The sequence below is a fragment of the Myxococcus guangdongensis genome (assembly GCF_024198255.1).
Taxonomy (GTDB): Bacteria; Myxococcota; Myxococcia; order Myxococcales; family Myxococcaceae; genus Myxococcus; species Myxococcus guangdongensis.
On sequence record NZ_JAJVKW010000004.1, the window covers coordinates 57672 to 115342 of the forward strand.

General features: G+C 70.8%; 36 protein-coding genes (2 of these 36 cut by a window edge). 10 read left to right on the forward strand and 26 right to left on the reverse strand.

Annotation, left to right across the window (positions count from 1 at the left end; translation table 11 throughout):
• On the forward strand, nucleotides 1-16381 hold the 3' portion of the coding sequence (locus LXT21_RS13575; RefSeq protein ID WP_254038569.1) for a non-ribosomal peptide synthase/polyketide synthase. It extends 6935 nt beyond the left edge of the window; the window shows 16381 of its 23316 coding nt (coding positions 6936-23316); its start codon lies off the left edge, out of view; its stop codon occupies nucleotides 16379-16381.
• Between the two features lie 13 nt (nucleotides 16382-16394).
• Here the strand turns inward: LXT21_RS13575 and LXT21_RS13580 are convergent, their stop codons facing one another.
• The 3 genes from LXT21_RS13580 to LXT21_RS13590 all read right to left on the reverse strand — a co-directional run bounded on the left by LXT21_RS13580 (nucleotide 16395) and on the right by LXT21_RS13590 (nucleotide 20853).
• Nucleotides 16395-17240 (reverse strand): SDR family oxidoreductase, encoded by an 846-nt coding sequence (locus tag LXT21_RS13580; protein WP_254038570.1) that lies wholly within the window; start codon nucleotides 17238-17240, stop codon nucleotides 16395-16397.
• 18 nt (nucleotides 17241-17258) lie between these two features.
• Entirely contained in the window at nucleotides 17259-18383 is a 1125-nt protein-coding gene (locus LXT21_RS13585; protein WP_254038571.1) for an NAD(P)-dependent alcohol dehydrogenase, read from the reverse strand.
• Nucleotides 18384-18534: 151 nt separating this feature from the next.
• On the reverse strand, nucleotides 18535-20853 hold the full coding sequence (locus LXT21_RS13590) for a hypothetical protein (RefSeq protein ID WP_254038572.1): 2319 nt from the start codon (nucleotides 20851-20853) through the stop codon (nucleotides 18535-18537).
• A gap of 213 nt (nucleotides 20854-21066) precedes the next feature.
• Here LXT21_RS13590 and LXT21_RS13595 point away from each other — a divergent pair, with 213 nt between their 5' ends.
• On the forward strand, nucleotides 21067-22179 hold the full coding sequence (locus LXT21_RS13595; protein WP_254038573.1) for a Gfo/Idh/MocA family protein: 1113 nt from the start codon (nucleotides 21067-21069) through the stop codon (nucleotides 22177-22179).
• Here LXT21_RS13595 and LXT21_RS13600 read toward each other — a convergent pair.
• On the reverse strand, nucleotides 22162-23115 hold the full coding sequence (locus LXT21_RS13600; RefSeq protein ID WP_254038574.1) for a LysR family transcriptional regulator: 954 nt from the start codon (nucleotides 23113-23115) through the stop codon (nucleotides 22162-22164). The two genes, LXT21_RS13595 and LXT21_RS13600, sit on opposite strands and share 18 nt — an antisense overlap.
• A 103-nt stretch (nucleotides 23116-23218) precedes the next feature.
• Between LXT21_RS13600 and LXT21_RS13605 the strand changes: the two genes are divergently transcribed.
• Complete coding sequence (locus LXT21_RS13605; RefSeq protein ID WP_254038575.1) at nucleotides 23219-23848, forward strand: glutathione binding-like protein; 630 nt, start codon at nucleotides 23219-23221, stop codon at nucleotides 23846-23848.
• Nucleotides 23849-23941: 93 nt separating this feature from the next.
• Entirely contained in the window at nucleotides 23942-26425 is a 2484-nt protein-coding gene (locus LXT21_RS13610) for a WD40 repeat domain-containing protein (RefSeq protein WP_254038576.1), read from the forward strand.
• A 3-nt stretch (nucleotides 26426-26428) separates the two neighbouring features.
• On the opposite strand, the gene LXT21_RS13615 is transcribed toward LXT21_RS13610, so the two are convergent.
• Nucleotides 26429-27199, reverse strand: coding sequence for an AAA family ATPase (locus tag LXT21_RS13615; protein WP_254038577.1), 771 nt, complete (start codon nucleotides 27197-27199; stop codon nucleotides 26429-26431).
• 303 nt (nucleotides 27200-27502) lie between these two features.
• Between LXT21_RS13615 and LXT21_RS13620 the strand changes: the two genes are divergently transcribed.
• From LXT21_RS13620 to LXT21_RS13630, 3 genes are read left to right on the forward strand one after another with little or no spacing between them, the layout of a single operon-like run.
• Nucleotides 27503-30991, forward strand: coding sequence for a response regulator (locus LXT21_RS13620; protein WP_254038578.1), 3489 nt, complete (start codon nucleotides 27503-27505; stop codon nucleotides 30989-30991).
• Between the two features lie 27 nt (nucleotides 30992-31018).
• Nucleotides 31019-31828, forward strand: coding sequence for a CheR family methyltransferase (locus LXT21_RS13625; RefSeq protein ID WP_254038579.1), 810 nt, complete (start codon nucleotides 31019-31021; stop codon nucleotides 31826-31828).
• A gap of 27 nt (nucleotides 31829-31855) precedes the next feature.
• Complete coding sequence (locus LXT21_RS13630; protein WP_254038580.1) at nucleotides 31856-32980, forward strand: hybrid sensor histidine kinase/response regulator; 1125 nt, start codon at nucleotides 31856-31858, stop codon at nucleotides 32978-32980.
• Between the two features lie 16 nt (nucleotides 32981-32996).
• Here the strand turns inward: LXT21_RS13630 and LXT21_RS13635 are convergent, their stop codons facing one another.
• Complete coding sequence (locus LXT21_RS13635; RefSeq protein ID WP_254038581.1) at nucleotides 32997-33980, reverse strand: aldo/keto reductase; 984 nt, start codon at nucleotides 33978-33980, stop codon at nucleotides 32997-32999.
• Nucleotides 33981-34230: 250 nt separating this feature from the next.
• On the opposite strand from LXT21_RS13635, the gene LXT21_RS13640 reads away from it, so the two are divergent.
• Nucleotides 34231-35643: an amidohydrolase family protein gene (locus LXT21_RS13640; protein WP_254038582.1), complete on the forward strand. Its 1413-nt coding sequence runs from the start codon at nucleotides 34231-34233 to the stop codon at nucleotides 35641-35643.
• Nucleotides 35644-35799: 156 nt separating this feature from the next.
• Here the strand turns inward: LXT21_RS13640 and LXT21_RS13645 are convergent, their stop codons facing one another.
• From LXT21_RS13645 to LXT21_RS13670, 6 genes are all read right to left on the reverse strand, one after another.
• Nucleotides 35800-37062 (reverse strand): hydroxymethylglutaryl-CoA synthase family protein, encoded by a 1263-nt coding sequence (locus tag LXT21_RS13645; RefSeq protein WP_254038583.1) that lies wholly within the window; start codon nucleotides 37060-37062, stop codon nucleotides 35800-35802.
• Between the two features lie 56 nt (nucleotides 37063-37118).
• Nucleotides 37119-38156 (reverse strand): alcohol dehydrogenase catalytic domain-containing protein, encoded by a 1038-nt coding sequence (locus LXT21_RS13650; RefSeq protein WP_254038584.1) that lies wholly within the window; start codon nucleotides 38154-38156, stop codon nucleotides 37119-37121.
• 46 nt (nucleotides 38157-38202) lie between these two features.
• A complete protein-coding gene (locus tag LXT21_RS13655; protein WP_254038585.1) occupies nucleotides 38203-38943 on the reverse strand; it encodes a CoA-transferase subunit beta in 741 nt (246 codons plus the stop codon).
• A complete protein-coding gene (locus LXT21_RS13660) occupies nucleotides 38940-39737 on the reverse strand; it encodes a CoA transferase subunit A (RefSeq protein ID WP_254038586.1) in 798 nt (265 codons plus the stop codon). Before LXT21_RS13660 ends, LXT21_RS13655 begins: the two co-directional genes overlap by 4 nt.
• The gene (locus LXT21_RS13665) at nucleotides 39734-40432 is read right to left on the reverse strand and encodes a TetR/AcrR family transcriptional regulator (protein ID WP_254038587.1); all 699 of its coding nucleotides are present in this window, start codon (nucleotides 40430-40432) and stop codon (nucleotides 39734-39736) included. The genes LXT21_RS13660 and LXT21_RS13665 overlap by 4 nt, the downstream gene beginning before the upstream one ends.
• A 234-nt stretch (nucleotides 40433-40666) precedes the next feature.
• Nucleotides 40667-40837, reverse strand: a complete 171-nt coding sequence (locus LXT21_RS13670; protein ID WP_254038588.1) for a hypothetical protein — start codon at nucleotides 40835-40837, stop codon at nucleotides 40667-40669.
• A gap of 262 nt (nucleotides 40838-41099) precedes the next feature.
• Between LXT21_RS13670 and LXT21_RS13675 the strand changes: the two genes are divergently transcribed.
• Complete coding sequence (locus tag LXT21_RS13675) at nucleotides 41100-42065, forward strand: ribokinase (RefSeq protein ID WP_254038589.1); 966 nt, start codon at nucleotides 41100-41102, stop codon at nucleotides 42063-42065.
• 3 nt (nucleotides 42066-42068) lie between these two features.
• Here the strand turns inward: LXT21_RS13675 and LXT21_RS13680 are convergent, their stop codons facing one another.
• A complete protein-coding gene (locus LXT21_RS13680; RefSeq protein WP_254038590.1) occupies nucleotides 42069-42407 on the reverse strand; it encodes a hypothetical protein in 339 nt (112 codons plus the stop codon).
• 271 nt (nucleotides 42408-42678) lie between these two features.
• On the opposite strand from LXT21_RS13680, the gene LXT21_RS13685 reads away from it, so the two are divergent.
• Nucleotides 42679-43134, forward strand: coding sequence for a hypothetical protein (locus LXT21_RS13685; protein ID WP_254038591.1), 456 nt, complete (start codon nucleotides 42679-42681; stop codon nucleotides 43132-43134).
• A 29-nt stretch (nucleotides 43135-43163) separates the two neighbouring features.
• On the opposite strand, the gene LXT21_RS13690 is transcribed toward LXT21_RS13685, so the two are convergent.
• The 13 genes from LXT21_RS13690 to LXT21_RS13750 form a co-directional block, all read right to left on the reverse strand.
• The gene (locus LXT21_RS13690; protein WP_254038592.1) at nucleotides 43164-43901 is read right to left on the reverse strand and encodes a class I SAM-dependent methyltransferase; all 738 of its coding nucleotides are present in this window, start codon (nucleotides 43899-43901) and stop codon (nucleotides 43164-43166) included.
• A gap of 575 nt (nucleotides 43902-44476) precedes the next feature.
• A complete protein-coding gene (locus LXT21_RS13695; protein ID WP_254038593.1) occupies nucleotides 44477-44968 on the reverse strand; it encodes a hypothetical protein in 492 nt (163 codons plus the stop codon).
• Between the two features lie 157 nt (nucleotides 44969-45125).
• On the reverse strand, nucleotides 45126-46130 hold the full coding sequence (locus tag LXT21_RS13700; RefSeq protein ID WP_254038594.1) for a sulfotransferase family protein: 1005 nt from the start codon (nucleotides 46128-46130) through the stop codon (nucleotides 45126-45128).
• Nucleotides 46127-46333, reverse strand: coding sequence for a Nif11-like leader peptide family natural product precursor (locus LXT21_RS13705; RefSeq protein WP_254038595.1), 207 nt, complete (start codon nucleotides 46331-46333; stop codon nucleotides 46127-46129). The genes LXT21_RS13700 and LXT21_RS13705 overlap by 4 nt, the downstream gene beginning before the upstream one ends.
• On the reverse strand, nucleotides 46323-46919 hold the full coding sequence (locus tag LXT21_RS13710; protein WP_254038596.1) for an aspartyl/asparaginyl beta-hydroxylase domain-containing protein: 597 nt from the start codon (nucleotides 46917-46919) through the stop codon (nucleotides 46323-46325). The genes LXT21_RS13705 and LXT21_RS13710 overlap by 11 nt, the downstream gene beginning before the upstream one ends.
• A 31-nt stretch (nucleotides 46920-46950) precedes the next feature.
• Nucleotides 46951-48744 carry a GGDEF domain-containing response regulator gene (locus LXT21_RS13715; RefSeq protein ID WP_254038597.1) on the reverse strand — a complete coding sequence of 598 codons (1794 nt, stop codon included), beginning with the start codon at nucleotides 48742-48744 and terminating at the stop codon, nucleotides 46951-46953.
• Between the two features lie 87 nt (nucleotides 48745-48831).
• Nucleotides 48832-50259: a CHASE2 domain-containing protein gene (locus LXT21_RS13720; protein ID WP_254038598.1), complete on the reverse strand. Its 1428-nt coding sequence runs from the start codon at nucleotides 50257-50259 to the stop codon at nucleotides 48832-48834.
• A gap of 10 nt (nucleotides 50260-50269) precedes the next feature.
• Nucleotides 50270-51442 (reverse strand): FecR family protein, encoded by a 1173-nt coding sequence (locus tag LXT21_RS13725; RefSeq protein ID WP_254038599.1) that lies wholly within the window; start codon nucleotides 51440-51442, stop codon nucleotides 50270-50272.
• A complete protein-coding gene (locus tag LXT21_RS13730; protein ID WP_254038600.1) occupies nucleotides 51439-53214 on the reverse strand; it encodes an OmpA family protein in 1776 nt (591 codons plus the stop codon). The genes LXT21_RS13725 and LXT21_RS13730 overlap by 4 nt, the downstream gene beginning before the upstream one ends.
• 38 nt (nucleotides 53215-53252) lie before the next feature.
• On the reverse strand, nucleotides 53253-53627 hold the full coding sequence (locus LXT21_RS13735; RefSeq protein WP_407666992.1) for a response regulator: 375 nt from the start codon (nucleotides 53625-53627) through the stop codon (nucleotides 53253-53255).
• Nucleotides 53628-53737: 110 nt separating this feature from the next.
• Nucleotides 53738-55099 (reverse strand): sigma-54-dependent transcriptional regulator, encoded by a 1362-nt coding sequence (locus LXT21_RS13740; protein WP_254038602.1) that lies wholly within the window; start codon nucleotides 55097-55099, stop codon nucleotides 53738-53740.
• On the reverse strand, nucleotides 55096-57219 hold the full coding sequence (locus tag LXT21_RS13745; RefSeq protein ID WP_254038603.1) for a PAS domain-containing sensor histidine kinase: 2124 nt from the start codon (nucleotides 57217-57219) through the stop codon (nucleotides 55096-55098). Before LXT21_RS13745 ends, LXT21_RS13740 begins: the two co-directional genes overlap by 4 nt.
• A 123-nt stretch (nucleotides 57220-57342) precedes the next feature.
• Nucleotides 57343-57671: the 3' portion of a phosphoribosyltransferase gene (locus LXT21_RS13750; RefSeq protein WP_254038604.1), read on the reverse strand. The gene runs 343 nt beyond the window's last position; the window shows 329 of its 672 coding nt (coding positions 344-672); its start codon lies off the right edge, out of view; its stop codon occupies nucleotides 57343-57345.

The following is a 57671-nucleotide window of genomic DNA, read 5'->3' on the forward strand; positions in this document are numbered from 1 at the left end:
GGTGCGGAGGTGGTTGGAGGTGGAGGCGAGCAAGCCGTTCGACATGGAGCGGGGGCCGCTGCTGAGGGCGGGGCTGCTGAAGGTGAGGGAGGAGGAGCACGTGCTGGTGCTGGTGATGCACCACATCGTGTCGGACGGCTGGTCGATGGGAGTGTTGGTGAGGGAGATGGGGGCGCTGTACGGGGCGTACGCGAAGGGGCAGCCGTCACCGCTGCCCGAGCTGCCGGTGCAGTACGCGGACTACGCGGTCTGGCAGCGCGAGTGGCTGCGCGACGACGCCCTCGAGCGACAGCTCGGGTACTGGCGCCAGCAGTTGGAGGGCGCGCCGCGAGTGCTGGAGTTGCCGACGGACAAGCCGAGGCCGGCGACGCGAAGTCACCGAGGTGGCTTCGTGAGGGCGCGGTGGGAGACGGGGCTGTGGAGGAAGGTGGAGGCGCTGGGGAGGAGGGAGGGGGCGACCGCGTTCATGGTGTTGCTGGCGGCGTACCAGACGGTGCTGGGGAGGTACGCGAGGCAGGAAGAAGTGAGCGTGGGAGCGCCGATAGCGGGGAGGACGAGGACGGAGACGGAGGGGTTGATTGGCTTCTTCGTGAACACGCTGGTGCTGAGAGGGCGAGTGGGGAGGGAGGAGAGCTTCGGAGGGTTGGTGAGGCAGTTGAGGGAGACGACGCTGGGGGCATACGCGCACCAGGACGTGCCCTTCGAGAAGCTGGTGGAGGAACTGCAGCCGGAGCGGGACATGAGCCGGAGTCCGCTCTTCCAGGTGACGCTGACGCTCCAGAACACGCCCACGGTGGAGCTCACTCACGAGGGCGTCACCTTGCGCGGCCTGGACGTGGAGGGGACGACGTCGAAGTACGACCTGTCGCTGGTGGTGGAGGAGGTGGAGGGAGGAGTGGAGGTGGTGGCGAACTACGACAGCGACCTCTTCGAGAGGAGGACGGTGGAGGTGCTGGTGGGGCAGGTGAGGGAGGTGCTGGCGGAGGGGGTGGCGAGGCCAGAGAAGAGGCTGTGGGAGTTGAGGATGCAGGGGGAGGAGGAGAGGCGGCGTGTGGTGGAGGAGTGGAGTGGGAGGCGGACGGAGTACCCGAGAGAGACGAGCCTGGCGGAGCTGTTCGAGGAGGTGGTGAGGAGAAGTCCTGGTGCGGTGGCAGTGGAGTACGAGGGGAAGGAGCTGACGTACGAGGAGGTGAATGGGAGGGCGAACCAGCTGGCGCACCACCTGAGGGGAATGGGAGTGGGGCCTGAGGTGAGGGTGGGTTTGTGCGTGGAGCGCTCGGAGGAGCTGGTGGTGGGGTTGCTGGGGATATTGAAGGCGGGAGGGGCGTACGTGCCGCTGGACGCGAGCTACCCGCTGGAGCGGCTGGGGTGGATGAAGAGGGAGGCGGGAGTCGGGGTGTTGGTGGCGCAGGAGCGGTTGGCGGACGAGGTGGCGGAGGGCGGGGAGGCGGTGGTGTGCGTGGACACGGAGTGGGGGGAGATAGAGAAGAGGCCGAGGAGCAACGTGGGGAAGGTGGTGGGAGGGGGCAACCTCGCGTACGTGATGTTCACGTCGGGGAGCACGGGGAGGCCGAAGGGAGTGGGGGTGTCGCAGAGGGCGGTGTCGAGGCTGGTGCTGGGGACGAGCTACGCGAGCTTCGGGCCGGAGGAGGTGTGGTTGCAGTTGGCGCCGCTGTCATTCGACGCGTCGACGTTGGAGGTGTGGGGGGCGCTGCTGCACGGAGGGAAGCTGGTGGTGGCGAAGGCGGGGACGCCGTCGTTGGAGGAGTTGGGAGAGAAGGTGGTGGAGAGCGGGGTGACGTCGCTGTGGCTGACGGCGGCGCTGTTCGAGCAGATGCAGGGGAGGCAGGGAGAGGCGCTGGGGAAGGTGAGGCAGGTGCTGGCGGGAGGGGACGTGCTGGCGGTGGGGAGGGTGAGGCAGCGGTTGGAGGGAGGGGGAGTCCTCATCAACGGGTACGGGCCGACGGAGAACACGACATTCACGGCGTGCCACCGGATGAAGAGGGAGGAGGAGGCGGGAGGGGTGACGGTGCCGATAGGGAGGCCGATAGAGAACACGAAGGTGTACGTGCTGGACGAGGGGATGGAGGTGGTGGGGGAGGGAGTGCCGGGAGAGCTGTACGTGGGAGGGGAGGGTTTGGCGGAGGGGTACGTGGGGCGAGCGGATTTGACGGCGGAGCGGTTCGTGCCGAGTCCGTTCGGGAGAGGGGAGAGGCTGTACCGGACGGGGGATGAGGTGAGGTGGAGGGAGGGGGGCGTGCTGGAGTTCCTCGGGAGGAGGGACCGGCAGGTGAAGGTGAGGGGCTACCGAATCGAGCTGGGAGAGGTGGAAGCGGCGCTGGCGGGACACGCGAGCGTGAGTGAAGCGGTGGTGGTGGTGCGCGAGGACATCCCCGGCGACAAGCGCCTGGTGGCCTACGTCGTACCGACGTCGTCCGATGTCGCGCCGCTGGATTCGTCGGCGGTGAAGACCTTCCTCCGGACGCGACTGCCCGAGTACATGGTGCCGTCCTCGCTGGTGGTGCTGGACGCGCTGCCGCTGACGCCCAATGGCAAGGTGGACCGCGCGGCGCTGCCTTTGCCCGACGCCTCGGGCGCCACGGTCGAACGCTTCGTGGCTCCTCGTGATGCCACGGAGCGCTCCCTGGCCGCTCTCTTCGCGGAGGTGCTGAACGTCGAGCGCGTGGGATTGCACGACGACTTCTTCGAGCTGGGTGGACACTCCCTGCTCGCCACGCAGCTCGTCTCACGGGTGCGGACGGCGTTCGCCTTGGACCTCCCGCTTCGGGACGTCTTCGAGGCGCCCACGGTGGAGGCACTGGCCCGGAAGCTCGAGGGCACTCGCGCCGAGCCCGGAGGCCCCACCGCGGTGCCCCCCGTGGTGCCTGTGCCTCGCACGGACGCGCTGCCGTTGTCCTTCGCGCAGCAGCGCCTCTGGTTCCTCGACCAGTTGGAGCCAGGCAGCGCCTTCTACAACATCGCGACGGGGGTGAAGTTGTTCGGGTCGCTCGACGTCTCCGCGCTCGAGCGTGCCTTCACGGAGCTGGTGCACCGGCATGAGTCCCTGCGGACGACGTTCCGCGCCGAGGGTGGCGCGCCGGTCCAGGTCATCGCTCCGGAGAGTCATTGGCGTCTGGAGCAGGTGGACCTGGGCACCCTGTCTCGCGAGGAGCGAGTGCTCGAGGTCGCGCGCAGGGCCGAGGCGGAGGCACTGCGTCCATTCGACCTGATGCGCGGGCCGTTGTTGCGGACACTGCTGCTGAGGACCTCGGAGCAGGAGCACGAGCTGGTGCTGGTGATGCACCACATCGTCTCGGATGGTTGGTCCATAGGGGTCCTCGTGCGCGAGGTGGGCGCGCTGTACGACGCCTTCGCGCGGGGACTGCCGTCGCCGTTGCTCCCGCTCCCCGTGCAGTACGCGGACCATGCGGTGTGGCAGCGCGGGTGGCTGCGAGACGACGTGTTGGAGCGACAGCTCGCGTACTGGCGAGCGCGGCTGGCGGGGGCTTCGCCTGCCCTGGAGCTGCCCACGGACAGGCCCCGCCCCGCGGTGCAGACGTTCCGAGGTGGGAGCCGGAGCCTGCGGTGGTCCCGGAGCCTGCGCGACTCGGTGAGGGCGCTCGCGCAGCGTGAGAGCGCCACGCCGTTCATGGTGTTGCTGGCGGCGTTCCAGACCCTGCTCGCGAAGTACTCGGGACAGGACGACCTCTGTGTCGGCTCGCCCATCGCCAACCGCACCCGCGAGGAGACGGAGGGCCTCATCGGCTTCTTCGTCAACACGCTGGTGCTGCGCGCGACCCTGTCCCCCGCGCTGAGCTTCCGGGAGCTCGTCCACCAGGTCCGGGAGACGACGCTTGGGGCCTACGCGCATCAGGATGTCCCCTTCGAGAAGCTGGTGGAGGAGCTCCAGCCGGCCAGGGATCTCGGTCGGCCTCCGCTCTTCCAGGTGATGCTCGTGCTCCAGAACGCGCCGACGACGGCCTTGTCGGCGGCCGGGCTGCGACTGGAGCCGACGCGGGCCGAGGGGAAGACGGCCAAGTTCGACCTAACGCTGGAGGTGACGGACACGGACGACGGGTTCACGGGCTCGCTCGAGTTCAACAGCGACCTGTTCGACGCGTCGACCATCGACCGGATGCTGGGACACCTGGGTGCGCTGCTGGAGAGCGCCGTCCACGCGCCCGAGCGGCGCTGGGTGGACCTGGAGTGGATGACGCCCGAGGAGCGTCGTCAGGTGGTGTCGGAGTGGAACCAGACGGACCGGCCCCGCTCCAAGGAGGCGCGGCTGCACCACGGGTTCGAGGCCCAGGCGCGGCGGACGCCCGACGCGGTGGCCGTGGTGGCGGAGCAGACGCAGCTCACCTATCGCGAGCTGGAGCGACGCGCGAACCAGCTCGCGTGGCACCTGCGCGCCCGGGGCGTGGGTCCCGAGAGCCGCGTCGCGGTGTGCGCTGAGCGCTCGCTGGAGCTGGTGGTCTCCCTGCTGGGTGTGCTGAAGGCCGGAGCCGCCTACGTGCCGTTGGACCCGAGCTATCCGCGAGAGCGCCTCGAGTACATGTTGGAGGACGCCGCGCCGACGGTGCTGTTGACGCAGCAGCACCTGCTTCCCTCGCTGCCGGGCCGCGTGCCGACGCGGGTGTGCCTGGACGCGGACGCCGAGGCCCTGCGTCGCGAGCGCACGGAGACGCCGCCCGTCGAGGTGGAGGGCGACGGCCTGGCGTACATCATCTACACCTCGGGCTCGACGGGGCGACCCAAGGGCGCGATGAACACGCACTCGGCCATCTGCAACCGGCTCGCGTGGATGCAGGAGGCGTATGGGCTGACCGCCGAGGACCGTGTCCTCCAGAAGACGCCCTTCAGCTTCGACGTCTCGGTGTGGGAGTTCTTCTGGCCGTTGATGACCGGCGCGCGGCTCGTCATGGCGCGCCCTGGGGGGCATCGTGAGCCCGCGTACCTGGTCGACCTCGTGGCGCGAGAGGGCGTGACGACGCTGCACTTCGTGCCGTCGATGCTGAGGCCCTTCCTGGAGGAGCCTCGCCTGAAGGACTGCACGCGGCTCTCACGGGTGCTGTGCAGCGGCGAGGCCCTGACGCCCGAGCTGCGAGACTTCTTCCACTCCCGGCTGGGCGCCGAGCTGCACAACCTCTATGGCCCCACCGAGGCCGCGGTGGACGTGACGGCGTGGGCCTGCGCTCGGGATGACCAGGGAGCGCGGGTTCCCATCGGTCGCCCCATCGCGAACACGCGCATGTACGTGTTGGACGAGGGCCTGCATCCGGTGCCCGCGGGAGTGCCCGGTGAGCTGTACATCGGCGGTGTTCAGCTGGCGCGCGGGTACTGGCGTCGTCCCGAGCTGACGGCCGAGCGCTTCGTGGCGGACCCGTACTCCCCGGTGCCGGGTGGGCGGCTGTATCGGACGGGAGACCGGGCGCGTTGGTTGGCGGATGGCGCGCTGGAGTACCTGGGTCGCCGGGACGGGCAGGTGAAGCTGCGTGGCTTCCGCATCGAGCTGGGCGAGGTCGAGTCGGTGCTGCGTGGACAGGCCGGAGTGCGAGAGGCCGTCGCGCTGGTGCGGGAGGACGCGCCAGGAGATGCGCGCCTGGTGGCGTACGTGACGGCTGTCCCAGGGGCCACGTTGGAGCCATCCGAGCTGCGGGCCCGACTGCCACGCGTGCTGCCCGAGTACATGGTTCCGTCGGCGCTGGTGCTCCTGGACGTGCTGCCGCTGTCTCCGAATGGGAAGGTGGATCGCAAGGCGTTGCCCGCGCCGCTCCCGCGTGAAGGGGATGGCGCCGCGCCCGCGCGAGTCATGGCTCGCACGCCCACGGAGGAGTTGCTGGCGGGCATCTGGGCGGAGGTCCTGAATCTGGAGGAGGTGGGCATCCACGAGGACTTCTTCGGACTGGGAGGACACTCGCTCCTGGCGACCCGGGTCCTCTCCCGCATCCGCGGTGCGTTCGGCGTGGAGCTGCCGTTGCGCAGGTTGTTCGAGTCGCCCACGGTGGCGAAGCTCGGCGTCGAGCTGGAGGACGCGGCGCGCTCCGATGCACCTCGCGCGCCGCCGCTGCGACAGCGGGCGGAGCGGATGTCGGCGCCGCCGCTCTCCTTCGGGCAACAGCGCCTGTGGTTCCTCGCGCAGCTCTCTCCGGAGGACTCGGCCTACAACCTCCCGGCCGCGGTGCGCCTGTCGGGCGGGCTGGACGTGGACGCATTGCTCTCGAGCCTCACGGAGCTGGTGCGCCGTCACGAGGCGCTGCGGACGACGTTCCGAGAGGGAGTGGAGGGGCCGGAGCAGGTCATCGCGGAGGCGGGTGAAGTGCAGGTACTCCGCGAAGACGTGAGCGGCGAGGAGGACAAGGAGGGAGCGGTGCGGAGGTGGTTGGAGGTGGAGGCGAGCAAGCCGTTCGACGTGGAGCGGGGTCCGCTGCTGAGGGCGGGGCTGCTGAAGGTGAAGGAGGAGGAGCACGTGCTGGTGCTGGTGATGCACCACATCGTGTCGGATGGCTGGTCGATGGGAGTGTTGGTGAGGGAGATGGGGGCGCTGTACGGGGCGTACGTGAAGGGGCAGCCGTCACCGCTGCCCGAGCTGCCGGTGCAGTACGCGGACTTCGCTGTCTGGCAGCGCGGGTGGTTGAGCGGAGAGGAACTCGCGAGACAGCTCGGGTACTGGCGCCAGCAATTGGAGGGCGCGCCGCGAGTGCTGGAGTTGCCGACGGACAAGCCGAGGCCGGCGACGAGAAGTCACCGAGGCGGCTTCGTGAGGGCGAGGTGGGAGACGGGGCTGTGGCGGAAGGTGGAGGAGCTTGGGAGGAGGGAGGGAGCGACGGCGTTCATGGTGTTGCTGGCGGCGTACCAGACGGTGCTGGGGAGGTACGCGAGGCAGGAAGAAGTGAGCGTGGGAGCGCCGATAGCGGGGAGGACGAGGACGGAGACGGAGGGGCTGATTGGCTTCTTCGTGAACACGCTGGTGCTGAGAGGGCGAGTGGGGAGGGCGGAGAGCTTTGGAGGGTTGGTGAGGCAGTTGAGGGAGACGACGCTGGGAGCGTACGCGCACCAGGACGTGCCCTTCGAGAAGCTGGTGGAGGAGCTGCAGCCGGAGCGGGACATGAGCCGGAGTCCGCTCTTCCAGGTGACGTTGACGCTCCAGAACACGCCCACGGTGGAGCTCACTCACGAGGGCGTCACCTTACGCGGCCTGGACGTGGAGGGGACGACGTCGAAGTACGACCTATCGCTGGTGGTGGAGGAGGTGGAGGGAGGAGTGGAGGTGGTGGCGAACTATGACAGCGACCTCTTCGAGAGGAGGACGGTGGAGGTGCTGGTGGGGCAGGTGAGGGAGGTGCTGGCGGAGGGGGTGGAGAGGCCAGAGAAGAGGCTGTGGGAGTTGAGGATGCAGGGGGAGGAGGAGAGGCGGCGTGTGGTGGAGGAGTGGAGTGGGAGGAGGACGGAGTACCCGAGAGAGGAGAGCCTGGCGGAGCTGTTCGAGGAGGTGGTGAGGAGGAGGCCAGGAGCGGTGGCGGTGGAGTACGAGGGGAAGGAGCTGACGTACGAGGAGGTGAATGGGAGGGCGAACCAGCTGGCGCACCACCTGAGGGGAATGGGAGTGGGGCCTGAGGTGAGGGTGGGTTTGTGCGTGGAGCGCTCGGAGGAACTGGTGGTGGGGCTGCTGGGGATATTGAAGGCGGGAGGAGCGTACGTGCCGCTGGACGCGAGCTACCCGCTGGAGCGGCTGGGGTGGATGAAGAGGGAGGCGGGAGTCGGGGTGTTGGTGGCGCAGGAGCGGTTGGCGGACGAGGTGGCGGAGGGCGGGGAGGCGGTGGTGTGCGTGGACACGGAGTGGGGGGAGATAGGGAAGAGGCCGAGGAGCAACGTGGGGAAGGTGGTGGGAGGGGGCAACCTCGCGTACGTGATGTTCACGTCGGGGAGCACGGGGAGGCCGAAGGGAGTGGGGGTGTCGCAGAGGGCGGTGTCGAGGCTGGTGCTGGGGACGAGCTACGCAAGCTTCGGGCCGGAGGAGGTGTGGTTGCAGTTGGCGCCGCTGTCATTCGACGCGTCGACGTTGGAGGTGTGGGGGGCGCTGCTGCACGGAGGGAAGCTGGTGGTGGCGAAGGCGGGGATGCCGTCGCTGGAGGAGCTGGGAGAGAAGGTGGTGGAGAGCGGGGTGACGTCGCTGTGGCTGACGGCGGCGCTCTTCGAGCAGATGCAGGGGAGGCAGGGGGAGGCGCTGGGGAAGGTGAGGCAGGTGCTGGCGGGAGGGGACGTGCTGCCAGTGGGGAGGGTGAGGCAGCGGTTGGAGGGAGGAGGAGTCCTCATCAACGGGTACGGGCCGACGGAGAACACGACATTCACGGCGTGCCACCGGATGAAGAGAGAGGAGGAGGCGGGAGGGGTGACGGTGCCGATAGGGCGGCCGATAGAGAACACGAAGGTGTACGTGCTGGACGAGGGGATGGAGGTGGTGGGGGAGGGAGTGCCGGGAGAGCTGTACGTGGGAGGGGAGGGTTTGGCGGAGGGGTACGTGGGGCGAGCGGATTTGACGGCGGAGCGGTTCGTGCCGAGTCCGTTCGGGAGAGGAGAGAGGCTGTACCGGACGGGGGACGAGGTGAGGTGGAGGGAGGGGGGCGTGCTGGAGTTCCTCGGGAGGAGGGACCGGCAGGTGAAGGTGAGGGGCTACCGAATCGAGCTGGGAGAGGTGGAAGCGGCGCTGGCGGGACACGCGAGCGTGAGCGAAGCGGTGGTGGTGGTGCGCGAGGACATCCCCGGCGACAAGCGTCTGGTGGCCTATGTCGTCGGTCACCCCGAAGCCTCGGTGGACATCCCCTCACTCCGGGATGCCGCGAGGAGCAGGTTGCCCGAGTACATGGTGCCGTCCTCGCTGGTGGTGCTGGACGCGCTGCCGCTGACGCCCAATGGCAAGGTGGATCGCGCGGCGCTGCCAGCTCCCGAGCTGGTGGGCCTCGCGCCGAAGACGCTGCTGGCTCCGCGCACGCCCACCGAGGAGACGCTGCTCGAGCTGTTCGTCGAGGTGCTGAACATCGGTGACCTGGGCGTGGACGAGGACTTCTTCGAGCTGGGTGGACACTCGCTGCTCGCCACGCAGCTCGTCTCCCGGGTGCGCGCGATGTTCGAGGTGGCGCTGCCCTTGAAGGAGGTCTTCGACGCGCCCACCGTGGAGTCGCTGGCGCGCAAGCTGGAGAGCCTGCGCGCGGAGGCGGGCCTCACCTCCGCCGCCCCGCCGTTGTTGCCCGTGCCTCGCACGGATGTGCTGCCGTTGTCCTTCGCGCAGCAGCGCCTCTGGTTCCTCGACCAGCTGGAGCCGGGCAGCGCCTTCTACAACATCGCCACCGAGTTCCAGCTGACGGGCTCGCTGGATGCACAGGCCCTGGAGCACGCGTTCTCGGAGCTGGTGCGTCGCCACGAGTCGCTCCGCACCACCTTCGCGGAGGACGCGCGGGGGGCCTTCCAGCGCATCCACCCCCCAGCGCACCGGACCCTCGCGCGCGTCGACCTCAGCGCCTTGTCACCCGAGGCCCGCGACGCGGAAGTGCGTCGGCGCGCGGTGGCGGAGGCGCGCCGGCCCTTCGACCTCTCCACCGGTCCGCTGCTGCGCACCGAGCTGCTGACGTTGTCCGAGTCCCAGCACGTCCTGCTGCTGACGCTGCACCACATCATCTCCGATGGCTGGTCCATGGGCGTGCTCGTTCGCGAGCTGAGCGCGCTGTACCAGTCCTTCGCGATGGGAGCCCCATCGCCTCTGCCGGAGCTCCGCTTGCAGTACGCGGACTACGCGGTCTGGCAGCGAGGCTGGTTGAAGGCGGAGGCGCTGGAGGCGCAGCTGTCCTGGTGGCGCAATCACCTCGCGGGTGCCTCGCCCGTGCTGGAACTGCCCACGGACTTCCCCCGGGCCTCCGTCCAGGGCTTCCACGGCGCGAGCCGCTCCCGTCGGTTGTTCTCCCCCGAGCAGGCCGAGTCCCTCCATTCGCTCTGCCGCGCCGAGGGCACCACGCTCTTCATGCTCCTGCTCGCGGGGCTCGAAGTGGTCCTCTCCCGCTACTCGGGGCAGGACGACTTCATCATCGGCACGGACATCGCCAACCGTCACCACGGGGAGACCGAGGGCCTCATCGGCTTCTTCATCAACCAGTTCGCCCTGCGCGCCCGGCTGGAGGGAGACCCCTCCTTCCGTGAGCTGCTGGGCCGCGTGAAGGACACCACCCTGGGTGCCTATGCGCACCAGGACCTGCCCTTCGAGGAGCTGGTCAAGGACCTCAACCCCGAGCGCAGCCAGGGCCACAACCCGCTCTTCCAGGTCAAGCTGGTGCTCCAGAACCAGCCTGTCACGGAGGTGTCCGTGCCGGGCCTCACCCTGCGCAGCGCGGGCGTGGAGACGGGGACGTCCCGGCTGGACGTCACGCTCGCCGTCGTGGAGAGCGCGGAGGGCGTGGGCTGCACCTGCGAGTACCGCACGGGCCTCTTCGAGGCGGCGACCATCGACCGGATGGTGAACCACCTCGTCAACGTGCTGCACGCCGCCGTGGCGTCCCCCGAGGCGCGCCTGTCCTCCCTCTCGCTGCTCTCCGAGGACGAGCGACAGCAGGTCCTCATCAAGTGGAGCGCCACCGGCCGGCAGCCGCTGGAGGCCCTCTGCGCGCATGAGCTCTTCGAGCGACAGGTGGCCCTCGCGCCCGACGCCGAGGCCGTCCGTTTCGAGGGTCAGTCCCTCACGTACGCGCAGCTCGAGGCCCGCGCCAACCAGCTGGCGCATCACCTCCGCGCGCTCGGCATCCGCCCCGAGGTGCCCGTGGCGCTCTGCGTGGAGCGCTCGCTGGAGACCGTCATCGGCATGCTGGGCATCCTCAAGGCCGGCGGCGCGTGGGTGCCGATGGACGCGAGCCATCCTCCCGAGCGACTCGCGTACATCCTCCGCGACAGCGCCGCGCCGGTCCTCATCACCACGGACGCCCTCGCGGACCTCATCCCCGTGGGCGGCGAGCAGCTCGTCCTGCTGGACGTGGAGGCCTCCTGCCTCGCCGCGCTGCCCACGTCCCCGCCCGTCACCGGGCTGACGCCCCGCAACCTCGCGTACGTCATCTACACCTCGGGCAGCACCGGCCAGCCCAAGGGCGCCCTGCTCGCGCACGAGGGCCTGTGCAACACGGCGCTCCAGACAGGCCGGCACCTGCGCCTCGACGGTGGGGCGCGTGTCCTCCAGTTCTTCTCCGCCGCGTTCGATGCCTCCGTCTGGGAAGTCTTCGGGACCTTGCTGGCGGGGGCGACGCTGGTGCTCGCGCCTCGTGAGCGCCTGCTCCCGGGCGCGCCCCTGCGCACGCTGCTGCGCGAGGAGTCCATCACCGCCGTGTCCCTGACGCCCTCGGTGCTCGCGCAGCTGGAGCCAGACGAGGACACCCCGCTGCGGACGCTCGTGTCCGCGGGCGAGGCCTGCACGCCCGAGCTGGTGGCACGTTGGGGCGGGCGCGCGCGGATGCTCAACGCGTATGGCCCCACGGAGGTCGCCGTGTGCGCCACCATCAGCGAGCCCCTGGTTCCAGGCCGACGCGTCACCATCGGCCGCCCGTGGGACAACGTGGGGGCGTTCGTGCTGGATGCGTCGCTGCGGCCCGTCCCCGCGGGTGTGCCCGGTGAGCTGTGCGTGGAGGGCGTGGGGCTCGCGCGCGGCTACCATCGCCAGCCCGCGCTCACCGCCGAGCGCTTCGTCCCGCATCCGTTCTCGACGACGCCGGGTGCCCGCCTGTACCGCACGGGAGACCGCGTGCGGTGGCTGGACTCCGGGGAGCTGGAGTACCTGGGCCGGCTGGACCTCCAGGTGAAGCTGCGCGGCTACCGCGTGGAGCCGGGCGAGGTGGAGGCCGTCCTCGGACAGCAGCCCTCCGTGCGCGAGGTCGTCGTGGCCGTGCGTGAGGACGCGCCCGGAGACCCCCGCCTCGTGGCCTACGTCGTCCCGGCGCCGGAGGCCCAGGTGGACGTGGAGGTGCTGCGCGCGTCGTTGGCGGCGCGGCTGCCGTCACACATGGTGCCCTCGGCCTTCGTCGTGCTGGGCTCGCTGCCGCTGACATCCAGCGGCAAGGTGGACCGCAAGGCCCTGCCGGCCCCGGAGCAGGAGCGGCAGGCGCGAGGCGTGGACTTCGTCGGGCCGCGGACCCCCACCGAGGAGCTGCTCGCGGACCTCTTCGCGCAGGTCCTCGGGGTGCCTCGCGTCGGACCTCGGGAGGACTTCTTCGAGCTGGGGGGACACTCCCTGCTCGCCACGCAGGTGGCGGCGCGTGTCCGCGCGGCCCTGGGCGTGGAGCTGCCCGTGCGCGTCCTGTTCGAGTCGCCCACGGTGGAGAAGCTGGCGGTATGGCTGGAGGCCGAGCGGCGCGCGGGCGAGGCTCCGGCGCGGCCTCCCCTGACGCCACGGCTTCACTCGGGACCCGCGCCCCTGTCCTTCGCCCAGCAGCGCCTGTGGTTCCTGGAGCAGCTGTCTCCAGGTGGCACGGTGTACACGGTGCCAGCGGTCGTCCGCATCGAGGACACGCTGGACGTCTCCGCCCTGGAGCGCGCGTTCGCGGAGCTGGTCCGCCGGCACGAGGCGCTGCGCACCGTCTTCCGCGCCGAGGAGGGCGCGCCCGTCCAGGTCGTCCTCCCCGACGCGCGCTCCACGCCGCGGCTCGTGTCGCTGGAGGCGCTGCCGCCCTCCCAGCACGACGCGGCGCTGCGGCGACTGCTGGACGCGGAGGTCGGGACTCCCTTCGACCTGGAGCGCGGACCGCTGCTGCGGGTCGTCCTGGTGCGACTGTCGGAGCGGGCGCATGTGCTCGCGCTGGTGATGCACCACATCGTCTCGGATGGCTGGTCCATGGGCGTGCTGGTGCGGGAGCTCGTCGCGCTCTACGAGGCGTATTCGAGCGGACAGCCGTCGCCCCTGGCCGAGCTGGTGGTGCAGCCCGCGGACCACGCGGTGTGGCAGCGAGGATGGCTGCGCGACGCGGAGCTGGAGCGGCAGACGGGCTACTGGCGCAAGCAGCTGGCCGGCGCGCCGAGCGCCCTCGACCTGCCGACGGACCGGCCGCGCCCCGCCGTCCAGTCGCCGGAGGGCGCGTCGCTGCCGTTCGAACCGGGCCCCTCGCTGTCCGCCGCCATCAAGGCCTTCGCCCAGCGAGAGGCGGTGACGCCGTTCATGGTGGTGCTGACGGCGTTCCAGGTGCTGCTGGCGCGCTACTCCGGACAGGACGACGTGTCCGTCGGCACACCCGTCGCGGGCAGGACCCAGGCGGAGACGGAGGGCCTGGTGGGCTTCTTCGTCAACACGCTGGTGCTGAGGACCCGGCTGGAGGGCCACCCGACGTTCCGCGCGCTCCTCTCCCAGGTGCGGGACGTGACGCTGGATGCGTACGCGAACCAGGACGTCCCCTTCGAGAAGCTCGTGGAGGAGCTGCGCCCGGAGCGCAGCCTGAGCCACGCGCCGCTCTTCCAGGTGATGCTCACCTTCGACACCACGCCCGGGGCGGGGAGCGCGACGTCGCGCGGGCCCACGCTGCGCCCCGTGGAGCTGGAGCTACGCCAGTCCCGGTTCGACCTCACGCTGGGCCTCGCGACCACGGAGCGCGGGTTCTCGGGCAACCTCGAGTACAGCACCGCGCTGTTCGACCGAGGGACGATGGAGCGACTGCTGTCACGGCTGACGATGCTCCTGGGCGGCGCGCTGGCGCAACCGGATGCGCGGGTGCGCGACCTGCCGTGGCTCACGGAGGCCGAGCGACACCAGCTCCTCGTGGAGTGGAACTCCGCTCCCGCGCCGGTGGGCCCCGAGGCCTGCCTGCACGAGCTCTTCGAGGCCCAGGTGGCGCGCACGCCCGAGGCGGTGGCGGTGACGCACGGCGGACGGACGCTCTCGTACCGCGCGCTGGACCTGCGGGCCAACGCCGTGGCGCACCGGCTGCGAGCGGCGGGAGTCGCGCCGGAGACGCGGGTGGGCCTGTGCGTGGAGCGCTCGGAGGAGCTGCTCGTCGCCATCCTGGGCATCCTCAAGGCGGGTGGGGCGTATGTGCCGTTGGATGCGACGCATCCGCGCGCGCGGCTGGCCTTCATCCTCGAGGAGGCGCGTCCCCGCGTCATCGTGGGCCACCGCCGCGCGCTCGCCGCGCTCCCGGAGTCGGCAGTGGCCTGCCTCGCGCTCGACGAGGGCGCGTGGGCGCGCGAGGAGCGGAGCGCGGCCCCGGAGTCGGGCGTGCACTCGGCGCAGCTGGCGTACGTGCTCTACACCTCGGGCTCCACCGGGCGCCCCAAGGGCGTGGCGCTCGAGCACCGCAACGCCGTGGCCTTCGTGCGCTGGGCGGGTGGCAGCTTCACGCGCGAGCAGCTCGCGGGGGTCCTCGCCTCGACCTCCGTCACCTTCGACCTCTCCATCTTCGAGCTGTTCGCCCCCCTGTCGGTGGGAGGCACGGTGGTGATGGCGCGCAACGCGCTGGAGCTGCCGACGCTGCCGGAGGCGGAGCGGGTGACGCTCGTCAACACGGTGCCCTCCGCGATGGCGGAGCTGGTGCTCGCGCGGGGCGTGCCGGCGTCGGTGACGACGGTGAACCTGGCGGGTGAGCCCCTGCGCAACGCCCTGGTGCAGGCGCTCCACGAGGCCGCGCCCGGAGTGCGTCAGGTGCTCAACCTCTACGGCCCGACGGAGGACACGACGTACTCCACCTTCGCGCTGGCGCCACGGGACTCGCGCGTGGAGCCGACCATCGGACGCCCCCTGGCCGGCACGCGCGCCTACGTGCTGGACGAGGGGATGCGACCCGTCCCGGTGGGCGTCACCGGCGAGCTGTACCTGGGCGGCGTCGGTCAGGCCCGTGGCTACTTCGAGCGGCCCTCGCTGACGGCGGAGCGCTTCGTGCCGGACCCGTTCGGCGTCGAGCCAGGGGCCCGGCTGTACCGGACGGGAGACCGGGTGCGGTACGCACCGGACGGCGCGCTGCTCTACCTCGGACGCACCGACGAGCAGGTGAAGGTGCGCGGCTTCCGCATCGAGCCGGGGGAGGCGGAGGCGACGCTGCGCGAACATCCGCAGGTGCGTGATGCGCGGGTGGTGGCGCGTGAGGACGGCGCGAGCGGGAAGCGGCTCGTTGCCTACATCGTGGCCCGGGAGGGCGGAGCGCTGGAGTCCGCGGGGCTGCGGGACCACTGCCGCGAGCGCCTGCCGGACTTCCTGGTGCCGTCGGCCTTCGTCGTGCTGCCCGCGTTGCCGCTGACGCCCAACGGAAAGCTGGACCGGCGCGCGTTGCCCGCGCCCGAGGCCGTGAGCGCGGACACATCGACGCCGCTCGTGGCGCCACGCGATGCGTTGGAGTGGCAGCTGGCGCGGCTCTTCGAGTCCCTGCTGGGACGGCGCGTCGGCGTGACGACGGGCTTCTTCGAGGCGGGTGGCCACTCGCTGCTGGCGATGCGGCTGGTGTCGATGATTCGCAAGCAGCTGGGGCGGGAGCTCCCGCTCGTGTCGGTGTTCCAGGCGGACACCGTGGAGTCGCTCGCGGCGCTCCTGCGGCGCGGGCCCGGCCAGCGCTCCTCGCGGGTGACGCTCGCGGCGACGGGCTCGGGGCGCCCCTTCTTCTGCGTCCACCCCGTCAGTGGCAGTGTCCTGGCGTACTCGGAGCTGGTGCGACGGTGGCCGGCCGAGGTCCCCTTCCACGCGTTCCAGTCCGCGGGGCTGGAGGGAGACGTGGCGCCGCGCGAGAGCATCCAGGCAATGGCGGAGGCCTACCTGGAGGAGCTGGTGGAGGCGCAGCCCACGGGCCCATATCGGCTCGGCGGCTGGTCGCTGGGCGGACTGGTGGCGTACGAGATGGCCCGCCTGCTGGAAGGACGAGGCGAGCGGGTGGAGCTGCTCGCGCTCATCGACGCGCCCGCCGTGGAGCAGCCTCCGCCCCAGGGAGACTCCGCGCGTTGGAGCGTCGAGCGGTTCGTCGAGGCGGCTGCGCGGCTGTTGGGCGTGCCGACGCCCTCGCTCGAGGTGGAGGAGGGCGCGGCGCGCGCCGAGGACGTCCTCCTCCAGCGCGTGCTGGACGTGGGGCGGCGCGCGGGTGTCGTGACGATGGACTTCGGGCTGCCCGCGCTTCGGGCGATGTACGACGTCTTCCACGCGAACCTGCGCGCGCGCTGGGCGTACGTCCCGGGGGCCTATGGCGGCGCGGTGACGCTCTTCCTGGCCGAGCAGAGCGAGCGCGCCCTGCCCGAGACGGCGCGGGACGGTGGCTGGTCACGCTGGGTGGGCGGAGGCGTGGAGGTGGTGCGACTGCCGGGGGACCATGACTCCATCCTCCTTGCGCCGGAGGTCGATGTCCTGGCCCGGGCGCTCGTCGCGCGGCTGCGGAGCGCGGGAGGGGACTGACCCCACGGTCCTTTCACGCGGGCGACAGCGGCAGGTCCTCGAGCCCCAGGGGCGGGTGGCCGGAGACACGCTCGACATCGGAGGTGACGGCGGCCATCTCTCCGGAGGCGATGGCCGTATACGTGCTGACCCACGCGTCCACCTGCCACTGGGGCGCGCCGTAGTGGGCGCGTGAGCGGTAGGCCTCGTCGATGCTCTCGGCGTAGTAGCGGACGGGCTTGCCGAGCCGGCGGGTGAGCACCTGGGCGATGTCGTCGAAGCCCAACGCGGTGGGGCCCGTCAGGGTGTACGTCTGCCCGCGATGCGGCTCCGGATGCAGCAGCACGGCGGTGGCGACGTCGGCGATGTCCGACTGCGCGACGGCGGCGACGCGCCCATTGCCCGCGGGGCCTCGGATGATGCCGTCCTCTCCGGCCAGCATCGGCAGGAAGTCCAGGTAGAGGCTGTCGCGCAGGATGACCGACGCGAAGCGCTGCTCGCGCAGCTTCTGCTCGGTGGCCCAGTGGTCCCTGGCGAAGGTGAACGTCGCGTGGGGCGCCGCGCCCTGGAACGACGTGTAGACGAGCATTTGCACTCCCACCGAGGCCGCGGTCTCGATGAACGCGAAGTGCTCGTCGAGCCGCGCGGGGGACTCCGTCGCGGACACGAAGAGCACCGTCTTCATGCCCTCCAGCGCCCGGGCGAGCGCGTCCCGGTCCTGGTACGTCGCGACGCGCACCTCGGCGCCGGGGAGGCGGGGCGCCCGCTGCGCGTCGCGGACGATGAGCCGCTGGGGGACCCCCTTCTCGGCGAGGTGCCTCGCGACGCGCCCGCCCAGCTTGCCGGTGCAGCCGGTGACGGCAATCGATGGCTCCGTCATGGATTCTCCCTGGGGACCTCAGTTCGTCTGCGACATCCGGAGGACGGGCTTGAGCGTGTCGCCCTTCTCGGAGTCCTTGGCCGCCTCGTTGATCTGCGCCAGCGGATAGAACTTCACCAGCTTGTCGAACGGGAACTTGCCCTGGGAGTAGAGGTCGATGAGCTGGGGGATGAAGACATCCGGCACGCTGTCGCCCTCGATGATGCCCCGGATGCTCTTGCCGGGGACCATCAGGTTGTTCACGTCGAAGCTCGCGTCGGTGCCCATGGGGGGCGCGCCCACGACGCCACACGTCCCCAGGATGTCGAGCGCGTCCACGGCCTGCCGCAGCACCTTGGGGTGGCCGGTGGACTCGAGCGTGAAGTCCACGCCCTTGCCGCCGGTGACGCAGCGGATGAACTCCACCGCGTCCTCGTCCTGGCCATTCACCGCGTGCGTGGCGCCCAGCTCCAGCGCGAGCTTCAGCCGGTGGGGCTTGGTGTCCACGGCGATGATAGTGGTGGCGCCCGCGAGCTTCGCGGCCATGATGGCGGAGAGGCCCACCGCGCCGGAGCCGAACGCCGCGAACGAGCGCCCCGCGCCGACCTTCATCGAGTTGAGCACCGCGCCCGCGCCGGTGGAGATGCCGCAGCCCAGGGGCCCGAGCAGCTCCAGCGGCACGTCCTTGCGCACCTTGACGACGTTGCGCTCGGTGGCGATGGCCAGCGTGCTGAAGGAGGACTGGCCGAAGAAGTGGTCGTGCAGTGGCTTGCCGTCCTTCTGCGTCGCGGTGGAGCCGTCGATGCGCCCGCCGCCCATGTTGCGCGCGAAGAACTCCCGGCAGTAGGCCGGGTGCCCGGACTGACACAGGTCGCACTTGCCGCAGAAGGTGAAGGCCATGACCACGTGGTCGCCCGGCACCACCTTCGTCACCCGGCTGCCCACGCGCTCGACGATGCCCGCGCCCTCGTGGCCGAGCACCGCCGGCAGCGGCACCGGGTAGTACTGGTCCCGGATGATCATGTCCGTGTGGCACATGCCGGTGGCGACCATGCGGACGAGCACCTCGTCGGCCTGGGGCGCGTCGATGGTGACGTCCTCGAGTTGGAACGGACCGCCCTTCTTCCAGACGACCGCGGCCTTGGCCTGGGCTTGCTCGCTCATGGACTGCGTCCTCCTTCGCTTCCGGTACCCACCAACGGTACGGATGGCCCGGAGGGCAGGGGAGCCTGCCGTGTGCCTCGAAGGGAACGCGGGCAGGCCCGCCCGTGCCCGCCTGCCGGGACGGACGAGCCTGCGGGCATGCGCAGGGTGGCTACTTCTCCCGGACGCCGATGCGATACCCCTTGGCGCTCGTGCACTCCCCCACCTGCTGCACCACGGTGAGCAGGTCTCTGGGGACCAGGACACGGCTCAGGAGGATGACGTTGCCGCTGCCGTCGCCAATCTCCTTGTTGGAGGCGTCGCGGACGCGGATGCGCGCGCCCGGGATGGCGCTGGTGACGGCGACGAAGTTCGTGCCCGGGAGCGGCGGCTGGATGCGCGGCGCCGGGAGCATGAAGCACGGCTCCGCGGGCTGTGATTGCAGCGGGGTGCCCTTCTCACACAGCGTCTGCTGGACGACCAGCACCTCGTCTTGCTTGAGCGGCCGGCCCAGGGGCGTGGCGAAGTCGTAGTGGGGGAACCAGGAGACGGGCGTGGAGAAGCCGCCCGCGGGCCCCGCGCCGGGCACGCGCAGCTCCGTCCGGGTGCCATGCGTGAGCCCGCTGAGGGAGACGAGCTCCTGTCCGGCGAAGGTCCGGGGCGGAGCGAGCACGGGCGGCGGCAGGCTCGCGGGCGCCTTCACCACCTTCTGCGGCGCGGAGACGGGGCTCTTGTCGTCGCAGAGGGAGATCTGCGCCTCCATCACGTAGTCCACCTCGAGGGGTGTCTTCCCCGGCCGCAGCGCGGTCCAGTCGGAGGAGCTGAGGCCCATCACGGGCGCGCCACCATTCACGGTGACGGTCACCGTGGCGTTGGGCACGTGACGCACCGAGATGACCTCCGAGCACTCGTGGATGAGCGTCGGATCGATGGCGGGCGCGGGGAGGCCCGCGGGGTAGTCCGCGGTGTGGTCGCGGACGGGGATGGCGGGGGACTCGAGGGAGAGGGCTCCGCTCTTCTCCTGTCGCACGGTGACCTGCTGGCCCTTCTCCAGGCGAGGCACCTTGAACACCTCCTGGCTGGGATTGCGCGCGATGAGGGTGTCCACGTCGGTGCCGTCGATGCGCAGGGTGACCTTCGCGTCGAGCACCGCCCCCCTCACGGAGACCCGCGTCCCGCATGCGTAGAGTGGGTCGACGACGATGGGGGGCGAGAGGAACGTCGGGTCGTCGGGGAAGCTGACGGGCACTTCCACCCCCGTTGGACTCGGGGCGTTGCAGGCCGCTTCCAACACGCCGATGTGCTTGAGGTACAGGTCCCGATTCCCGCCGTTGGGTGGCATGGTGCCCAACGGCGCGGGGCGGACCGCGTTCTGGAGGACTCGCACGCAGTATCCGGGGAGCTCCATCGACAGGGAGGGGAAGCGTCCCGCGATGCCTCCGCCCCGGTGGCACGAGTCGCAGCGCCCCTCGGAGGCGACGGCCTCCAACAGGGACGAGGGGCCCGCGTTCTGCGGCCAGTCCGGATGGACGAGGGGCTCGTACCAGCCGGAGCCCATCGTGGCCAGGCCATCGAACGGGGGCCTCTCCGGGTGGACGATGAAGGGGTTCTCGCCCGCGTGGCAGTCCGTGCACATGTCCGTGCCGCTCACCAGCCCTGCGCCGCCCTTGAAGGCCTCTATCGGCGTCACCACGCCTCGCTGAAAGGTCGAGGGTTTGGGGCTGTCCCAGAAGCAGGCTTTGTTGCTCACGGTGCCCAGGCAGATGATTCCCAGCAGGTCGATGTTGACGCCGTCACTCCTGTAGCGGGGCAAGGCGAGACAGAGGCCAGGTGGCGACGTGCTGGTGTAGTGCAGCAGCTCCGCCTGGAGGTTCTCGAGGATGAACTCGTCCCGGATGACGCCGCGGGGGACCCAGGCAAAGGAGAACATGGGCGGCGGGATGGGGACACCCGCGGCGGCGCACTCCCGGATGTACTCCTTGCCTTCGTTCGTGGTGGCGAACGTGGTGATGCCCTGGGCTTCCAGCTTGCGCGCCACCTGCGCGCCCACGCCCTTCGTGTCGTGCAGCTCCTGGGGAGCCATGTCCGGCTCGCGGAGGTCTTCCAGGTAGTGCATTCGCAGCGCGTTGTTGAGTGCGCGCACCTGCCCGACCTCTTCTGTCCGCAGCGTGTCGTTGAGCCATTCGATGTAGAGCGCGTCCGCGAGGACCTCGTCTTCCACCTGGCTGTCGATGAGCTTGCGCGGCGCCTCCAGGTCGATGCCACCCCTCTCCAGGGCCCGTCCGCGCAAGCGCTCCAGGAGCTCCTTCTGGGTGCGTCGCACCAACCCGAGGTCCGCCTTCAAGACCTTGCCGCTCTCACCGATGAAGGCTCCGTGGCCATGGCTGACGACGCGCTCCTCGGATGGAGGCGCCTCCGCGCGCTGACAGCCGAGGAGCCAGCCCGCCACGACGACGGACATGAGCAACGTGTGCTGCGATTGCATTCGCATGGGATCCTTCCAGGGGTGGGCGGTGCGAACGACGGAGCTCCCGCGCGTCGGAACCGACGGGAATTCCGTGCGCTGACGGGTGAACGGGGCCGCGCGGTTTCCTTCCCCGTGCCCTGTCGCTCGCCCTGCACACGTGCGGGCCCGCCGCCGTCCGCGCGGGGGTTGTGATGCGGGGTGGTGGCCTCCAGCGTGACGAGGACAGGAGGACTGTCCATGGCCCGACGAGGCGAGCGGCGAATCCGGTATGCGGTGGTGGGGGCGGGCAACCTGGCCCAGGTGGCCATCCTCCCGGCGTTCCAGAACGCGAAGGACAACTCGGAGCTGGTGGCCATCTTCTCCTCGGACCGGGAGAAGCGCTCCGCCTTGAAGAAGCAATACGGCGTCGAGTGCGCCGGCTACGAGGACTTCGAGCAGGTGTGCCGCGACGCGCGCGTGGACGCCGTCTACATCGTCCTGCCCAACACGATGCACCGCGAGTTCACCGAGCGCGCCGCGCGGGTGGGCGTGCACGTGCTGTGCGAGAAGCCGATGGCGACGACGGTGGAGGACTGCGAGGCGATGATTCGCGTCGCGGACGAGCACGACGTCCGCCTGATGATTGCCTACCGGCTCCACTTCGAGGAGGCGAACCTGCGCGCCATCGAGCTGTTGCGCTCGGGCACGCTGGGCGAGCCGTCGCTCTTCTCCGCGGTGATGACGCAGCAGGCGCGGCCAGGGGACATCCGCACGCGCCAGGAGGTGGGCGGCGGGGCGCTGCTCGACGAGGGGCCCTATCCCATCAACGCCGCGCGCTACCTCTTCGGCGCGGAGCCCACGGAAGTGATGTGCTTCACGCAGGAGGACCCGGACGCGCGCTTCGAGGGTGTGGACGGCACCGCGCTCGCGCTCTTGCGCTTCTCCGGCGGGCGGCTGGCGCAGTTCGCCATCAGCCACGCCGCGTCGGAGGTCTCCAGCTACCGCGTCGTCGGCTCCAAGGGGGATTTGCGCGTGGAGCCGGGCTTCGGCTACGGCACCGAGCGCAAGCACTTCCTCACCGTGGACGGCAAGACGCGGGAGCGGAGCTTCGCGGACCAGGACCAGTTCGCGCCGGAGCTCCTCTACTTCTCGCGGTGCATCCTGGAAGGGCGCGAACCGGAGCCGTCGGGCTGGGAGGGGCTGGCGGACCTGCGGGTGATTGTGGCGCTCCAGGAGTCGGCGCGCACGGGGCGCGCGGTGAAGCTGCCGCCCTTCGAGCGCCGCGAGCGGCCGTCCATCGACCAGCTCATCACCCGCCCGGCCTTCACGCCGCCCGAGCCGGTGAACGCGCCCTCACCCACGCTGGAGTGAGACGTCGAGCTCCGCGACCCGCTGGGGCGCGAGCCCGAGCAGCGCCTTCCCCAGGCGCTCGGCGGCGTCCCCCGCCTGCTTCCGCCAGGCGATGCGCCACGGACGCTCCAGGGGCCCGCTGTCGAGCCTCCGGAGGACCAGGTCACCGCGCGTGAGGTGGGGCCCGGCGATCCACTCCGACATCACCGCGACGCCCAGGCCCGCTCGCGCCAGGTCCAGCATGGCCTCCGTGAGCGGGATTCGCTCGACGCGCAGGCGCGGGCGCTCCCGGCCGAAGATTTGATTCACGAACCACACGTCTTGCGCCGTGGGCGTGTGCGACGTCAGCAGGGTCTGCGCCTTGAGGTCCTCGGCGGTGAAGGTCTTGCGCGCCGCCAGGGGATGGGCTGGGGAGACCAAGAAGACGAGCTCGTCGTGGAAGAGCGGGCGCACCTCGAAGGTGGAGGAGCGGCGCAGCGGGGAGTGGGTGAGCAGCGCCACGTCGATGTCGCCCGCCTCGAGCGCGGGGAGCGGGGAGCGCGTGTGCTCCACCGCCAGGTCCACCGTGAGCCGGGGGATGGAGCGGCGCAGCTCCACCAGCAGGGATGGCAACCAGTGATAGGCCGTGTAGCACTCGCACACCAGCCGCAGGCGTACGGGCGGCGCGGCGGGGGCGCGCACCTCGCGCTCCAGCTCCCCGAACTCGACGAGGAGCTTGCCGGCCCCGGCGACGAGCCGTCGCCCCGCGTCCGTGAGCACCAGCCCGCGCGGCGTGCGGTCGAACAGGCTGGCCCCCAGCTTGTCCTCGGCGGAGAGCAGGGCGCGGCTGACGGCGGGCTGGGTGAGGTGGAGCAGGGACGCGGCCTGCGCCGTCGTGCCGGCCGAGGCCAGCGCCATCACCACTCGCAGGTCCTTGATGTCCAGGCGGGTATTCGGAGGCGGAGCGATGTCATCCATGCATCGAGTCTATGCGAAGGATGCGTTGGACGCATAGGGCGGCGAGGTCCAGAGTCGTGGGCGTTCCCAGGGGCATCCAGCCCCGCTTCGTGGAGGTATGCCCATGCAGCTGTATTTCCTGCCCATGTCCTGCTCGCTCGCGACCCGGATCTCGCTCTACGAGGCCGGCGCGGACGTCCGCTTCATCCCGGTGGACCGCAAGACGAAGCAGACTGCGGAGGGACAGGATTACCACGAGGTCCATCCGCTGGGGCTCGTCCCGGCGCTGCGCAAGGAGGACGGGGCGGTGCTCTTCGAGAGCGCGGCCATCCTCCAGTACATCGCCCACCGCTGGCCGGACGCGAAGCTGGCTCCGGTGGACCCCCAGGGCCGCGAGCAGCTCCAGCGCTGGCTGTCCTTCGTCGCCACGGAGCTGCACAAGGTGGTCTTCGCGCCCGTGTTCGATGTGAACTCGCCGAACGCCGTGAAGGAGTATGCGCTGGCGAAGGCGCCCGCGAGGCTCGACGTCCTGGAGCATCACCTGTCGGGGCGCGAGTTCCTCCTCGACGCCTTCAGCGTGGCGGATGCCTATTGCTTCGTCGTGCTCAACTGGTGTGGCGCCACGCCGCTGGACCTGAAGAAGTGGCCCGCGCTGAGCGCCTACGTGTCGCGGCTGCGCGAGCGCCCGAACGTCGCCAGGGCCGTGAAGGAGGAGTGGGCCCTCTATTCGGAACACAAGGCCGCCCATCCGTAGCTGCGTAGCGACAGGCTTTGACAAGGGCGGGGCCTGGGATTAGGGATGGACCCAACGCGCATCTGGGGGGCCGGGACGCGCGAATGAGAGCCCATGACTGCTCGTCCCTTGTCCCTGTGCGTCGCGTGGGTGCTGTGCTCGTGGCTCGGCGCCTGCTCCTCCGGTGGAGCGCCTCCCACCCCCAATCCCTCCCGTGCCCCCGGGGTGGCCCTGCTCCAGCTCGACACGGTGGTGGTGGAGCCCGGCGCGCCGGTACCCCTGCGCTGCACCGCCGTCGACCCGGATGGCGATGCCGTGACGTATGTCTTCGATTGGGGTGGCTCGACGAGCCTGGTCACCTCGCCGGAGGTCCCGAGCGGGACGACGTCCGGCGCGGTCGCGACCTTCGAGCGGGAAGGGACGCTCCAACTGCGCTGCCGCGCGGTGGACTCCCATGGCACCGCGGGCGAGTGGTCTCCCTCCGTGACGCTGACCGTCCGAGACGCCACGCCGCCGGGGACCTGGGCGCTCCAGGTCCGCGTCGTGGGGAAGGGGCGCGTGACGAGCACGCCGGTGGGGCTCGACTGTTCGGAGGCGTGTGACGCGCGCTTCGCCACCGGCACGCGCATGACGGTGGAAGCCGAGCCCGCCGAGGGGTGGCGCCTGCTGGAGATGAAGCCCTGCCAGGGCACGGCGCGAAGCTGCGAGCTGGTCATCGACGGCGACCGGTTCGTGACCGCGCTCTTCGCGCCGGAGACCGACGCGACGCTGTCCTGGCAGCGCTCGGGCGCGCGGCTGCCCGAGTCGCCGCAGTGGAGTCCCGACGGCACGCGGCTCACCGCGTTGGAGGGGACCTCCAGCGGCGGGCCGCTGCGCATCTGGGACGCGCGGAGCGGCGCGGTGACGCGGATGATCTTCGCGCCGGCCGACGCGCTCTTCGTCGGGCTCGCGTGGAAGCCGGAGAGCAACACGCTGGCCGCGGGGCTGTCGACGGGCCGCGTGGTCCTGCTGGACGCGGTGACGGGCGCCACGCTCCGCACGTGGGCCGTCCAGAGTGGAGCCGTGGAGGCGCTCGCGTGGAGCCCGGATGGCACGCGCCTGGCCACGGCGACGAACGCGAGCAAGGAGGTCCATGTCTGGGACGCCGCCACCGGTGAGCGCGAAGGCGCGCCCCTGACGGCGGTGGACCGCGTGCGTGCGTTGACGTGGAGCCCGGATGGCGCGCGGCTCGCGATGGAGGCGGGCCGGTGGGGCGGCGCCTTCTCGCAGTGGGTGGAGTTCCACGGCGTGGGGACGCGGGGGCTGGAGGAACTCTTGGAGATCCCCGGCGGCTTCGCGTGGAGTCCGGACGGGGCGCGCTTCGCGGTGGGCTTCGAGGGCGAGGTGCGGGTCTACCTCACCGCGGGCTACCGCCTGGAGTCCACGTACAAGGGCGACTGGGGCCGGGCGACGCTGGTGGAGTGGAGCGCGAACGGGCGCTGGCTCGCGGTGGGAGACCCGCTGCGCAAGCTGTTCGTGCTGGATGCGGCCACGGGCACCGTGCTCGTGGACGCCAGCCAGGCGCCGCCGACGGGCACCGCCACGGGCTACGACGCGCTGAGCTTCCATCCGACCCAGCCTCGCTTCGCGGTGGTGGATGACCTGCCCACGTCGGTCCTCGATGTCTTCACGATGGACGTGGACAAGGGGACGGTGGTCCGCGGCGAGCTGCTCGCGCACGACCTCTCGGTGGAGGCCGTGGCGTGGAGTCCGACAGGCGCGATGCTCGCGTCCAGCGGGGGCGAGGGAAAGGTCCAGCTCTGGGGGCCCGGCGGCGAGTGGTTGCGGACGCTCACCCGTCCCGGCGCGAAGCGGGTGCGGGCGCTCGCCTGGAGCGCGGATGGAGCGCGACTGGCGTCGGGAGGCGACGACGGCCTCGTTCATCTCTGGAACGCGGCGGACGGGACGCTCGCGCAGCTGCCCATCAGCCAGTCACCGGCGACGCGGGTCATCGACCACGTCGGCCTGAGCCCGGACGGAACCCTGCTGGCCACGGCGGCGAGCTCGCCGGGGGCGGCCACCGAGCGGGGTGTCATCCGCGTCTTCCGCGTCGGCACGGGCGCGGAGGTGTTCCGCTTCCCGGAGGGCGAGCGACGGGTCCTGTCGCTGCAGTGGACGCCCCAGGGCCAGCTGGTCGCCACCTTCGTGGATGTCGGCTGGTCCCTCTGGGACCCCACCACCCGCGAGCTGTCGACCGTCCGTGGGCATGGCGCGGACCTGTTCCGCTCCGCGGCGCTGAGCCCGGATGGGACGCGGCTCGTGTTGGGCAACAACGTCGGCCTGTTCGTGCGCGAGGTCGCCACGGGCCGCCTCGTCATGTCGGCGTCCACCTCCGTCTGGCCGCTGTCGCTCGCGTGGAGTCCGGACGGGCGCCGCTTCGTGGGCGGGACGCTGGGCGGCCAGGTCCTGGTCTGGGACACGGCCCGGCTCGAGAGCCCCGCCGACGTCATCGGCTTCCACGAGAGGGGTGTCTCCGCCGTGTCGTGGCGCTCCTCGGAGGACCTCATCGCCACGGGAGGCGGCGACGTGGCCGTGCGCGTGTGGCGGTTCGTTCCGTGAGCCTCACCGTGGCATGAGCGAGGCGTCCGGGAGCTCGAATCGCGCGCTCCCGTCACGCGTCGTCACGCGGAAGACCTCCCGGGGGTCGAACGCCTCGGCCAGCGACTCCGACGCCGTGCACAGCAGCACCTGGGCATGGCGCGTGGCCTCGCGCACGCGCTGGACGGTGTCCCAGATGGCGGCGGGCGGCGGGTCCGCGTCGGGGGCCTGGAGGAGCACCAGCGTCCCCACGCCCTGGGGCGCCGCTCCCTCCACGCGCACGCCCCGCAGGAAGCGCCGCATCTGCCACAGCACGCTCTCCAGCACGTTGCCCACGTACCAGCGCTCCAGGTCGTCGGTGCTGGTGCCGGGAGGGGGATCTCTCGAGGGCTCCTGGGGCGCCAGCTCCGCCAGCGAGGACTCCTCGCGAGGCGCGTCCAGGCCCGGGTCCACCAGGAGCGCGGACAACCCCACGAGCAGGTCCGCCAGCTCCCAGCACACCCGCCACGTGTCCGCGCCCGTCCGCCGCAGCTCGACGCCGTACTCGTCCGTGCCCAGGCCCAGCTCCAACCGGATGGACTCCGCTCCGGGCGCGGCCGGCGAGACGCCCGCCTCCCCCAGGTGTCGCTGGAGCTGTCCCTCGGCCAGGGCCCGCAGCAGCTCGAACAGGTGGACGAAGTCGCGCGTCGCCGTCCCCTCGGTGTCCACCAGGACACAGATGGCCCCGGGACGCAGGTCGACCTCCCGCAGGGAGCGGAAGCCCGAGACGCGGAGTCGGTTGAGGTCCGTCGGCATGCCCGCAGCCTATTCCAGCCGCCCGGATGCGGGAGACCGCCGAGGAGGACCTGGACCGCGAGCATCGAAAGGACGGCACTCGGGGTCGAAGTCGGCGCACAACGTACGAAAGCCGACATCGAGCGCGATGCAACGCTGCGGGCCGTCGCGGGAGCCATGTTACGGGAGCGTGCCGCGTGTGGTTCCCCGCGGCTGGACGCGCTCTCCCATGACAGGTGTTCTCCCGTGCTGTGTGCGCGGACCTCGGGTCCGTCGGATGGTTTCCCAGGAGGGACAGTCCTCCTCGCGTGGAGGGCGTGAGCCATGACTCAGCCTCCTGCGGACGTCTCGGGCTCCCGGGCCACGCGCTTCGGTCCGCTGTTGCCCACCGGCACGCTGGCGGGCTTCGTCGTCGCGGCGCTCGCCATCTTCGTCATCGCCATCCTGTCGTACCGCTCGCTCGAGTCGCACGCCGACGCGGCGGCGCTGGTGCGCCACACGATGGAGGTCGTCGAGCGGATGAAGACGCTCCTGTCCGGGCTGAAGGACGCGGAGACGGGCCAGCGCGGCTACCTGCTCACGGCGGACCGCACGTACCTGGAGCCCTACACCAGCGCCAGTCGTTCCATCCCCGAGCAGCTCGCGAGCATCCGCGAGAGCGTGTCCGACAACGCCGCGCAGGTGCAGCGGGTGGACGCCCTGAGGCCGCTCGTCGAGGCGAAGCTGGCCGAGCTGCAGGCCACCATCGACCTGAAGACGGGAGGGCAGGGGGAGATAGCGCTCGTGCGCGTGCGCTCGAACGAGGGCATCGAGCTGATGAACCGCATCCGCGTCCTCGTGGACCAGATGGAGAACGAGGAGCGCCGGCTGCTCGCGGACCGCACGGCGGCGTTCCAGGCCTCGGCGACGTTGTCGCTGGTCATCAGCTGGCTGGGCGCCGCGGTGCTGCTGGCCCTGATGGGCATCTCCGCGTACATGACGTCTCGCGACTACCGCGCCCGCTCCATTCAGGGCTGGATGCAGCAGGGCGAGACGCTCCTGGCCACGCGGATGCAGGGCGGGCCTCGGCTGGAGCAGCTCGGCGACCAGGTGCTCCAGTTCCTGGCCACGTACCTGGACGCGCAGGTGGGGGCCATCTACCTGGCGGACGGACTGGACCACTTCCACCGCTTCGCGGGCTACGCGCTGCCCGCCTCCTTCCCGGACTCGGGCGCGCAGCTGCGCCCCGGCGAGGGGCTGGTGGGACAGGCGCTGAAGGAGAACCGCACCTTCCACGTGAAGGACGTCCCGGAGGGCTACCTGCCCATCAACTCGAGCCTGGGACAGGGTCGGCCGCGCCACCTGGTGGTGTTCCCCACGCAGGTGGACGGCAAGGTGAACGCGGTGGTGGAGCTGGGCTTCCTGCACGCGGTGCACCCCTCGGACCTGGAGCTGCTGCAGCGGGTGTCGGAGCCCATCGCCATGGCGGTGCGCTCGGCGAATGACCGCACGCGCCTGGAGCAGTTGCTGGAGGAGACGCGGCGTCAGTCCGAGGAGCTGCAGGCCCAGCAGGAGGAGCTGCGCGCCTCCAACGAGGAGATTGAAGAGCAGAGCCGCGTGTTGCGCGACTCCCAGGGCCGGCTGGAGCAGCAGCAGGCGGAGCTGGAGCAGACCAACGTGCAGTTGGAGACGCAGACGCGCCTGTTGGAGCGCCAGCGCGACTCGCTCACGAAGGCGCAGGCGGCGCTGACGGAGAAGGCCACGGAGCTGGAGCGCACCAGTCGCTACAAGTCCGAGTTCCTGGCCAACATGAGCCACGAGCTGCGCACGCCGCTCAACAGCTCGCTCATCCTGGCCAAGCTGCTGGCGGACAACAAGACGGGCAACCTCACCGAGGAGCAGGTGAAGTTCGCGCAGACCATCAGCTCCGCGGGCAACGACCTGCTCGCGCTCATCAACGACATCCTGGACCTGTCGCGAATCGAGGCGGGCAAGGTGGAGGTGGTGCCAGAGGTCTTCAGCCTGCCGCGCTTCGTGGAGGGGTTGGGACGCTCGTTCCAGGTGCTGGCCCAGGAGAAGAAGATTGGCTTCTCCACGCGGGTGGACCCCGGGTGCGCCGAGTCGCTGGAGACGGACCCCCAGCGGCTGGGACAGGTGCTGCGCAACCTGCTCGCCAACGCGCTGAAGTTCACCGAGCGGGGCGAGGTGTCGTTGCGGGTGTCGCCGGTGGGGTCGGGGATGTTGGCGTTCGCCGTGAGCGACACCGGCATCGGCATCCCCGCGCACCTGCAGGGCCTCATCTTCGAGGCCTTCCGACAGGCCGACGGCAGCACGCATCGCAAGTACGGCGGCTCGGGGCTGGGGCTGTCCATCTCCCGGGACCTGGCGCGGCTGTTGGGCGGCGACGTGACGGTGGTGAGCGAGGCGGGTCGGGGGAGCACCTTCACCGTCACGGTGCCGGTGGCGCTCGCGACGTCGGGCACCTCCGAGAGGACCCACGCGCCCGCCGAGCCCTCGTCCACGCAGTGGGTGGCCAACGCGGTGGCCCGGCTGCCGGCGCCGTCGGAGACCGACAGCGGCGAGGGGCCTGTCGTGGGGCTCAACGCGCCCATCGAGGATGACCGCGAGCGGCACACACCCGGCGCGCGCCTCATCCTGGTGGTCGAGGACGACGTGCGCTTCGCGGAGATTTTGAGGGACTTGTCCCGGGAGCTGGGCTTCCTGTGCGTCGCCACGGACCGGGGTGGGGAGGCCTTCGACGCGGCCATCGCCTACCAGCCGAGCGCCATCCTCCTGGACATGAACCTGCCGGACCAGTCCGGGTTGATGGTGCTGGACCAGCTCAAGCGCGACCCGAGGACGCGGCACATCCCCGTGCACGTCATCTCCGTCACGGACGCCTCGCGCGAGGCGTTGGAGCGCGGCGCGGTGGGCTATGCGCTCAAGCCCGTCAAGCGCGAGCAGCTCATGGAGGCGGTGCGCAAGCTGGAGACGCGCCTGTCGCCGGGCGTGCAGCGCGTGCTGGTGGTGGAGGACGACGCCCGCCAGCGCGAGAGCATCGAGAAGCTGCTGGAGAGCGAGGACGTGCGCATCGACAGCGTGGCCACCGCGGCGGAGGCGCTGGAGCGGCTCCGGCAGAGCACCTTCGGCTGCATGGTGATGGACCTGAACCTGCCGGACCTGAGCGGCTACGAGCTGCTCGAGCAGATGGCGGAGCTGGAGACCGTGTCGTTCCCGCCCGTCATCGTCTACACGGGCCGCTCGCTCACCCGCGAGGAGGAGCAGCGCCTGCGCCGCTACTCCAAGTCCATCATCATCAAGGGCGCGCGCTCACCCGAGCGGCTGGTGGACGAAGTCACCCTGTTCCTGCACCAGGTGGAGTCGAAGCTGCCGCCGGACCGGCAGCGGATGCTCCAGGTCGCCCGCGACAGGGAGGCGGCGCTGGACGGACGGCGCATCCTGGTGGTGGAGGACGACGTGCGGAACATCTTCGCGCTCTCCAGCGTGCTGGAGCCCCGGGGCGCGAAGGTGGAGATCGCCCGCAACGGCCGCGAGGCCCTGGAGCGACTGTCGGACAGCCTGGCCCAGTCGACCCAGGGCGTGGACCTGGTGCTGATGGACATCATGATGCCGGAGATGGATGGCATCACCGCGATGCGCGAGATTCGCAAGCGCGCCGAGTGGCAGAAGCTGCCCATCATCGCGCTCACGGCGAAGGCCATGCGCGACGACCAGGAGAAGTGCCTGGCGGCGGGAGCGAACGACTACATCGCCAAGCCGCTGGACGTGGAGAAGCTCCTGTCGCTCATCCGCGTCTGGATGCCCAAGGCCTAGCCGGGACCTGCTTCGTACATGGACTCCATGGCCCAGGACATCGAGCTGAGGCTCCTGCTCGACGCCATCTATCTGAAGTACCACTACGACTTCCGCCGCTACGCCACGGTGTCGCTGCAGCGGCGGCTGGTGCTCGCGTCGGAGAACTTCGGCTGCAAGACGCTCTCCCAGCTCCAGGACCGGCTGCTGCATGAGCCGCTCATCTTCCCGGCGCTGCTCGACTACCTCACCGTGCAGGTGAGCGAGATGTTCCGGGACCCCTCGTACTTCCGCGCGGTGCGCGAGTCCGTGGTGCCGATGCTGCGGACCTATCCGTCGCTGAAGCTGTGGGTCGCGGGCTGCTCCACCGGCGAGGAGGTGTACTCGCTGGCCATCCTGTTGAAGGAGGAGGGCCTGTTGGAGCGCACGCTCATCTACGCGACGGACATCAACCCCGGCGCGCTGCAGAGGGCGGAGGCGGGCGTGTACCCGGTGGACCGCATCGCCACCTTCACCCAGAACCACATGGCGTCCGGCGCGCGCGGCTCGTTGTCGGACTACTACACGGCGGCGTACGGCAACGCCGTGTTCGACCGCTCGCTCAAGAAGCACGTCGTCTTCTCGGACCACAGCCTCGCGACCGACAGCGTGTTCGCGGAGGTCCAGTTCCTGTCGTGTCGCAATGTGCTCATCTACTTCGACCGCGAGCTCCAGGAGCGCGCGCTGGGGCTGTTCAAGGAGTCCCTGTGCCGCAAGGGCTTCCTGGGCCTGGGCGCCCGCGAGTCCATTCGCTTCTCCCAACACGAGTCGGCGTTCTCGGTGGTGTCCCGGGACGACCGCATCTTCCAGAAGGGGTGACCGGTGATTGCTCCCAGGAAGGAAAACATGGAGTCCCCGTCCGCGGTGAAGTGCCTGCTCGTGGATGACCTGGAGGAGAACCTCATCGCGCTGGGCGCGCTGCTCAAGCGCGACGACGTGGAGGTCCTCCAGGCGCGCTCGGGTGCCGAGGCGCTGGAGCTGCTGCTGGCGCACGAGGACGTGGCGCTGGCGTTCCTCGACGTGCAGATGCCGGAGATGGACGGCTTCGAACTGGCGGAGCTGATGCGCGGCATGGCGCGCACGCGGCACATCCCCATCATCTTCGTGACGGCGGGCTCCACCGACAAGCGGCGCCTCTTCAAGGGCTACGACACCGGCGCGGTGGACTTCCTCTACAAGCCGCTGGAGCCGCTGGTGCTGCGCAACAAGGCGGAGGTGTTCTTCCAGCTCCACCGGCAGAAGCAGCAGCTGGCGCGGCAGCTGGACGAGCTGACGGAGACGCTGCGGCTCAACGAGATGTTCACCGCGGTGCTGGGCCATGATTTGCGCAACCCGCTGAGCGCGATGCTCACGGCGGCGGACCTGCTGCAGCGGCGCTCGGAGGACGAGCACGTCCGCAAGACGGCGGGCCGCATGTTGTCGAGCGGCAAGCGCATGGGGCGCATGATTGAGGACGTGCTGGACCTGGCGCGGGCGCGGCTCGCCGGGGGCATCCCGCTCCGGCGCGGGGAGACGGACTTCGGCGCGCTGGTGCTGCGCATGGTGCAGGAGCACCAGTCGGCCTCGTCGCGGCCCCTCATCGAGGTGTCCCAGGAGGGAGACCTGGTGGGCGACTGGGACTCGGACCGGCTCGCGCAGGTGGCGTCGAACCTCATCGGCAACGCGCTCCAGCACGGCGACGCGAGCGCGCCGGTGCAGCTGCGGCTGGATGGGACGGACGCGGACGCGGTGCGCTTCTCGGTGAGGAACCTGGGCGTCATCCCGCTGGAGCTCCAGGCGCACCTGTTCGACCCGTTCCGGGGAGGCGCCCAGCGACGTGGGCGCACCGGCGGATTGGGGTTGGGGCTCTACATCGTCCAGCAGATCATCCAGGCCCACCACGGCGCGGTGGAGGTGGAGTCGGGCTCCAGCCTCTACACCGAGTTCCGGGTGAGCCTGCCGCGCCGGGGCACCGAGGTCATCAAGCTGTAGCCTCGGTGGGGCCCGGCTATTCGCCACGCAGCACGTCGTTGACGCTGATACCGCGGCCCTTGGGCAGGAGCGCCTCGAGCGCCGCGGTGTCCTCGGGCCGGGGCGTCCACAGGCCGGCCTTGGCGTTGGCGCGCACCTGTTCGGCGGAGGTGGCGCCGGCGATGACGGAGGCCACGGTGGGCCGGGCCGCCAGTCCTCCCATGGCCACGTCGAGCAGGGAGAGGGAGCGCTCCTTCGCGAAGGTCTCCAGCTTCTCGATGGCGTCGAAGACCTTGTCGGCGAGCAGTCCGCCCATGTTCCACTGCTTCACGCGGGTGTTCTCACCCGCCTTCGCGCCGCGTTGGTACTTGCCGGTGAGCAGGCCGCTGGCCAGGGGGAAGTAGGGGAGCAGGCCGATGCCGTGCTCCTGCAGCGCGGGGACCAGGTCCTCCTCCACGCCGCGGCCGATGAGGCTGTACTCGTTCTGGGCGCTGATGAAGCGCTCCATGCCGCGCGTGCGGGAGAGCCACTCGGCCTCCGTCACCTGCCAGCCCTTGAGGTTGGACGAGCCGATGTAGCGGACCTTGCCCTCGCGTACGAGCTCGGTGAGCGCGCTCAGGGTCTCCTCGAGCGGCGTCGCCGGGTCTGGCCAGTGGAGCTGGTACAAGTCGATCCAGTCCGTGCGCAGCCGCCGCAGGGAGCGCTCGATCGCGCGGCGAATGTAGCGACGCGAGCCGCGCGCGCCCCAGTCCGCGCCGTTGTCTCCCTTCAGGTCGCTGCCGAACTTGGTGGCGAGGATGATGTCGCCCCGGCGCTTGCCCAGCGCCTCGCCGAGCAGCTCCTCCGAGGTGCCGTACGAGTCCGAGGTGTCGAACAGGGTGATGCCGGCGTCCAGCGCCGCGTCCACGACGGCGCGTGTGCCCTGCGCATCGATGCGCATGCCGAAGTTGTTGCAGCCCAGGCCCACCGTGGAGACGGTGAGGCCGGAGCGTCCGAGGCGGCGGTAGGTCATCTGGGTCATGCGGGCTCCTGTGACTTTGTTCGAGGGGGAAGTGGATGACGTGGTGGGGCCGTGCCCGTCAAGGCACGAACCCGTGGAGCGCCGTGCCCGGAGCTCTCTTTCCCACGGGGGCGTTCAATCGCGGCGGGGCGATGTCGTTGGCTGAACGCTCCGAGGGCACCGGACTGCATTCCGCGTCACCCAAGGCGCGGGGGCGCGCTACCCCTGGCGCGGGTGGTGCTCCTTCTCTCCTCGCAGCAGGGAGGTCCTCGTGTCCTGGTCGACGCCGCACGCCGGCTGGAAGTCCTGGTGGCTCGTTTCATTCCTGGGCGTGTTCGCGTGCGCGCGAAATGTGCCGGAGGCGGTGCGCGGTGGTGAGGGGACGCCGGGCGGCGCCGTGGTGGTGCTCCAGGGCGCGCGGCTCATCGACGGCAATGGAGGCCCGCCCCTCGAGGACGCGACGTTGGTCATCGAGGGCGAGACGCTCCGCGCGGTGGGGCCGTGGGCCGAGGTGACGGTGCCGTCCGGTGCGCAGGTGCTCGACGTGAAGGGCAAGAGCGTGTTTCCGGGGCTCGTCGCGGACCACTCGCACCTGGGCGTGGTGGATGGGACGAAGTCGGGGTCGGGCCACTTCACGCGCGAGAATGTCTTGCGACAGGCCCGGCAGTACGAGGTGTACGGCGTCACCACGGTGATGTCGCTCGGGTTCAACACGGAGCTGTTCCCGAAGTTGCAGGAGGAACTCAACGCGGGGGCACCGAAAGGCGCGGACATCCTGGGCGCGGACCGGGGGCTGGGTGTACCGGACGGTGCGCCGCCGGTGGGAGTGGGGACGGACCAGCTCTATCGGCCGAGGACGGTGGAGGAGGCGAGGGCGGCAGTGAGGGAGTCGGCGTCACGTCGGCCGGCGATGGTGAAGATCTGGGTGGATGACTTCCACCACTCGGTGCCGGTGAAGATGACGCCGGAGGTGCAGGCGGCCATCATCGACGAGGCGCATCAGCAGGGGCTGCGCGTGGCCGCGCATGTCTACTACCTGGACGATGCAAAGCGACTGGTGCGCGAGGGCGTGGACGTGCTCGCGCACGGCATCCGAGACAGGCCCGTGGACGACGAGCTGGTGCGGGAGATGAAGGCGCGGGGGACGTGGTACGTGCCGACGCTGGGGTTGGACGAGACGTTCTACATCTACGCGGAGGCGCCGGAGTGGATGCGCACGTCGTTCTTCCAGCACGCGGTGCAGCCGGCGCTGGCGGCGCAGTTCGCGGACCCGGCGTGGCGCGCGAAGACGCTGGGAGATGCGAAGGCGCTGGCGCAGAACCGCGCGTCGGTGGCGATGAACCTGCGCAACGTGAAGGCGCTCCACGACGCGGGTGTGTCCATTGGTTTCGGGACGGACTCGGGGGCAAACCCCTTGCGGATTCCCGGCTTCGCGGAGCACCGGGAGTTGGAGCTGATGGTGCAGGCGGGGCTGACGCCGCTCGAGGCCCTGCGTCACGCCACGCGGGACGCGGCCGCGCTCTTGAAGCTCGACGACCGTGGGACGCTGGCGGTCGGCAAGCGCGCGGACTTCGTGCTGGTGGAAGGCAACCCGGCGGCGGACATCCTGGACACCCGCCGCATCGTCGGCGTGTGGCACCGGGGCAAACGCGTGAGCGGCGGTGTGGAGGACCTCACGCCCTGAGTAGGTGGGGCTCCCCGCCCTGGTCGCGATGGAGCGCGTGACGCATCCCTGTGTCTCAGGGTGATGCGGCCCCGCGCGCGTTCATCCTCCGCGCGGAGCCCTGGTGGGCCGCTGGCTCGTTCCGTCCCAAGGCGGGTGGGACGGGAGCCATGAGCCTCACGCCGCGCCGCCCTCGGCGTACAGGCGCTTGTGGTCGCGAATCTCCGAGAGGCGGAACGCGCCCGGGTGCGGAGGCTTCGCCTCGGGGGCATCCGAGGCCAGCTTCATCAGCCGCTCGTACTCCTCGATGGGGACGCGCTCGCGCCGGGCCAGGACGGTGTCCAGGTCCGCGCGCGCCATGCGCTCGGCGGCCTTCTCCCCGACGACGCCGGAGAAGAACTCCGCCATGCACCCGCTGCCGTAGGACAGCAGGCCAATCCGCTGGTTCGCGAGCTTCGCGGCCTCGCCGTGCAGCAGCCCCGCGAGCGCCAGGTACAGCGACGCCGTGTACACATTGCCGATGCGCGAGTTGAGCCCCAGCGACGAGGCGACCTGCGCGTCATAGCTGACGGCCGACTTCGCCAGCTCTTCGCGAGCCTCGGGCGTCCCGAGCTGTGTCTCCTTCGCGTCCTCCAAATCACACAGCCGCAGCTGCGTGTGCGCCTTGCGCGCCATCTTGCAGAAGGGCACGTGGTACGCGATGCGCGCGAGCTGCTCCCCCGGCAGTGAGCCCGACCAGCGCACCAGCCCCGCCGCCAGCGCCTTCTCGCGCCAGCCCCGGTACGCGCCGGACAGGGCCTCCAGGTAGCAGTTGATGGAGTAGTGCCCGTCCACCAGGGCCTCTCGCCGGCCAATGGGCCGCCAGAAGTCATACACATCCATGGTGCACGTGCCGTTGAGCCCCACGTCGAGGGCGAGCAGGTCCGGCTGCTCGGAGACCAGCAGTGCCACCGCGCCACCGCCCTGCGTCGGCTCGCCCGCTGTATTCAATCCGTAGCGGGCGATGTCCGAGCACACCACGATGGCGACCTTGCCCGCACCCGCACCCGAGGCAATCCACTCCGTCGCGGCCATCAGCCCCGCGGTGCCGCCATAACAGGCGTGCTGCGTGTCATACGTGCGCATCGTCCGCGGCAGCTTCAACAGACCCTGAACGTGTGACGCGACAGGCTTGGAGTGGTCGATGCCCGTCTCCGTGCCCACCACGAGCATGCCCACGCGCGACGGGTCCACGCCCTGCTGCTGGATGAGCCGCGCCGCCGCCGTGGCGGCCAGCGCCACCGTGTCCTCACCCGGGTCCGTGACGGCCATCTCCCGAGCCCCGAGGCCCGAGGTGAACTTCGCCGGGTCCACGTTGCGGGCGCGCGCCAGGTCCTCGATGTCCACGTAGCGGGAGGGCACCGCGACCGCCAGGGCCTCGATTCCAACTTTTCTCTGCATGGGATTCCTCGTTTCCAACTCGAGAGTCGATGTCTGGGTTTGCAGGGTTCTTCTGCTCACGCCTCGGGCGGCACCAAGACCAACCGGCCCGCCACCTCGCGGTTCTCCAGTCGGAAATGCGCCCGCGCTGCTTCAGCCAGCGGAACCGTGTCCGTGACGAATTGACGCACCCCGCCCGTCGCCGTCAGCCGGAGGGCCTCATCGAGCTCCGCCTGATTCGTGGCATACGCGCCGATGATCTCCAGCTCCTTGACGATAATGAGCCCGGGATTCACTTGCACGAGACCTGACTCCAGGTTTCCCACCACGACGAGCCGGCCTCCGGGCGCCATGGCCTTGAGCGTCTGGTCGAAGGTGGCGCTGCCGACGATCTCCACGGCGAGGTCGACACCTTGTCCCTGCGTGCGCTTGCGCACCTCCGCCGCGAAATCGAGCCCGCGAGACAGGATGACTTCATCCGCGCCCGCGGCCCGCAGCGGCTGCACCTTGGCTTCGCCAGACGTCACGGCGATGACTCGCGCTCCGTCCAGCTTGGCCAATTGCACCGCGGACATTCCCACCCCGCCGCTGGCCCCGGTGATGAGCACTGTTTCACCCGCACGGATGCGACCCCGGGTGCGCAGCGTGTGCACCGCCGTGCCCGTGGTGCAGCACACCGTGGCGGCCTCCGCCCAGGGGAGCGACGACGGCACGCGGCCCAGCCCCGCGACGGGCGCCACCATGAACTGTGAATACCCGCCGGGCAGCTCCTCGCCGAAGAAGCGATTGTCCGTCTTGCACAGACTGTTGCGCCCGCTGCGGCACAGCGCGCACGTGCCACACGACATCCGCTGGAGCGTCGCCGCCCGGTCGCCTGTCTTCCATCCCGGTGTCTCGGGGCCCACCGCCACGACTTCACCCGCGGCCTCGTGGCCGAGAATCGCTGGCACGTGGGTGCGAGGCAGGTTGCCACGACGGTTGATGACATCGTGATAACAAACCCCGCAAGCGTGAACCCGCAGCAAGACTTCACCCTTGCCCGGTGCGGGGACGGGGACGTCCTCCATTTTCAAATTGCCGGCTTCACCAAAACTGCGCAGAACAATGGCCTTCATCTCGTCCCTCCGAGAGACACACAAACGAAACAGGGGATGTCTGGCTTCAGCGACCGACGAGCTGGTCGCGCAGGCCGCGAGGGTCCAACGCGCGGATGGCGGCGACGGTGCGCGCGTCCGGCAGCGGGGTGATGGCGAGCGAGTCGTCCACCATGAAGTCGAAGCCCGTGCGCTCGGCGATGTCCTCGGTCGAGGCCCACGGATGGCGCGCCGTCAGCCTCGCGCCCGAGGCGCCCAGCTCGAAGACGCCCAAGTCGGTCAGGAGCCGCACGTCGCGGCGCGGGTCTCTCGTGGTGGCCACCTGCACCTCGGGCACCAGGTTGCGGCGCGACTGGCGCGGCACCAGCAACACGGGGCGGTGGACCCACTGGCGCAGCGTGGCGGCGCCGGCCACGCCGGGGAACTTGGTGCGCGGGCGCTCCAGGCTGCCGCTCGCCGTCATGTTGGTGCTGCCGCTGGCATCGACCTCGGCGGCGCCGAAGAAGACGGTGTCCACCCGGCCACGGCGCGCGTGGTCGAACAAGTCCGGGATGGTGATCTCCGCCGAGCGTCCCTCCAGGTAGCCCAGGTCCTCGGAGGAGGGGAGCAGCGAGGGGATGTCCGGGTCCAGCGAGCCCACGCAGGCCAGGTACGTCAGGTCCGGCGCGTGCGTGGCGCGGGCCACGGCGATGGCGAGGATGGCCAGCGGCGAGGCGACGCCCGTGGCCACCACGGCGCCGTCGTCAATCTGTCGCGCGAGCAGGGAGACCACCGTCTCCGCGGGGGTGATGTCCAGGGTGGCGCTCATGCCGCCCTCCGTGTCTTCAGCGAGGCGAGGAACTCCGCCTCCTGGCCCGCCTCGGCGAGCGACAGGTAGCGCGCGAGCATCGCGTCGTCGTGGGGATACAGCCCCGCGCAGCCGGTGGGCAGCGCGCCGCCGGGAGCGAGGACGATGCGGTCCACCTGGAAGCCGGGGATGGTGGCGCGAGGCAGCTTCGTCACGCGCTCCTCCACCGTGGCAATCACGCGGCGCGCGGCGCCCGCGACCAGCAGGTCCGTGGTGGGGTCTTCCATGTAGAGGTTGCCGCGCTCGTCCGCGGCGCGCGCGTGAATCAGCGCCACGTCCGGGAAGTAGGCGGGCTCCACCGGGACGCTCTCGCCGGTGAACGGGTCCACCACGGTGCGCGGAGGCTCCGCTTGGGCGAGCCCCGACACATCCGCGTCGGGCGCGGGGATGAAGGGCAGGCCCATGGAGGCGGCGCGCAGCCGCTGGACGACGCGGTAGCCGTCATGCTCGCGCCACGACAGGGTGCCTTGTTCGATTCCCCGTTTGATACAGGGCATGGGGCGCACGCGGCCCTCCAGGCTCAGCGCGCCGAAGGCGATGTCCAGGTGGGCGAGACACCCGCCCGCGACGAGCAGCTCGGCGGGCAGCGGGTTGGGCAGTGAGATGAGGCGCAGGCCCCGGCGCTCCTGGGCGATGAGCTCCATCACCAGCGCCATGGGTGCGCGGCCGAGCATGAAGCCGCCCGTGGCCAGCGACGCACCGTCGGGGATGGACGCGACGGCGTCCTCCAGCGAGCACCAACGCGCGGTCTTCACGTCCCCTCCGTTCCGGACGAGCCACCGGAGCCGGCGCCCGACGCGGCGGCGCGCGGCACCATGCGCAGCGAGGACACCCCGGGCTGACCATCCACCGCGGCGGCGACGATGGGCGGGAAGAGCAGCTCCACCATGCCGTCGGCGATCTGCTCATCCGAGAGGCGGCCGTCGGGCTTGAACCACTTGTAGACCCACAGCACCATGCCCAGGAACGAGAACGCGCCGATGGTCGGGTCGACGGGACGGATGCGCCCCTGCTGCGCGGCCTGCGAGAAGGCCTCCTCCAGGAAGTCGACGTAGCGCTTCTTGCGGCTGTCGATGAACGCGCGCGCCTCACCGGTGAGCGTGGCGTGCTCGTGGAGGATGATGATGACCTCCTTGCTCCACCCGCGCGTCACCAGCAGGATGTTGTGGCGCATGCACGCGCGCAGTCGCTCCACCGGGTCCGCGATGTCCTGCACGCGCGAGAGGACCTGCTCCTCGAACAGGTCCATCCCGTAGTTCATGATGGCGAAGAGCAGCTGCTCCTTGTTCTGGATGTGGTGGTAGAGCCCCGCCTTCGTCATCCGGCACGCGGCGGCGATCTCCTGCATCGAGGTGCCTTCGTAGCCGCGCTCGCAGATGAGCCGCGCCGCCGTCTCCAGGATGGCCTTGTAGCGCTCGCCTTCATCCGGCTTCCGTCCGCTATGCGTCACGTGTGCCTCGCCACGGTGGACTGTAAAGTTTTCACAAGCCACGACCTACCGACCGGTAGGTAGCACCGGTCAACGCGGGGTGTCAACGCGCTCGTGGGCCAGGGTTCGTGGAGCCCGCATGTAGAAGGTCCAGGAGTTTCAGGAGGTTGAGGAAGTGCTGGGACTTCGGGGTGGCTCGGGTGCTCCCTGTTCGAGGGGGGAGGCTGGCCCAGGTCCCCCGGGGCCAGCGGTGGCTCAGGGCCGGTTCGGGTGCCGCGACTCCAGGTGCCGCAGGAGCATCTGGAGCCGCGCGACGCGGTACGCGGTCTCCTCGTAGGCCCAGCTCGGGTCGTGGCCGCAGGTCTCGAGCACCTCGGCCTTCCAGTCGAAGTCGAGGGTCGGGTCGATGTTGTTGCTCGGGTCCATGTGAAGAGCCTTTCGTCGTGGAGCTGCGGAGTTCGATGCCTCCACCTCGAAGACTGCCGCTTCGAGGTTCGCCCGTCGGTCTCGACAGGCCGTCGCCCTTCACTCGTCGCTTCACGGTGCGGGATGACGGCGTGGCGGAGGCACGAGTGGCCGCCAGCCGTGCCGTGCTCCGCGGATGCCTAGCTTGATGAGGCTTCGTGCTCGGCGTGTTCCTGCTCGAGTCGCGGCATCGGATGGTGGGGCAGGGAGGGGGACGACGGTCATGGTCGCGCGTCGACAGGCGGACATCCTGGTGGTCGGTGGAATCAGCACGGACTTCCTGGTCCAGGGGCCTCGGCTCCCGAGGCAGGGACAGAACGTGGAGGGGCATCTGTTCCTGGAGAGCCTGGGCGGAAAGGGCGCCAACGCTTCGGTGGCCGCCGCGCGACTGGGCGCCCGGGCGACGTTGGTGGGGCGGGTGGGAGCGGATGCGCGCGGGCTCGGGCTGCTGGAACAGTTGGAGGGCGAGGGCGTGGACACGCTCGCCGTGGCGAGGGACCCGGGCGCGAGCACCGGCGTCGTGCTCGAGATGGTGGATGAATCCGGGCACCGACAGAGCCTGTCCGCCGAGGGCGCCAACCGACGGATGCGAGTCCCCGACGTGCTCGCCGCCGAGGAGCGCATCTCCCGCGCGGATGTCCTGCTGGTGCAATTGGAAGTACCGCTCGAGGTCGTCGTCGCGGCGGTCCATGTCGCGCGGGCCGCGGGGACTCACGTGGTGCTGGACCCGGCGCCGCCCACGTCGCTGCCCGAGGAGCTGCTCGAGGCGGTCCATGTCATCCGGCTCAATGACCTGGAGGCGGAGGTGCTGACGGGCGTCGAGGTGGTGGACCGCGAGTCCGCGCGTCAGGCGGCGGAGAACCTGTTGCGTCGGGGCGTCGGCTCCGCGGTCGTCGCCGCGCCACAGGGCAACCTGCTCCTCGGGGCCGACAGTGAGCTGTGGTTGCCCAATCTCCCGGTGGACTGGGTGGACACCACGGGCGCGGGGGATGCGTTCTCCGCGGCGCTGTGTGTGGCATTGGGTGAGCGACGCCCCTTGGCCGATGCGGCCCGCTTCGCGCACGCCACGTCGGCCCTGGCCACGATGCGGCTGGGGGCGCTGTCGGGGTTGCCGAACCGTGAGCAGGTCGAGTCCTTCATGGCCCGGCTGGCCATGTCGGCGCTGTCTCGTGAGCCCGCGACCTGGTGAGGGTCAGCGTGGAATGGACTTCGAGAGCTCCCGCAGCATGGGACCGCGAGCCTGGTCCAGGTGCCGCATGAGCTCGGTTCGCTGACCCCCGTCGAGCAATCGCTGGATGCAGACGCGGAGGGTGGCGGACTGGGGCGGCTCGTCGCCGGAGGTGAAGCGCCCGCAGTGGCAGCGCGCGTCCACGCCATCGATGAGGGCCAGCGCCGACAGCTCCTGCTCTCGGTGCAGCAGCTCCTGCGTGCGTTGATCCACGGAGTCGCAACGCTGCTGGCACTCGGGCCACCACCACCAGACGGCCACGAGGCCCAGCACGATGGGCAGCAGGCCCAGCCACGCTTTCATATCGTCACACCGTGGAGGCGAGGGAAGGTGGCGCCAGTGTGCCAGTTCTCGAAGAAGCCCGCGAACAGACGCCACTCCGGGAAGGCCCTCATCCAGTGGGCCATCGGCACGGCGCTTGTCGGGTGTCCAGACTCCGGGGCTTGCCCCTCGGGGTGATGCCGTCGTCTCATCCAGGGGCCGGAAGACTCCGTCGGATTGACGGACAGGGACGCCATGGCCACCTCCTGCCCCCGCGAGCGCGATTCCGTGCTCGCGAGCGCAGGGGATTGTCATGCTCCGTTCGATGACTGTGTGGACGCTGGTGGGCCTGCTGGTGGGCTGCGGTGGGATGCCCGAAGAGGACCCGACCTTCGAGACGCAGGAGCTGCAGTCGCCGGAGGTCGCCCCTCCTCCCGCCTCGGAAGGTGAAGTCTCCCAGAGCCGGGTGACGACCATCTCCATCCGCGGCGCGACCATCTCCTACGACTCCGCAACCGACGCCTTCAGGGTCCAGGACACCCGGGCGGACGGGCACTCCGCCGTGGCGGTCGTCTACAACCACCAGACCGGAAGCACGGCGGGCTGCTGGAATTCGAACGGCTCGGGCACGACCGCGGTCTGCGACCGGAACTATCCCAGCAACCCCCTGCTCTCCATTCGCGCGTGCACGGGTGAGTCCGGTCCCAGAACGCTCGTCGCCTGCTCCGGCTGGGTGACGGTCAACGCCTTCGCTCCCGAGGCGAAGTAGCGCGACCGCCCCGGGCTCGCCACCGCCGTTCAGCGGGCCCGGAGGCAGATGAAGCCGGGGGCCTGGGACAACTCCTCGAACAGGCGAGGGTCCGCCACCTTCATGTCGTCGAGTGGCTTGGGTTCGACGACGCGGTCGAGCCTCCAGCCCGCCTCTGACAGCGCGTTCAGGATGTCGGCGAGGGGGCGGCGGTATCCCTGGACGTAAGGCTTCGGCTCACCGAAGCCGGACCAGTACATCCCGAAGCGCGTGGTGTCGAAGTAGGTCCCGTCGCCGCGACAGCGCACGTCGTTCCAGTCGCGCATCGGGTGGCCCATGGAGAACACGAGCTGCGCGTTGGGCCGTGCGACGCGGCGGAACTCGCCGAACACCGGCGCCAGGTGTCGCACGTAGTCGAGCGCGAGCGAGCACACGATGCGGTCGAAGGTCGCCGAGGCAAGCCAATCGAGTGGCGCCGACAGGTCTCCTGTCCTCACCTCCACCGGGAGCCCGACGCAGCGCGAACGGGCGAGGGTGACCATCTCCGGTGTCACGTCGAAGGCGTGGACGGTGGCGCCACCGCGCGCGAGCTTCTCGCTGCAGAAGCCCGGCCCACAGCCGGCGTCGAGCACGCGCAGCCCGGCGACCTCACCGAGCAGCGCCATCGTCGCGGGCCGTTCATAGAGCGCATTGTGCGGCTTCGTCTGCGCGAAGGTCGCGTATCGCTCCGCGAACGTCGAATACGCGGCGAGGCCGAGCGACTCGTCCGTCTCGTTCGTGTCTGCCATGCGCGGTCTCCCGGGTGAGGGGAGACCACGCTATGTCATGGGCGCTCGGTCGTCGAACGGGTTCTCCGACCGCGCTCGCCCACACCCGCTCGAGGCGAGGACGTCAATTCAACTGCTGACCACCCGCTCCTGTACGGAGAGTGCCGCGGCGTTCCATCCGCGGCGAGGTAGAAGACATCCATGTGGCCGGAGGCCTTGCTCACACCCTCCGGCGCGGAGGCTTGCTCACCGCCGAGCCACGTCCAGCCGCTCCAGCTCGCGCCGTTCCAGGTGTTGCTCCACAGCGCGTTGTCCTCGGCCTGGGCGAACACCTCCAGCAGGTTCGCTCCCCGCGGAGACCACCGTGGTCCCATTCAAATACTTCTGCACGAGGGTGTTGTTCGTGGCCCGGGCGAACACGTCGATGCGGCCGGAACCCCAGCTCACCGCCGCCGGGTCTGAGGCGATGGTGCCGCCGAGCGAGAACCAGGCGCTCCACGTAGAGCCCGTCCAAGAGGACTGCCACACCTCGTTGTCCGCGCCCCGCACGAACACGCAGCACAGGGCGTGGCCGCACGGCCGGGCGGCCGGAGCGTTCACTTCAGCGGGAGCGTGGCACCCGACATGCTCACCAGGTACTGCATGAACAGGGCTTCGGTGGCGTCAGGGTCGCGCACGTCGTAGGCGACGGCGAACCATGCCCCTGGCACGACGCTCGCGGCCACTGCCGCTGGGACTCGCCAGCGCACCTGCCAGGGGCGTGAGGCGTCCGGTGCGTGTCCTGAGCCGAGCTCGAGCTCGAGTATGTAGTGTGTCACGGGGCCGTCCGAGTCACCGTCGGACCCGACGATGGCGCAGTCGTGCACCCGTGCCCAGCACGTGGCCAGGTTCTGGAGGAGCGCCTCATGCGTCTGCTGACGCGCTGGCAGTTTGCCCTTCTCCCGCTGGATATGGACAGCCACGCCCAGCAGGACGCTCACGGAGAGCGCTGCCATCACCGCGCCGCCCAAGGACTCGCCCCCCTCCCTGAACTTCCAGATCGCGAGGCCCGCGAGGAGGGGGCCCGCCACGGCCAGCAGGGCAACCATGAAGGTCCCCATGCCGGGCGCCACGGGGGCTGGCGGAGGGTTCAGCAGGTGGGGGACAGGCCATGGCGGTGGCGCACCGGCGGGCAGTCTCTCCGGCGCGGGGGACAGCGGTTTCAAAGGGGCCATCAGGTCACTCGACCCTGCCGGTCACCGGGTGTCAACGTGTCAGGGCTCGCAGCCGCTCCGCCTCCAGCGCCTCGTACACGGGCCGCACCCACTTCCCGGCCATCTCGCGAGCTGTCGCGCTGACGGACTCGGCTTTCTGCTTCGTGTCGTCCTCGAATGGGAGCACGGGGTTCTTCGCGTCACGGGCCGCGGCCTGGGTCAGCCACTCCACCTCGAGGGCATCAGGCTCCAGCGCGAACAACTCCACGAGTCGGGACACGGCGGTGTCCTGGAGCCCCTGGTGGTTCAGCAACAGCGCGGGTGACTTCCGCGCGCGATAGCCTTCGAGTCCCGCCGAGCACAGCCTCGCGAGGACCCGCGCCCCGTACTCCTCCAATGACAGCTCGGACAACTGCTCCACGCCGAGGCCCACGCGTGCGGGCTCCAACACCCCCGGCAGCATGTGCGCGCCTCGATGCTTCTGATGCGAGGCCATGACCTCCACCGGGTCCCGATACAAGAACAGCCATGGCACGCCGGGAAACGCCCGCTCGAGCAATGGCAGTTCCAGCACGTGCCATGCATCCAGCTTGAGGAACACCGCCTGCTCCTCGGGGTTCCTCTTCTGTCCGAGTCCAGCCACCACCGCGCGCAGCCACTCGATTCGCCGCGTCTCGTCCACCCACGGGAGTCGCGAATGGATGCGCAGCACCGTGTCGATGGGGGCTGCCTCGGACAACACGATGTGCCGGGGCAGCGATGCCAGCAATTGCGCCAGCAGCGTGGAGCCACAGCGAGACATGTGGAAGACGAGCCCTCGCACGGGCAATCCCGGGCGTGTGGTCTGTCTTTCCACCAGCGTCTCCAGCGACGTCCGGTGTCGGAAGAGCAGGGGGAATGGGTGCCTCAGCCTGCGTTCCAACGTCTCGTCGAAGAACGGGTCCGTGAAGCGCTGGCTCCCCAGGTGACACCAGTCGACCCGGGGCTGCTCACCCTCGACATGCAGCCGCGCTGGTATCCACCCATCCAGGCGCGTGTCGTCCGGCGCCGGGCTCATACCCACGTCCCGAGCCACCGCTTGCGCTCCTCGCGCATCAGCTCACGAAGCTCGGCCTCCGTGAAGTGACAGCCCCGCTCCGCGCCCAACTGGATGGCGAGCGCGATGAACCCAGGCACGTCCTTCGGCCCGCGCAGCGCCTCCTGGAGCACTCCGTCCTCCAACACCCGCACCCGGAAGCGCTCGAAGTCCTCAAGCGACACGGGCGCCGCCTTCCGTGGCCCTCGCGAAGACGTCCCTCAGCCAGTCATCCACCACGCAGTCGAGCACCAGGTGCACGCGGTCCGTGTCGCCCGTGTTGTCCACGCGGTGGGGCAGGTTGAAGTTCAGGTACCAGCACTCCCCGGGCCGCATGTCCACGCGCTGGCCCGAGAGCACGAAGCTCACCTCCGGATGCGTGACGATGGGGATGTGGATGCGCACCTCGCCATCCTCGAACGCCAGGTTGTAGTCCGTGTGCTCGCGGATGTTCGCGCGGGCCGCGAGCTTCAACAGTCGCGCCGAGCCGATGGGACACTGGAACGCCTCGAGCGCCTCCCGGAACGCGGGGTGACGTCCGAGCAGCGGCGTGTCCGCGTACTCCTGCCGCGCCGTGGGGTCGGGGTAGAGGCGCCCCTCCCTCCCTCCCACCGAGCGCAACGGAACGCCGCTCCACTCGCCCTCGTAATAGCGGGTGTTGAAGTGCGGCACCCAGGCCTCCGCGGGCACGCGCGCCAGCTCCTCCTGGAGACGGCTCACGTCGAAGCGAAGAGGCAATCGCAGCCGGTCGGGCACGGAGAGCGGGGCCATGAGGCCCTGTTCTACACCGTTCCCCTGTCCCTCAGCCCGCGGTGCTCCGGGCGCGATGCTCCGCCTTCACCCGCGCCAGCGCCGCATGGGCCCTGGCGAGCGTCTGCCCCGGGTCCTCTTCACCCTCCACCGCCACGGCGACGGTGTGGACCTCGAAGGTCTCCAGCTCGGAGAGCAGGTGCTCCCGCAGCGCCTCGGTGGCTCCCGCGTCCAGCCCGGGCAGCGCCACCAGCAACGTGCCTCCCTCCCAGCGCACCGCGAAGCCCGTGGGCGCACCCACCGTCTCCAGGTGGCGCGCCACATCCCGCAGCGCCAGGTCTCCCGTGTCGAACCCGTGGCGCAGGTTGAGTTGCCCCAGTCCCACCAGGTCCACCAACAGCACGCCGCAGGGCACCCCATCCCTCCGGCATCGACCAATCTCCCGCAGCAGGCGTTCCTCGCCCGCGCGACGCTTGGCCAGCCCCGTCAGCGCATCCACCCGCAGCATCCGCTCGCGCTCCTCACGGGGCGACACGCCTCCCGGCTCCGAGAGCGTCAGGAGCTGCGCCATGCCGCCAGGGATGGGGAACGGCCGCGCCACCCACCGGATGCGCCGAGGACGGGGATGCTCCAGGGTCAGCGACAGGTGCAGCCCCCGCGACGTGTCCGACGCCAGGTCGAGCAGCGTCGAGTGCCCCGTCGGGTCCGCCGTCAGGCTGGCGACGTGCTGACGGAAGCTGTCGAAGGACCGTTTCGGGATGTCCTCCAGCGACAGCCCCAGCAGCTCCGACAGCGCGGCGTTGCCCGCGAACGGCTGTCGGCCTGGCGCCACCAGCAACGTGGCCACGTCGAGCGCTTGAATCGCTTCACGCACCTGCGTCAGCGCGGCCAGCTCCGAGCGCGAGGGCTCCTGTCTCGAGCGACCCAGATCCCGCGCCTCCGTCCTCGCCCGGGACTTCAGCTCCAGGTCTCCAGCCACGCGCCGGGCCAGCTCCCGCAGCGCCGCCATGTCCTCGGTGCCGAGCACCAGGGGCCGCGTGTCGATGACACACAGCGTGCCCAGCACCTCACCGCCCGGCGTCACCAGCGGCGCGCCCGCGTAGCTGCCGACGATGCCATCGCGCACCAGCGGGTTGTCCTTGAACACCGGGTGCCGCGTCGCGTCCGGGACGACCAGCGATTCGCGCCCCATCACCACGTGGTGACAGAAGGCCCAGTCGCGCGGCGTGCCCCGGTCCCGCGCCAGCGCGTGCGGCAGCCCCACGTGCGCCTTGAACCACTGCCGGTCCCCCAGCACCAACGTCAACAGCGCCACGGGGACGCCGAAGGCCTGCGCCACCTCCGTGACGAGCTCCTGCAGCTCCGCCTCCGGAGGTCCTTCGTCCACCAGGTGGAGCGCGTCGATGCGCGCCAGCCGCTGGTGCTCCTCGTCGGGGGCGCTCTCTCCGGGCGCGGCGGGCAGGGGACGTTGTCCCGCGAGGACCCGGCGCACGGTGTCCCGCACCGTCTCTGTCGGCGCGCGTCGGCTGAGCAGCGAGTGGATGCCGAGCGCCTCCTTGAGCTGCCACGCGCGCACCCGCAGCTCGTCGAACGCCGTCACCACCACCACCTGCGTGCCGCCCGCGTCCTGTCGCTCGCGCAGCCACGTCAGCAACGTGAAGCCATCCACGCGCGGCAAGGCCAGGTCCGTGAGCAGCAGGGCAGGGGCGCTGCGCTGGCGGACCACCTCCTGGGCCTCCGCTCCATCCCGCGCCAGGACACCCTCGAGCCCTTCCCCCGCGACGAGGGTGAGCAGGCTGGCGGCGCGGTGCGGGTCGGGCTCGGCGATGAGGGCGTAGCGGGCCATGTCTCACGGATGCTGCCACGGATGGGCCCGCACCGGTGATGGGCCCGAGCCCGCGAGGTTGTTCGGGCAACGCTGCCCGCCTGGCCGCTACCGCCCGTCACCCGGCGGCGCCGACGTCCCCGGCGCGGACTGGGGATAGCGCACGAAGAGTCGCCGCAGGGCGCCCCGCTGGCGGCCCAGCTCCTCCGCCCGGAGCGCCGAGTCCACCAGCAGCATCAACCCCAACCCCAGGCACCCGGGCACCAGCGGCAGCACCCAGCCCAGGTCCGCCGCCAGCCACCCCACCAGGGCCACGTGCAGCACGCCGAGCACCAGCGCCGTGCTCCCCACCGCTCCCAGCGTCCGGACACGGCGACAGCGCCAGCCGAAGAGCCACAGCAGGACCACCGTCTCCAGCAAGCCCACGAGCGCCACCCCGCCCGACGAGCGCATCAGCCGGTCCGCGCGGAGGTTGTCCAGCGCGAAGGCGTGGATCTCCACCCCCGGCACCGCCACCTGTCCGGGCAGCGTGCTCTGGCCGTGCAGCCCCGTCGCGGTGACGCCGACGAAGAGCGTCTTGCCCCGCAGCGCCAGGTCCAACCCCACCGAGCGCGGGTCCGCCTGGAGCACGTCCGCCAGGCTCACCCGCGGCAGCCAGTCCGGCGCGGGCAGGCGCATCAGCGGCGCCCCCTGGTCCACGCTCGCCCGGCGCAGCAGGGACTCGGACTGCTCCGGCATCAGCCTCAGCGCCGTCGCCAGCGCCAGCGAGGGCCACACCCGGCCGCCCACGTCGACGGCGAATGGATAGCGCCGGATGACGCCATCCGCGTCCACCAGCATGTTCAAGGTGCCGCTGCCGTGCGCCGCCATCCGCAGCGGGGCGATGCTGCCCGCGACGCTCCGGGCCTGGAGCCGCAGCCGGTCCACGGGCATCGGCACCGAATCGGCGGCCGCCGTGTCCTCCAGCGGCGACATCATCGAGACCTCGTCCATCAACGCCGCGGCGCCCAGGATGACGGCGCCGTTCTCCCCAATCGCCTCCGCCAGCCGCGCGTCGCCATCCTGCTTGCGCAGCCGGTCCTCCAGGTCCGCCACCAGCGCCGCGCCCGAGGGCTGCTCGGCGAGCCCCGACTCCCGCAGCGCCGCCAGCACGTCCTCGCCCAGCTCCAACGCGTCGCGAGCGCCTGGCTGGTCGAACACCACGTCCACCGCCACCGCCGCCGGGCGCTGGGCCGCCAGGGCCTTGAAGGCCCGCGCCCAGGTGGCCCGGGACAAGGGCCAGCGCTCACCCAGCGCCATCAGCGCCCGGTCATCCACCTCCACCAACACCAGGTCCGCGCTGCGGGGGACTCCCGGCAAGAGCCGGCTGACGACCTGGTCATAGAGCGAGCGCTCCAGGGGCCCCGGCGCCCCGCCCGTCGCCACCGTCACGCACGCCAGCGCCACGCCCACCCCCGCCGCCACCAGGCGAAGCAGTCCCGGAGAAGGGCGGGGAAGCCAGGGGCCTCGCGGTGGTGGATCGGGGCTCGGGGTCATTCCTCTCGTCTCAGGGCCTCAGGTCGAACGCGTAGATCTTCGAAGGGAAGCCCATGAAGTCGTCCTTGTCCACCGGCAACACGCGCCAGAACCACTTGCCCGTGTGCTCCGCGGGCACCGGCAGCACAAGCCCGGTGACCTCGTGAGTCCTCACGCCCGCGGCGAAGTCCGCCGTCCGCGCGAGCTCCACCCGGTAGCTCTTCGCCTCCTTCACCTCGAACCACTTCAGCGTGGGCGGCGTGGCGAACGTCCCGCCACGAGGCCCCTCGAGACGCGGCGCGGCGAGCAGCGCGCGGGGCGCCTCGGGCGGGACCCCCGGCAGCACCCGCGAGCCCTGGCCCGCGCCCACGTCGACCTCGGCCCCCTGCGCGCCGAGCGCCACCTTGCCCTCGAGCGTCTCCAGGCGACTGGCGCCATCGTCACGCGCCGTCACGCGGAACTGCGTGCCGCGCACACCGGCCACCGCGCCGCGCGTGCGCACCTCGAACACGGAGCCCTCGCCCCCGGGCGCGGCCACCGTCTCCACCGAGCCCTTCATCAGCTCCAGCCGGACCACGCGCGAGCCCTGGGCGCTCAGCTCCAGGGTGCCCAGGCGCAGGAGGCTCGCGGGCTGCACGCGCACCCGGCTCGCGTCCGCCAGCTCCAGCTCCGCGCTCGCGTCGCCGGCCGTCTGGAACAGCTCGCCCGTGTGGAGCGAGTCACCGACGGCGCGCGGCTGCAGCGCGTCCTCCGTGGCGCCCGCGGAGATGCTTCCACCCGCCGCGCGCACCCGGGCCACCCGGGGCTGCGCGGGGCGCTCGACGTAGGCGAGCTGGAGCTGTCCCGGCTGTCCCGGCACCGCGGGAGGCGCCACCACGGACACGCGCGTCTGGGGTACGCCCGCCGCCACCAGCACCTGCGCGGCCGCCTTCGCCACCGCGAGGCCCTTGCCCCCCAACCGCTCCGCGTCCGGCAACCTCGCGGCCACCGTCACCGAGCGGATGGCGGGACGGGCCACGAGCGCCTGTCCCACGTGCTTCAGGCACTGCTCCGTCTCGGGCCCCTGGGGCGCGAGCGGACGGCCCAGCTCCACGCGACCGTTGTTGAAGCGCAGGCCCCCGCACGGGTCCGCGCTCTGCGACTGCGCATGGACGGGGCCACCCGCCAGCGCCAGCACCATCAGCCAGGATGTGGTCCGACTCACGGCGTCGCCTCCTTCGCCGAGGGCTCGGCGACCTTCACGATGTTGAACTCGACGCGGCGGTTGTTCTCGCGTCCCTTGGCCGTCTTGTTGGTGTCCACCGGCTTCGTCTCGCCGAAGCCCACCGCCTCCAGTCGCTCCGGAGCGATGCCGGCCTTCACCAGGAAGGCCTTCACCTTGTTGGCGCGGCGCTGTGACAGGTTCAGGTTCTTCGCGTCCGCGCCCTGGCTGTCCGTGTGTCCCTCCACGCGCACCACCTCGAGCTGCGGGTTGGCCTTCAGCACCGAGGCCACCTGCGTGAGCAGACCGTACGACTTGCGCAGGATGACGTCCTTGCTCGTGGCGAAGTAGACCTTGTCCAGGATGACGATGCGCGAGCCCTCCAGGCGCACGCTCGACTTGCCCTGGTCGGGGCAGCCGTCCTCGTCCTTCACGCCGTTGATGGTCTCCGCCTCCAGCGGGCACTGGTCCACGGTGTCGGGGATGCCGTCCTTGTCGTTGTCCGGGTCCGGGCAGCCGTCCGCGTCCTCGAAGCCGTCCAGGTCCTCGGGCTCGTTCGGGCAGCGGTCCTCGCTGTCGATGATGCCGTCCTTGTCCGTGTCCACGGGCGCGGGGGCCAGCGTCAAGGGCGCGGTCGCTTCGGGGGACGCGCCGTCCGCGGGCGCGTGCTCGTTGGGCGAGTCGGGGCAGCCGTCCTCGTCCTGGTAGCCGTTGTAGGTCTCCGGCTCGCCGGGGCACACGTCCGGTCCGTCGAGGATGCCGTCGTTGTCGTCGTCCGGGTCCAGGCAGTTGTCGTCGTCCTGGAAGCCGTCGTAGTCCTCGGGGCCGAGCGCACACGGAGGCGCCGACGAAGCGGCGGTTTTGGGCGCGGCCGACGAGGCGGTCCAGCTCAGCCCGGCCAACACGCGGAAGCGCGGGGTGCCGTAGCCCCGGGTGAGGCCTGGGCCCGCGCCCACGTGGGCCGCGAGCTCACGGGTGAAGCGGTACTTCAGCGCGCCGAGCGCCTCCAGGGGGCGCTCCTCCGTGTTCGTCTCCTTCAACCCCAGCGCGCCCGCGAGCGTCGCGGCCACCGACAGCTTCTCGCTGAGCGGGACCTCGGCGCCGATGCCGTATGCGAACTCGTTGCCCACGCGCAGGTTGCGCAGCCGCTCCTCGCCGCGCAGGTTCACGCCCACGTTGGCCAGCAGGCGCACATGCGGGTTGGCCCACTCGGCGAGCAGCCTCGGCTGGAAGGTGAGCCCGTCGGCGCCCAGGAACTCGTCGCCGCCCGAGGTGGGAATCGTCACGGACGCGGCCACCGCCAGGTGCAGGCCGCCCTCCGTCGAGAGCAAGCGCGCCTTGGGGACCAGCCGCAGGTCACCGAGTCCTGTCGCATCCACCCCCTGTGCGAGCGAGGGGGCGACCTCGCCCGCGGGCTGGGACGTGGTGGTGGAGATGGGCAGCGCCACGCCAATCTCCAACCAGTCGAACAGGGCCAGCGCGCCCATCACATCCACGGTGAGCTGGCTGTCGACGATGCGATAGACGTACGCGTCCCGTCGTGGATCGAACAGGTTGAGCGGGTCATCCGCGTAATTGACGGACAGCCCCAGGTTCCAATCCAGGTGCTTGCCCACGCGGGCGCCCTGCAGGCCCAGCAAGTCGTAGGCGCCCGGGCCGGGCTTGTACTGCTGGACGTCGATGGCCTGGGAGGCCTGGATTTGGGCTTGGGCGCCACTGGCCATCAACAACGCCAGCGCGAACCACGCCCCGAGGCGGGTGGGAGAAAGATGCACTCTCATGCTCCGACGGTGCCAGAAGGGCACCTGTCACATCAACGTGCTGCCAGTAGTTGCGACACGTGTTGTGCCAGGGAAGGCAGGGGTTGCGGCTTGGGCAACACCAGGTCCACCCCCAGGTCGCGTGCTCGAGCGGTCAACTCGGGCGACGCGAAGGCAGTCAACAGCACCACGCGTGTCGTCGGGGTGAAGCGGCGCACGAAGTCCGCCAGCACCAACCCTTCCTCGGATTGTGTCCCGCTCAGGCGCAAGTCACTGATGACCAGGTCGTAGCGGCCCGTCGTCATCAGCCCCAGCGCCTCATCGAGCGCCTGCGCCGAGTCCACGCGGTAGCCCGCCCCCGAGAAGAACTGCCCCAGCACCCAGCACAGGGTGGATTCGTCATCGACGATGAGGATGTTCTGAGACACGAAGTCGGCGCACAGCAAGCCTGGGGCCAACCCTACTCATCCCCCCCGCGACACGACTTTCCCGACACTTGCGGGCTCTCGCCCGGCGCCCCGCCCACCTTGCGTCCGGATCATGGATCCGATTTCTGGAATCCAGACCGATTGATTCCCAAACGCTTCAGGCGCTCGTAGAGCGAGGAGCGGGGAATTCCGAGGCGGACGGCGGCGCGCTCGACGTGGCCGTTCTCCCGGCGCAGCACGCGCTCGATGTGGCGGCGCTCGAGCTCCTCGAGGGTGAGGTCGTCCTCGGTGGTGGGCTCGTCGGGGGAGGACTCGAAGCGCAAGTCCCCGCGGGACAGGGCGCCGCCGCCGGAGAGCAGCACGGCGCGCTCCAGGACGTTGCGCAGCTCGCGGATGTTGCCGGGCCACGCGTAGCGCATCAGGGCCGTCTCGGCGTCCGGCTGGAGGCCCACGCCGCCGCGTCCGCGCGCGCCGCCCATCTCCGCGAGGAAGTTCCGGGCCAGCACGGGGATGTCCTCGGGGCGCTCGCGCAGGGCGGGCACGTGGAGGATGAGGGTGCTGACGCGGAAGTACAAATCACTGCGGAAGCGCTTCTCGCGGGTGGCGGTGCCCAGGTCCTGATGCGTGGCGGCGATGAGGCGCACGTCGACGCGCCTGTCCCGCACGTCACCGAGCCTGCGGAAGCGCTTCTCCTCCAGGACCTTGAGGAGCTTGGGCTGGACGGTGAGGTCCATGTCGCCAATCTCGTCGAGGAAGAGGGTGCCCCGGTCGGCGACCTCCAGGAGGCCCTGCTTGTTGGCGACCGCGCCGGTGAAGGCGCCCTTCTCGTGGCCGAACAGCTCCGAGTCGAGCAGGTCGCGCGACAAGGCCGCGCAATTGAGGTCCACGAACGGGGCGTCGGCGCGAGGGCCACCTTCGTGCAGCCAGCGCGCGAGCACGCTCTTGCCGCTGCCCGTCTCACCGGTGACGAGCACCGGGCTGTCGCTGTGCTGCATGCGCTCGGCCTCGGCGCGCAGGTTCTGGATGGCGGTGCTGGTGCCCAGGAACGGGTCCACGGAGGCGCGCGCGGTGCGCGACAGGTCCGCGCGCAGGCGCTGACGCTCGCGGCGCTGGGCGACCAGGCGCTCCAGCACGACCTTGAGGACGGCGAGCTCCACGGGCTTGGTGAGGAACTGCTCGGCGCCTTCCTTCACGGCCTGCACGGCCAGCTCGATGGAGCCGTGGCCGGTGAGGACGACCAGGGGCACGGCCGCGTCGATCTCCTTCAGGCGCGGGAGCAGCTCCAGGGCGGTGCCGTCCGTGAGGCGGTAGTCCACCACGGCCACGTCGGGGCGGTGCGTGCGGAAGACCTCCTGGGCCTCGGCGAGGCTCTGGGCTTCGTCCACGTCGAAGCCGTGGGCGGTGAGGTAGCCCCTCATGCCCAGTCGGACGCCGGGCTCGTCGTCCACGAGGAGGATGCGGGTACGGGTCATGAGGCGAGCGAGTCTAGAGGCATGGCGGCCGGAGGCGAGGAAACCGCTGGTAGCAGCAGGGTGACCTCGGCGCCACCCTCGGGGTGATTTCCCAGGCGGATGGTGCCCTGGTGCTCTTCGAGGATTCTCTGGACGATGGACAAGCCCAGGCCGGTGCCGCCCCGGCGCTTGCTGAAGAAGGGCTCGAAGACGTGGGGCAGGTCCTCCTCGCGGAAGCCCGGGCCTCCGTCGCGCACGGTGCAGCGCACCCAGGCGCGGCCCTCCTCCTCGAGCACCGCGGTGGACACGCGCACGGTGGCCCCCGCGGGCGAGTGCTGCACGGCGTTCTCCAGCACATTGCGGAAGACGTGGAACAGCCGGCGCGAGTCCATGCGCACTGGTGGCAAGGACTCGGTGAGCAGCGGCGTCACGGCCACGCGGGCCTGCTCGCCGGTGAGGGCGCACGCGGCCAGGGCCTCCTCGACGACGGGGTGCACGGGGCCCTCCACCCATTCGCCGCGCGTGGGCCGGCCGTACTCGAACAGCTCCTGGGTGAGGTGGTTGAGGCGGCGCACCTCGCCGCGCAGGACGTCCATGTACGGGGCCAGGTCCGGGCGCTGGCCCACGGTGGCCTCCACCGCGTCCACCACGGCGGAGATGGAGAAGAGGGGGTTGCGGACCTCGTGCGCCACGCCGGCGACGATGGCGCCCATCACGGCCATGGTCTCACTGCGGCGCAGGCTGGCCTGCAGCTCGAGCAGCCGCGTGACTTCGGTGGCGACGAGGATGATGCGCGAGTCGTCGCCTCCGGCCTCATCCACCCACGCGGCGGACAGCTCCCAGGTGCGGCGAGAGCGCGGGTCGGTGACTTCGCGGGTGATGGTTCCGTGGGTGCGGCGCAGCTCGTCGATGAGGGGCGGAGTGCTGGACCAGGGCGGCATGCTGGCCGCGGTGGACAGGGGCTGTCCGGAGGGGTCCAGGCCGCCGAACAGCGCGCAGGCCGGGGCGTTGAGGCGGTGGATGACGCCGTCCGCGCCGAGCACGAGGAGGGGGGCGGCGACGGCGTCGAAGGTGCGGGTCCACTCCTGGGCGGAGCGGCGGAAGCTGTCGTGGAGGCGCTGGCGCAGCTCGTCCGCGAGGTAGCGGTCGGTGATGTCGGTGACGACGCAGCCGAGGTGGAGCTCGCCCTGGGCGTCGCGGGCGGAGACCGCGGCGCGGCTTCGGACCCAGCGCACGCGGCCGTCGGCGCAGATGAGGCGGTGCTCCAGCTCCACCTCGGAGCCGGGGGCGAGCGACTCGATGCGGGTGCGGTAGCGGGCGCGGTCGTCGGGGTGGATCATCTCCGCCCAGAGGCGGGGCGGGCCGCCGCCGGGGGAGGGCTCGACGAAGGCGGAGGCGGGGTAGCCGGTGGTGCGCTCGATGACGGGAGTGCAGTAGAAGTCGCGCAGCCTGCCATCGCGCAGCTTGCCGCCCCAGAGGTAGTCGGGCAGGGAGCGCGTGAGGACATCGAGGCGGCCTTCGTGCTCCTGGAGGGATTGCTCGGCGCGCATGCGCTCGGTGAGCTCGGAGAGCGAGGCGATGACGCCGAGGACTTCGCCGCCGGCGCCGCGCACGCGGGAGTAGCTGCCGAACCAGAAGCGGGGCTCGCCGGGCGCGGCGGGCGTTTCGACCTCGAGGCAGGTGTCCTGGACGGGGGCGTCGGTGCCGAGGGCGCGCTCGAGGCGTGGGGCGAGGAGTCGACCCAGCTCGGGCATGACCTCGGTGACGTGGCGGCCCAGGTGTCCCCCCGCGGGCAGGCCGTTCATGGCGGCGAGCGCGGTGTTGACGTGGATGTAGCGCAGGTTTCGGTCGAAGAAGGCGAAGCCCACGGGGGTGACGTCCATGAGGGCGTCGCGCAGGGCGCTGGAGTCACCGGCGCTGCGCAGGGCGGCGTCGCGTTCTCGGCGGGTGCGCTCACGGGCGTGGGCGAGGAGGAGGGCGGGGACACCCGCGCAGGTGAGGACGAGCGCGGAGGTGGCGAGGATGCGGGGCAGCGGATGGGCCGCGTCCGCGCTGGTCCAGGCCCATTCGATGAGGGCGGCGAGCGCGGCGGCGGTGAGGGCGGCCAGGAGCATCTGACTGCGTGAGGGGAACTCGTGCATGGGGGCGTGGGCCGCGCGAGCCTACCTGGAATCCAGGGGCGCGCCGTGCATCGAGGCCCAGGGACGGGTGCTCTCGTCGTCTGGTGGGCAAGGGGGCGGGTCGAGGGTGCGCCGCGGGGTGGCTCAGACTCCAGGCTGCAGTGCGGCTTCGTCGGCCGAGCGAGCGAGGAGGTCCTGGACCTCTTCGTCGGACGTCTGGTCGAAGTGCCGGTACCACAGGCCCACGGCGTCGAAGGGCTTCGGGGTCCGGGCGCACACCATCTCATCGACGAGGGGGGCCAGGGCGTCGCAGGTATCGGAAGGGGCGACGGGGACGGCGACGGTGATGCGGGAAGGGTGTTGCAGACGCAGGGCGGCGACGGCGGCGCGCATGGTGGAGCCGGTGGCGAGGCCGTCGTCGATGAGGATGACGTCGCATCCACGGACGTCGAGCGCGGGGCGGCCCTGTCGGT

Excerpts from the sequence above, each read along its gene's own strand:
- LXT21_RS13675 (WP_254038589.1), top strand. The coding sequence starts at position 41,100 with ATGGTCGCGCGTCGACAGGCGGACATCCTGGTGGTCGGTGGAATCAGC.
- LXT21_RS13600 (WP_254038574.1), bottom strand. The coding sequence starts at position 23,115 with ATGGATGACATCGCTCCGCCTCCGAATACCCGCCTGGACATCAAGGAC.
- LXT21_RS13595 (WP_254038573.1), top strand. The coding sequence starts at position 21,067 with ATGGCCCGACGAGGCGAGCGGCGAATCCGGTATGCGGTGGTGGGGGCG.
- LXT21_RS13645 (WP_254038583.1), bottom strand. The coding sequence starts at position 37,062 with ATGCAGAGAAAAGTTGGAATCGAGGCCCTGGCGGTCGCGGTGCCCTCC.
- LXT21_RS13690 (WP_254038592.1), bottom strand. The coding sequence starts at position 43,901 with ATGGCAGACACGAACGAGACGGACGAGTCGCTCGGCCTCGCCGCGTAT.
- LXT21_RS13670 (WP_254038588.1), bottom strand. The coding sequence starts at position 40,837 with ATGGACCCGAGCAACAACATCGACCCGACCCTCGACTTCGACTGGAAG.
- LXT21_RS13650 (WP_254038584.1), bottom strand. The coding sequence starts at position 38,156 with ATGAAGGCCATTGTTCTGCGCAGTTTTGGTGAAGCCGGCAATTTGAAA.
- LXT21_RS13720 (WP_254038598.1), bottom strand. The coding sequence starts at position 50,259 with ATGACCCCGAGCCCCGATCCACCACCGCGAGGCCCCTGGCTTCCCCGC.
- LXT21_RS13580 (WP_254038570.1), bottom strand. The coding sequence starts at position 17,240 with ATGACGGAGCCATCGATTGCCGTCACCGGCTGCACCGGCAAGCTGGGC.
- LXT21_RS13695 (WP_254038593.1), bottom strand. The coding sequence starts at position 44,968 with ATGGTTGCCCTGCTGGCCGTGGCGGGCCCCCTCCTCGCGGGCCTCGCG.
- LXT21_RS13585 (WP_254038571.1), bottom strand. The coding sequence starts at position 18,383 with ATGAGCGAGCAAGCCCAGGCCAAGGCCGCGGTCGTCTGGAAGAAGGGC.
- LXT21_RS13605 (WP_254038575.1), top strand. The coding sequence starts at position 23,219 with ATGCAGCTGTATTTCCTGCCCATGTCCTGCTCGCTCGCGACCCGGATC.
- LXT21_RS13700 (WP_254038594.1), bottom strand. The coding sequence starts at position 46,130 with ATGAGCCCGGCGCCGGACGACACGCGCCTGGATGGGTGGATACCAGCG.
- LXT21_RS13610 (WP_254038576.1), top strand. The coding sequence starts at position 23,942 with ATGACTGCTCGTCCCTTGTCCCTGTGCGTCGCGTGGGTGCTGTGCTCG.
- LXT21_RS13685 (WP_254038591.1), top strand. The coding sequence starts at position 42,679 with ATGCTCCGTTCGATGACTGTGTGGACGCTGGTGGGCCTGCTGGTGGGC.
- LXT21_RS13635 (WP_254038581.1), bottom strand. The coding sequence starts at position 33,980 with ATGACCCAGATGACCTACCGCCGCCTCGGACGCTCCGGCCTCACCGTC.
- LXT21_RS13680 (WP_254038590.1), bottom strand. The coding sequence starts at position 42,407 with ATGAAAGCGTGGCTGGGCCTGCTGCCCATCGTGCTGGGCCTCGTGGCC.
- LXT21_RS13620 (WP_254038578.1), top strand. The coding sequence starts at position 27,503 with ATGACTCAGCCTCCTGCGGACGTCTCGGGCTCCCGGGCCACGCGCTTC.
- LXT21_RS13625 (WP_254038579.1), top strand. The coding sequence starts at position 31,019 with ATGGCCCAGGACATCGAGCTGAGGCTCCTGCTCGACGCCATCTATCTG.
- LXT21_RS13710 (WP_254038596.1), bottom strand. The coding sequence starts at position 46,919 with ATGGCCCCGCTCTCCGTGCCCGACCGGCTGCGATTGCCTCTTCGCTTC.
- LXT21_RS13615 (WP_254038577.1), bottom strand. The coding sequence starts at position 27,199 with ATGCCGACGGACCTCAACCGACTCCGCGTCTCGGGCTTCCGCTCCCTG.
- LXT21_RS13590 (WP_254038572.1), bottom strand. The coding sequence starts at position 20,853 with ATGCGAATGCAATCGCAGCACACGTTGCTCATGTCCGTCGTCGTGGCG.
- LXT21_RS13740 (WP_254038602.1), bottom strand. The coding sequence starts at position 55,099 with ATGACCCGTACCCGCATCCTCCTCGTGGACGACGAGCCCGGCGTCCGA.
- LXT21_RS13630 (WP_254038580.1), top strand. The coding sequence starts at position 31,856 with ATGGAGTCCCCGTCCGCGGTGAAGTGCCTGCTCGTGGATGACCTGGAG.
- LXT21_RS13655 (WP_254038585.1), bottom strand. The coding sequence starts at position 38,943 with ATGAGCGCCACCCTGGACATCACCCCCGCGGAGACGGTGGTCTCCCTG.
- LXT21_RS13745 (WP_254038603.1), bottom strand. The coding sequence starts at position 57,219 with ATGCACGAGTTCCCCTCACGCAGTCAGATGCTCCTGGCCGCCCTCACC.
- LXT21_RS13715 (WP_254038597.1), bottom strand. The coding sequence starts at position 48,744 with ATGGCCCGCTACGCCCTCATCGCCGAGCCCGACCCGCACCGCGCCGCC.